43 protein-coding genes, 16 tRNA genes and 1 pseudogene (1 of these 60 running past the window's edge) are annotated in these 57,671 nt (G+C 33.5%); 39 read left to right on the forward strand and 21 right to left on the reverse strand.

Annotation, left to right across the window (positions count from 1 at the left end):
* Positions 1-336: 336 nt before the first annotated feature.
* The gene (locus tag Q0975_RS05595) at positions 337-903 is read left to right on the forward strand and encodes a sigma-70 family RNA polymerase sigma factor (RefSeq protein ID WP_299434268.1); all 567 of its coding nucleotides are present in this window, start codon (positions 337-339) and stop codon (positions 901-903) included.
* A gap of 243 nt (positions 904-1,146) precedes the next feature.
* Positions 1,147-2,670, forward strand: coding sequence for a TROVE domain-containing protein (locus Q0975_RS05600; RefSeq protein ID WP_299434270.1), 1,524 nt, complete (start codon positions 1,147-1,149; stop codon positions 2,668-2,670).
* Between the two features lie 1,271 nt (positions 2,671-3,941).
* Here Q0975_RS05600 and Q0975_RS05605 read toward each other — a convergent pair.
* A complete protein-coding gene (locus tag Q0975_RS05605; RefSeq protein WP_299434272.1) occupies positions 3,942-9,203 on the reverse strand; it encodes a fibronectin type III domain-containing protein in 5,262 nt (1,753 codons plus the stop codon).
* A 445-nt stretch (positions 9,204-9,648) separates the two neighbouring features.
* Here Q0975_RS05605 and Q0975_RS05610 point away from each other — a divergent pair, with 445 nt between their 5' ends.
* The 19 genes and pseudogenes from Q0975_RS05610 (at position 9,649) to Q0975_RS05700 (ending at position 26,900) form a co-directional block, all read left to right on the forward strand.
* Positions 9,649-10,269, forward strand: coding sequence for a hypothetical protein (locus Q0975_RS05610; RefSeq protein WP_299434274.1), 621 nt, complete (start codon positions 9,649-9,651; stop codon positions 10,267-10,269).
* Between the two features lie 129 nt (positions 10,270-10,398).
* Positions 10,399-11,115 (forward strand): hypothetical protein, encoded by a 717-nt coding sequence (locus tag Q0975_RS05615; RefSeq protein ID WP_299434276.1) that lies wholly within the window; start codon positions 10,399-10,401, stop codon positions 11,113-11,115.
* A gap of 205 nt (positions 11,116-11,320) precedes the next feature.
* Complete coding sequence (locus tag Q0975_RS05620) at positions 11,321-12,721, forward strand: RtcB family protein (RefSeq protein WP_299434278.1); 1,401 nt, start codon at positions 11,321-11,323, stop codon at positions 12,719-12,721.
* Positions 12,722-12,805: 84 nt separating this feature from the next.
* Positions 12,806-13,468, forward strand: coding sequence for a hypothetical protein (locus tag Q0975_RS05625; protein WP_299434280.1), 663 nt, complete (start codon positions 12,806-12,808; stop codon positions 13,466-13,468).
* A gap of 11 nt (positions 13,469-13,479) precedes the next feature.
* Positions 13,480-14,847: an SDR family oxidoreductase gene (locus tag Q0975_RS05630; protein ID WP_299434282.1), complete on the forward strand. Its 1,368-nt coding sequence runs from the start codon at positions 13,480-13,482 to the stop codon at positions 14,845-14,847.
* A 5-nt stretch (positions 14,848-14,852) separates the two neighbouring features.
* A tRNA-Ala gene (locus Q0975_RS05635) sits at positions 14,853-14,926 on the forward strand.
* Positions 14,927-14,968: 42 nt separating this feature from the next.
* A tRNA-Asp gene (locus Q0975_RS05640) sits at positions 14,969-15,041 on the forward strand.
* A 24-nt stretch (positions 15,042-15,065) separates the two neighbouring features.
* Positions 15,066-15,138, forward strand: a tRNA-OTHER gene (locus Q0975_RS05645).
* A gap of 195 nt (positions 15,139-15,333) precedes the next feature.
* A complete protein-coding gene (locus tag Q0975_RS05650; protein ID WP_299434284.1) occupies positions 15,334-16,206 on the forward strand; it encodes an aldose 1-epimerase family protein in 873 nt (290 codons plus the stop codon).
* An 878-nt stretch (positions 16,207-17,084) separates the two neighbouring features.
* On the forward strand, positions 17,085-17,774 hold the full coding sequence (locus tag Q0975_RS05655; RefSeq protein ID WP_299434286.1) for a hypothetical protein: 690 nt from the start codon (positions 17,085-17,087) through the stop codon (positions 17,772-17,774).
* The gene (locus tag Q0975_RS05660) at positions 17,759-19,150 is read left to right on the forward strand and encodes an RtcB family protein (RefSeq protein ID WP_299434288.1); all 1,392 of its coding nucleotides are present in this window, start codon (positions 17,759-17,761) and stop codon (positions 19,148-19,150) included. Before Q0975_RS05655 ends, Q0975_RS05660 begins: the two co-directional genes overlap by 16 nt.
* A 95-nt stretch (positions 19,151-19,245) precedes the next feature.
* Positions 19,246-19,998 (forward strand): annotated as a pseudogene (gene prfH, locus Q0975_RS05665) (peptide chain release factor H); the annotation flags it as partial.
* A gap of 4 nt (positions 19,999-20,002) precedes the next feature.
* Positions 20,003-20,560, forward strand: a complete 558-nt coding sequence (locus tag Q0975_RS05670; protein WP_299434290.1) for a hypothetical protein — start codon at positions 20,003-20,005, stop codon at positions 20,558-20,560.
* Positions 20,561-20,674: 114 nt separating this feature from the next.
* Positions 20,675-21,223: a hypothetical protein gene (locus tag Q0975_RS05675; RefSeq protein WP_299434292.1), complete on the forward strand. Its 549-nt coding sequence runs from the start codon at positions 20,675-20,677 to the stop codon at positions 21,221-21,223.
* 58 nt (positions 21,224-21,281) lie between these two features.
* Complete coding sequence (locus Q0975_RS05680; RefSeq protein WP_299434294.1) at positions 21,282-22,244, forward strand: C45 family autoproteolytic acyltransferase/hydolase; 963 nt, start codon at positions 21,282-21,284, stop codon at positions 22,242-22,244.
* An 84-nt stretch (positions 22,245-22,328) separates the two neighbouring features.
* Positions 22,329-22,883, forward strand: coding sequence for a 3'-5' exonuclease (locus tag Q0975_RS05685; RefSeq protein WP_299434296.1), 555 nt, complete (start codon positions 22,329-22,331; stop codon positions 22,881-22,883).
* Between the two features lie 687 nt (positions 22,884-23,570).
* On the forward strand, positions 23,571-24,320 hold the full coding sequence (locus Q0975_RS05690; RefSeq protein WP_299434298.1) for a DUF547 domain-containing protein: 750 nt from the start codon (positions 23,571-23,573) through the stop codon (positions 24,318-24,320).
* A 217-nt stretch (positions 24,321-24,537) separates the two neighbouring features.
* Positions 24,538-25,443, forward strand: coding sequence for a hypothetical protein (locus Q0975_RS05695; protein ID WP_299434300.1), 906 nt, complete (start codon positions 24,538-24,540; stop codon positions 25,441-25,443).
* A gap of 74 nt (positions 25,444-25,517) precedes the next feature.
* On the forward strand, positions 25,518-26,900 hold the full coding sequence (locus Q0975_RS05700; RefSeq protein ID WP_299434302.1) for a cytochrome c peroxidase: 1,383 nt from the start codon (positions 25,518-25,520) through the stop codon (positions 26,898-26,900).
* A gap of 160 nt (positions 26,901-27,060) precedes the next feature.
* Here Q0975_RS05700 and Q0975_RS05705 read toward each other — a convergent pair whose 3' ends face one another.
* Positions 27,061-28,350 (reverse strand): T9SS type A sorting domain-containing protein, encoded by a 1,290-nt coding sequence (locus tag Q0975_RS05705; RefSeq protein ID WP_299434304.1) that lies wholly within the window; start codon positions 28,348-28,350, stop codon positions 27,061-27,063.
* 177 nt (positions 28,351-28,527) lie between these two features.
* Between Q0975_RS05705 and Q0975_RS05710 the strand changes: the two genes are divergently transcribed.
* Positions 28,528-29,412, forward strand: coding sequence for a methyltransferase domain-containing protein (locus Q0975_RS05710; protein ID WP_299434306.1), 885 nt, complete (start codon positions 28,528-28,530; stop codon positions 29,410-29,412).
* A 32-nt stretch (positions 29,413-29,444) separates the two neighbouring features.
* A complete protein-coding gene (locus Q0975_RS05715; protein ID WP_299434308.1) occupies positions 29,445-30,833 on the forward strand; it encodes a hypothetical protein in 1,389 nt (462 codons plus the stop codon).
* Here Q0975_RS05715 and Q0975_RS05720 read toward each other — a convergent pair.
* The 10 genes from Q0975_RS05720 to Q0975_RS05765 all read right to left on the reverse strand — a co-directional run bounded on the left by Q0975_RS05720 (position 30,825) and on the right by Q0975_RS05765 (position 42,683).
* Positions 30,825-31,733: a 2OG-Fe dioxygenase family protein gene (locus Q0975_RS05720; protein ID WP_299434310.1), complete on the reverse strand. Its 909-nt coding sequence runs from the start codon at positions 31,731-31,733 to the stop codon at positions 30,825-30,827. The two genes, Q0975_RS05715 and Q0975_RS05720, sit on opposite strands and share 9 nt — an antisense overlap.
* Positions 31,730-34,447: an AAA domain-containing protein gene (locus Q0975_RS05725; protein WP_299434312.1), complete on the reverse strand. Its 2,718-nt coding sequence runs from the start codon at positions 34,445-34,447 to the stop codon at positions 31,730-31,732. The genes Q0975_RS05720 and Q0975_RS05725 overlap by 4 nt, the downstream gene beginning before the upstream one ends.
* 11 nt (positions 34,448-34,458) lie before the next feature.
* The gene (locus tag Q0975_RS05730; protein ID WP_299434314.1) at positions 34,459-36,363 is read right to left on the reverse strand and encodes an AAA family ATPase; all 1,905 of its coding nucleotides are present in this window, start codon (positions 36,361-36,363) and stop codon (positions 34,459-34,461) included.
* Positions 36,364-36,385: 22 nt separating this feature from the next.
* Complete coding sequence (locus Q0975_RS05735) at positions 36,386-36,910, reverse strand: hypothetical protein (RefSeq protein WP_299434315.1); 525 nt, start codon at positions 36,908-36,910, stop codon at positions 36,386-36,388.
* A 91-nt stretch (positions 36,911-37,001) separates the two neighbouring features.
* Positions 37,002-37,811: an ABC transporter ATP-binding protein gene (locus Q0975_RS05740; protein WP_299434317.1), complete on the reverse strand. Its 810-nt coding sequence runs from the start codon at positions 37,809-37,811 to the stop codon at positions 37,002-37,004.
* Position 37,812: 1 nt separating this feature from the next.
* Positions 37,813-38,781, reverse strand: coding sequence for an ABC transporter permease subunit (locus Q0975_RS05745; protein WP_299434319.1), 969 nt, complete (start codon positions 38,779-38,781; stop codon positions 37,813-37,815).
* Positions 38,781-40,334, reverse strand: coding sequence for a phosphate ABC transporter substrate-binding/OmpA family protein (locus Q0975_RS05750; RefSeq protein WP_299434321.1), 1,554 nt, complete (start codon positions 40,332-40,334; stop codon positions 38,781-38,783). The genes Q0975_RS05745 and Q0975_RS05750 overlap by 1 nt, the downstream gene beginning before the upstream one ends.
* Positions 40,335-40,356: 22 nt before the next feature.
* Entirely contained in the window at positions 40,357-41,370 is a 1,014-nt protein-coding gene (locus Q0975_RS05755) for a hypothetical protein (RefSeq protein WP_299434323.1), read from the reverse strand.
* On the reverse strand, positions 41,371-42,051 hold the full coding sequence (locus Q0975_RS05760) for a hypothetical protein (protein ID WP_299434325.1): 681 nt from the start codon (positions 42,049-42,051) through the stop codon (positions 41,371-41,373).
* Positions 42,052-42,179: 128 nt separating this feature from the next.
* Positions 42,180-42,683 (reverse strand): hypothetical protein, encoded by a 504-nt coding sequence (locus tag Q0975_RS05765; RefSeq protein WP_299434326.1) that lies wholly within the window; start codon positions 42,681-42,683, stop codon positions 42,180-42,182.
* 826 nt (positions 42,684-43,509) lie between these two features.
* On the opposite strand from Q0975_RS05765, the gene Q0975_RS05770 reads away from it, so the two are divergent.
* The 12 genes from Q0975_RS05770 to Q0975_RS05825 all read left to right on the forward strand — a co-directional run bounded on the left by Q0975_RS05770 (position 43,510) and on the right by Q0975_RS05825 (position 44,868).
* Positions 43,510-43,582, forward strand: a tRNA-Lys gene (locus Q0975_RS05770).
* Positions 43,583-43,588: 6 nt separating this feature from the next.
* Positions 43,589-43,675, forward strand: a tRNA-Ser gene (locus tag Q0975_RS05775).
* A 137-nt stretch (positions 43,676-43,812) separates the two neighbouring features.
* Positions 43,813-43,885: transfer RNA gene (locus Q0975_RS05780), tRNA-Asn, on the forward strand.
* Between the two features lie 4 nt (positions 43,886-43,889).
* Positions 43,890-43,962 (forward strand) — tRNA-Cys (locus Q0975_RS05785).
* A gap of 98 nt (positions 43,963-44,060) precedes the next feature.
* Positions 44,061-44,143 (forward strand) — tRNA-Tyr (locus Q0975_RS05790).
* Between the two features lie 54 nt (positions 44,144-44,197).
* Positions 44,198-44,269 (forward strand) — tRNA-Asp (locus Q0975_RS05795).
* A gap of 6 nt (positions 44,270-44,275) precedes the next feature.
* Positions 44,276-44,349, forward strand: a tRNA-Pro gene (locus tag Q0975_RS05800).
* A gap of 6 nt (positions 44,350-44,355) precedes the next feature.
* Positions 44,356-44,427: transfer RNA gene (locus Q0975_RS05805), tRNA-Glu, on the forward strand.
* Positions 44,428-44,437: 10 nt separating this feature from the next.
* A tRNA-Leu gene (locus tag Q0975_RS05810) sits at positions 44,438-44,511 on the forward strand.
* A gap of 132 nt (positions 44,512-44,643) precedes the next feature.
* A tRNA-Arg gene (locus Q0975_RS05815) sits at positions 44,644-44,715 on the forward strand.
* Positions 44,716-44,720: 5 nt separating this feature from the next.
* Positions 44,721-44,791: transfer RNA gene (locus Q0975_RS05820), tRNA-Gln, on the forward strand.
* A gap of 5 nt (positions 44,792-44,796) precedes the next feature.
* Positions 44,797-44,868: transfer RNA gene (locus Q0975_RS05825), tRNA-Thr, on the forward strand.
* 55 nt (positions 44,869-44,923) lie between these two features.
* On the opposite strand, the gene Q0975_RS05830 is transcribed toward Q0975_RS05825, so the two are convergent.
* Positions 44,924-45,790: a bile acid:sodium symporter family protein gene (locus tag Q0975_RS05830; RefSeq protein ID WP_299434327.1), complete on the reverse strand. Its 867-nt coding sequence runs from the start codon at positions 45,788-45,790 to the stop codon at positions 44,924-44,926.
* Positions 45,791-46,016: 226 nt separating this feature from the next.
* Between Q0975_RS05830 and Q0975_RS05835 the strand changes: the two genes are divergently transcribed.
* The 4 genes from Q0975_RS05835 to Q0975_RS05850 all read left to right on the forward strand — a co-directional run bounded on the left by Q0975_RS05835 (position 46,017) and on the right by Q0975_RS05850 (position 49,048).
* Positions 46,017-46,089 (forward strand) — tRNA-Phe (locus tag Q0975_RS05835).
* Positions 46,090-46,111: 22 nt separating this feature from the next.
* On the forward strand, positions 46,112-46,432 hold the full coding sequence (locus tag Q0975_RS05840; protein WP_299434328.1) for a hypothetical protein: 321 nt from the start codon (positions 46,112-46,114) through the stop codon (positions 46,430-46,432).
* A gap of 28 nt (positions 46,433-46,460) precedes the next feature.
* Positions 46,461-46,625, forward strand: a complete 165-nt coding sequence (locus tag Q0975_RS05845) for a hypothetical protein (RefSeq protein ID WP_299434330.1) — start codon at positions 46,461-46,463, stop codon at positions 46,623-46,625.
* 1,322 nt (positions 46,626-47,947) lie between these two features.
* Positions 47,948-49,048 (forward strand): slipin family protein, encoded by a 1,101-nt coding sequence (locus tag Q0975_RS05850; protein ID WP_299434332.1) that lies wholly within the window; start codon positions 47,948-47,950, stop codon positions 49,046-49,048.
* Positions 49,049-50,566: 1,518 nt separating this feature from the next.
* Here the strand turns inward: Q0975_RS05850 and Q0975_RS05855 are convergent.
* The 8 genes from Q0975_RS05855 to paaZ all read right to left on the reverse strand — a co-directional run.
* Entirely contained in the window at positions 50,567-52,627 is a 2,061-nt protein-coding gene (locus Q0975_RS05855) for a thiamine pyrophosphate-dependent enzyme (RefSeq protein WP_299434334.1), read from the reverse strand.
* Positions 52,628-52,702: 75 nt separating this feature from the next.
* A complete protein-coding gene (locus Q0975_RS05860; RefSeq protein ID WP_299434336.1) occupies positions 52,703-53,776 on the reverse strand; it encodes a branched-chain amino acid aminotransferase in 1,074 nt (357 codons plus the stop codon).
* A gap of 158 nt (positions 53,777-53,934) precedes the next feature.
* Positions 53,935-55,248: a dihydrolipoamide acetyltransferase family protein gene (locus Q0975_RS05865; RefSeq protein WP_299434338.1), complete on the reverse strand. Its 1,314-nt coding sequence runs from the start codon at positions 55,246-55,248 to the stop codon at positions 53,935-53,937.
* Between the two features lie 70 nt (positions 55,249-55,318).
* The gene (locus Q0975_RS05870; RefSeq protein ID WP_299434340.1) at positions 55,319-55,915 is read right to left on the reverse strand and encodes a transferase hexapeptide repeat family protein; all 597 of its coding nucleotides are present in this window, start codon (positions 55,913-55,915) and stop codon (positions 55,319-55,321) included.
* A gap of 108 nt (positions 55,916-56,023) precedes the next feature.
* Entirely contained in the window at positions 56,024-56,188 is a 165-nt protein-coding gene (locus Q0975_RS05875) for a four helix bundle protein (RefSeq protein WP_299434342.1), read from the reverse strand.
* On the reverse strand, positions 56,185-56,361 hold the full coding sequence (locus Q0975_RS05880; RefSeq protein ID WP_299434344.1) for a four helix bundle protein: 177 nt from the start codon (positions 56,359-56,361) through the stop codon (positions 56,185-56,187). Before Q0975_RS05880 ends, Q0975_RS05875 begins: the two co-directional genes overlap by 4 nt.
* A gap of 25 nt (positions 56,362-56,386) precedes the next feature.
* The gene (locus Q0975_RS05885) at positions 56,387-57,139 is read right to left on the reverse strand and encodes an enoyl-CoA hydratase/isomerase family protein (protein ID WP_299434346.1); all 753 of its coding nucleotides are present in this window, start codon (positions 57,137-57,139) and stop codon (positions 56,387-56,389) included.
* Between the two features lie 117 nt (positions 57,140-57,256).
* A protein-coding gene (paaZ, locus tag Q0975_RS05890) for a phenylacetic acid degradation bifunctional protein PaaZ (RefSeq protein ID WP_299434348.1) crosses the window boundary here: on the reverse strand, positions 57,257-57,671 show its 3' portion. Its footprint extends 2,084 nt past the window's final position; the window shows 415 of its 2,499 coding nt (coding positions 2,085-2,499); its start codon lies beyond the right edge, outside the window; the stop codon is at positions 57,257-57,259.

Genomic DNA, 57,671 nt, shown 5'->3' on the forward strand with positions numbered 1-57,671 from the left:
AATTATTCATCTTATTTTTGCCATTATTAAATCAAATAAAAAATTTGAAAATCGTTTGGTTTCGTCATAGAAATCGACCTGACAGTTTAATAATCAATAACTGATTTTATTAAAATATTAATCTACCTCGAATTTAAGAACTAACATCATCGAGGTTTGTACCCTATAATAATTCAATAAACCAATCTTTTTCAAAAAAATTCCCTCCGATTACGGAAATCTGTAAGGACTTCAGCCGTAGCAGAAGTATGTTTGTACCATCAAAAAAAAGTAGCATTGTATTTAAAGATTCTAGTCAAAAAACGAATAGTATAAACAAAAAAAGTAACGGGAAAAATGAATACAGATCAAGCAATTATATCCGGGATTATTAAAGGGGATGAACGGGTATTAAAAGTTTTTTATCGGGATAACGTTAGATATATTCAGGGATACATTCTTAGAAATTATGGAAGCATAGAAGATGTAGAAGATGTTTTTCAGGATGCCTTAGTCGTTTTATATCAAAAAATAAAATCCGGCCTTTTAAAAATAAGCGTACCCATAAAAACCTATTTTTATGGAATTTGTAAAAATATTTGGAGAACTAGATTACGCAATAAACTAAAACTTGTAGGTGACGATACCAAATTAAAGAATAAAGAACAAATAACCGATTCTGTAGTCAAAGATATTGAAAACAAAGACCGAGAACACCTATACCGAAAACACTTTCAAAAACTAAGTAATGATAATAAAAACTTAATGTTGCTCTTTTTTGAAGGAAAATCTGTCAAAGAAATCTCGAAAATAACTGGATATACAGAAGGATATACTCGAAAAAAGAAATTTGATGTCAAAAAACAATTATTAACTATGATTGAAAAAGATCCGTTATATAGTGAATTAAGAATAACTGCATAATAGTGAATAGTACTATTTTCATGTAAAATCAAGTATCCAAAAACGAAAAAACCAGGTTCCGATCTGGTTTTTTTTGTTTTTGAATACTATAGGTCCTCAGAGCTAACTGATCATTTATAGACCGAAACACAATCTATTTTCATAAAAAAAACGAAAAAAAATCATTTTATTTTTTACTACGCAAAAACAATGCGCAATAGCACAGAATATTTGCAGAGTAATTAACAACAAAATGAGAATAAGATGAAATTTAATGTATTTACAAAATCAAAAAATGAGGTAAAAAATTATCAAGGTGCAAAAGCATTTAGATTATCTCCTAAAATGGAATTGTACACAGCTGTTGTTAATTCTACTTTAGAAAAAACAAATTATGAATCTGGAAATGATCGATTAAAAAGAATCATAAAGCTAGTTCAAAAAAATGACCCATATTTTGTGGCGCAACTTGCTATATATGCAAGACAAAAAATGTATCTGAGATCTATTCCTATTGTTTTAGCAGTAGAGTTATCAAAGATTCATAGTGGTGATAATTTAGTGAGTAAAACTGTAAATGGTGTTATTCAAAGAGCAGATGAAATCACAGAGCTTTTAGCATACTATCAAGTAGCAAACCAAAGAGAAGGTACCAAAAAATTGAATAAGCTTTCTAAGCAAATTCAAAAAGGTATTGTGATGGCATTAAACAAGTTTGATGCATACCAGTTTGCTAAGTATAACAGAAAAACAGAAGTAACTTTTAAAGATGCTATCTTTTTAACACACCCAAAACCAAAGGATGATTTGCAACAATCAATTTTTGATAAGGTGATTAATGATACTTTAGAAGTTCCTTATACTTGGGAAGTAGAGTTATCTACTTTGGGTCAGCAAAAATTTGCCAATGATATCGAAAAGAAAATTGCTTTTACTGCTAAATGGGAAGCCTTAATCGATAGTAACAAATTAGGTTATATGGCCTTAATGCGAAACTTGAGAAACATTCTGGAAGCAGAAGTAAGTCATACTCATATTGCTAAAATCGTTGATACACTAACGGATGAAAACAAAGTAAAAAGATCGAAACAATTACCTTTTAGATTTATGGCAGCGTATCAAGAGTTGTCCGCTACTAAATCTTCATATACGGCATATGTTTTAGATGCTTTAGAAAAAGCCATTCAAATCAGTGTTATCAATATGAAAGGTTTTGAGTTAGACACTAAAGTAGTGGTTGCTTGTGATGTATCTGGATCAATGATGCAACCTATATCTAGAAACAGTAAGATTCAAGCCTATGATATAGGGTTGGTGTTAGGTATGTTATTACAGCATACATGTAAAAATGTGATCACTGGTCTTTTTGGAGATCGATGGAAACAATATGTATTGCCAAAAGGTGATGTATTGTCTAACGTTATGAAACTAAAAAAGATAGAAGGTGAAGTTGGATATTCTACAAATGGTTACAAAGTTATTCAGAGTTTGAACAACAAAAAAACTGTGGTAGATAAAATAATGATTTTTACAGATTGCCAATTATGGAACAGTGGTCATTACAACTCGGATACTCATATTGAGACTGAGTGGAAGCACTATAAAAGTATTGCACCGAATGCCAAATTATACATCTTTGACTTAATGGGTTACAATAGTGCTCCATTACAAGTTGAGAAAAACGATGTACATCTAATTGGTGGTTGGAGTGATAAAGTTTTCGAAGTACTAGATGCATTAGAAAACGGAAAATCAGTAATTAAATACATAAAGGAGCAATCCTTATAATCATAAGCTCACATCAAAAAGTGGTGTGAGCTTATCATAAAGTTCTTTGAAAATCTTAATAAAAACAAGTGCCGTAGAAAAGGGTTACTTCGTAACTATAACGGTCCTAAGGTAGCGTATCACGAGCAATCGTGTGAGCGAAGCTGGGTTAAAAACCAGCAGGGTGAAAGCATTTTATGCGTACATCTCTCTGAGATCTCGAATCACCGGTTCACTGTCCTACGGGATAAGAACGACGCTCTAATAAAGAGCATCTCCTTTTTCGCTTTTCGCCTTGTTTAAAAAATAAAAAAGTAAGTGTCGTAGAAAAGTACTACTTCGTTTTCGGATATTGGGGTCATGGGTTCGAGTCCCATCATCTTTGACAGCAAAGATGTAGCTCAGATAGGTCAGAGCACAATACATAACATACTTCTCGTTTCTTACCTTACTTAATAAAAAACATTTTTATATTCTCTGGAAAATAAAGTGTCGTAGACTAGTGTTACTTCGCAGGTTCGACTCCTAATTCCTCCACAATACGAACACAACGAATTCAAAGGGGGAATTACGCTCTATTTGGTGAGCAAGATTCACTAATCGACTTTTACCTTTATCTAAAAGAGAATTATTAAAATACAACAATAAAAAGAGTGTCGTAGAAAAACGTTACTTCGAATTGGGTTCCGGTAATGTAGGTGCAACTCCTACCCTCGCAAGAGGTCGTCTAATAGTAGGACGCCGTATAGTCGTTTTTCGAATATTACCTCTTTTAATAAAAGAATAAAAATAGCAAGTGCCGTAGATAAAAGTTACTTCACACTTTTAATGCCGGTGTTGCGGGTTCGAGTCCCGTCTCTTCCTCTAATAAACAAATAAATCAGGAAGAGTAGCTCAATTGGTAGAGCACGTATAACGTCTTTTATCGTTTTTTGCCTTGCTTAATAATAAAATAAAAAAGAGTGTGCCGTTTTATAATCATACTTCGCTTATAGGTTAGTTTAATTATGGGTTCGAATCCCATCGACAAAAATTGATTATATACTTATTGCCATTCTATTTTAGAATAAAACATCAACAGATTTAGTAATAATGCCGTAGTGATAACATACTTCGTACCAAAAACGGGGAGGATTAATCCATAGAGATTAACCGGGTTCGACTCCCGGCAAACGATGCCCCAGTAAATAGTTATTACATTTTTTGCTTATTACTTAATAATATAGATGAAAAAAACCAGGTCTATCGACCTGGTTTTCTAATTAATAAATATTCACTGACAATGAATAGACTTATCTTTTTATAAATTTGGATATGATTTCTCCACTGTTTTTAGTCGCTACCTTGATGATATAAACACCTTCGGATAGTTCCTGAACATTAATACTATTATTAGACACTGTGCCTTTATTCACTAATTGACCAGCAACATTCATAATGCTATAGGTTATAGCAGATTTCATAGAAGTATTCAGATATAATAAATTTCCGTTTACTGGGTTTGGATAGAACGTTACTTCAAACGCTTCTTCTTCATTAACCAAAGGATTAGTAAATTCATCATTTACAGCAGTAGTTCCTGAAGTACTCAATGATACAGCATCAACAGCCATATCTCCTTGCCAAGAGGTTCCAGATGTTCCTACATAACGTAATTGCATACTGTCACCTGTATAGCTATTTAAATTTACAGAAGCAGTATTCCAAGCATTTCCTTGATTTCCGGATCTACTCCATACTTCTGTCCAGCTAGTTCCATTATCACTACTTGCTTCTAGTTTCAATTCTCCAACCGCATTTCCTGTCATATGGTATCTAAAATCAAAAGTCGCAGATGCTGCGCTAGTTAAGTCAAAACAAGGTGAATTTAAAATAGCAGTTCTATTTGGATTGTTAGGGTTAGACGTTTCTACGTATACATAAAAAGTACCTGCATCTGCAGAAGATGGTCCTGTGTTATTAGAAGGTGTTCCTCCAGATTGACGAGTCCAATCAAAATCATCTCCTGATCCTTGTGACCAGCTTCCAAATCCTCCTTCAAATCCTTGACTATATGGGAATGCTGTAATTCCTCCTGAACATCCACTACCTCCAGTAGTTCCATCTGTAGATAAAGCAATACGATCTACTGCCATATCTCCTTGCCATGAAGTTCCAGAGGTTCCAACATAACGTAATTGCATACTACCACCTGCATAACTATCTAAGTTCACATTAGCAGTATTCCAAGCATTTCCTTGATCTGCGGATCTACTCCATACTTCTGTCCAGGTAGTTCCATTATCACTACTTGCTTCTAATTTCAATTCTCCAACTGCAGTACCAGTCATATGATATCTAAAACTATAATCAGCAGATGTTTCTCCACTTAAATCAAAACAAGGTGAATTTAAAATAGTAGTCCTATTTGGATTATTAGGGTTAGATGTTTCTACGTATACATAAAAAGTACCTTCATCCGCTGATGATGGGCCTGTATTATTAGAAGGTGTACCTCCTGATTGACGTGTCCAATCAAAATCATCTCCTGATCCTTGTGTCCAATCTCCAAACCCTCCTTCAAATCCTTGATTATATGGAAATGAAGTAATTCCTGCTGTACAGCCATTTCCACTGCTCCCTGTAGTTGTAACAGTAGCAGTATTACTATCTACAGATTCGTTGCCTGCCGCATCTTTTGCTCTTACTACAAAAGCATAAGAAGTATTAGCAGTTAACCCACTTGCAGTATATGTTGTTCCTGTTACAGTACTAACTACTGTTCCATCCTGATATACATCATATCCAGTAACACCTACATTATCTGTTGCTGCTGTCCAACTTAAATCAGTCGTTGTTTGCGTAGTATTAGCCGCGGTTAGATTTGTTGGAGCTGTTGGAGCTGCTGTATCCGTTGTTGATCCAGTAGATAAAGAAATACGATCCACTGCCATATCTCCTTGCCAAGAGCTTCCGGATGTTCCTACATAACGTAATTGCATAGAGCTTCCTGTATAACTATTTAAATCAACAGCTGCAGTATTCCAAGTATTTCCTTGATCTCCTGTTCTGCTCCAGACAGATGTCCAAGTCGTTCCATTATCACTACTTGCTTCTAGTCTTAGTTCGCCAACCGCATTACCAGTCATATGATATCTAAAACTATAATCTGCAGATGTTTCTCCGCTTAAATCAAAACAAGGTGAATTTAAAATCGTAGTTCTATTTGGGTTATTAGGGTTAGACGTTTCTACATACACATAAAAAGTACCTTCATCTGCTGACGATGGTCCTGTATTATTAGATGGTGTTCCTCCAGATCGACGCGCCCAATCAAAATCATCTCCTGATCCTTGTGACCAATCTCCAAATCCACCTTCGAATCCTTCATCATATGGAAATGCTGTAATTCCTCCTGAACAGCCACTACCACCTGTGGTTCCAGATGTTGTGATATTAGCAGTATTACTATCCACAGATTCATTCCCCGCTGCATCTTTAGCTCTAACTACAAAAGCATACGAAGTATTCGCAGTCAAACCAGTAACATTATAATTAGTTCCTGTAACTGTAGTGACTACTACTCCATCCTGATATACATCATATCCAGTAACACCTACATTATCCGTAGCTGCTGTCCAACTTAAATCTGTAGTTGTTTGTGTAGTATTAGCAGCCGTTAGATTAGTTGGCACTGTTGGTGCAGTTGTATCCGGAGCACTAGTAGTCGTTACATTGGCAGTATTACTATCCACAGATTCGTTCCCTGCAGCATCTTTAGCTCTAACTACAAAAGCATACGAAGTATTCGCAGTCAAACCAGTAGCGTTATAATTAGTTCCTGTAACTGTAGTAACTACTACTCCATCCTGATACACATCATATCCAGTAACACCTACATTATCTGTAGCCGCTGTCCAGCTCAAATCTGCAGTTGTTTGCGTAACATTAGTCGCTGTTAAATTTGTCGGAGCCGTAGGAGCTGTTGTATCTGAAGTACTGTTTGCTGTAAACGACCCCGTGAATACTCCTCTTCCATAAGTGGAAGCTATTATTTTATTATTATTATCATCTCCATTTACCGCCCAATAGTCAAAAGAGGTAACACTAGCATCACTCATTCCATTTTGAGATTGACTCCAAGTTGGGTTTACTGCATCAAAATTAGTCGTTACCCAAACTCCTAATTGTGTCCCTACAATTACTTCGTTCCTATCTAATGGATTTTGCAACATATCTCTAACAGGAATATCTGGTAAATTTCCTTCTTTACTTACCCAATTTGCTCCTGCATCAGAAGAATACCAAACACTAGTTACTCCATAATTATGCATAGTTACCATAATATCATTTGCCGTTTCGCCTAATCTAACTGAAGACACAGAACCTACAAACGGTGTAGTGATCTCTGACCAGTTTGCTGATCCAACACCAACATTAGTAAGTCGTAACATCTGCCCAGTAGCGGTACCTATATACCAAACATTATTTTCAAAAGGAGAAGGAGTTAATGCTGTAGGTTTACTCGTTAATAAAGCGTTGGTAATATTAGCATTAGAATTTGCCGCAACATTGATTGTTTTAATTGCAAATGTCCCCGCAGTACTATTAGACGCATTCGTTAACATGAAATTAGTATCACTATCATATCCCATTTGATTCACAAAATCTCCTGTAGACTGATCATTAACTAATGTTGTAGCTCCTCCTTGTCTTCTTCCTAATCCATTCCAAGGAAGATTAAATCTATAGATTACATTTCTAACAAAAGTTGCCGTCATGTATTGTCCGTCTTTATCTACAAAAGTGTAAAAACCATCTCCGTCTGATAATTCTTCGGATCCATTAATTCCTGGAACCGTATTTCTAAATGCCTGAGAACCGTTATCTTGTGCTCCAGCAGTAAAAATTCCTGAAGTATCTCCAGCCCCATCAGGTCCAATCCCTGCTTTTACATATTGCGTTACATTATAATTATTATTTCGAGCACCAAAAACATTCGAGCTTTGAGCAGTCGATAAACTATTCGCATAATACACACCTCCATCGGTACCAAAAATTGCCTGATTAGGGCTTCCTGGTCTAAAGGTCATTGCATGTTGATCCGCGTGAACTAAAGAAACTGGCAATCCAGCTAAACCTGGATTGTTAGACCATTTAGAAATTTGTCCCCAACTAGTACCACTATTGGCGGATCTAAATAGATCAATTCCTCCTACATAAACAATATCGTCATTTGTAGGGTCTGCTTCGATCATTAAGTCATAGAAAGCTTGTCCTCTGGTAAAATCATTCGCAGAAATACCATTGTCCGCATCATTTGGTAAAGCAGTTTCCGTTACTGATCCAAATTTATTTGTGGTTCTATAAATATGAACAGGAGTATTTCCACTTCCTTGAGTTAATGCATATAATTTATTAGCATCTGTAGAAGAAACTTCAATTTCTACTCTGTTAGAATCAGCCAAAGGAGATCCTGCTGCCTCTGTCCATGTAGCACCATCAGTAGAACTAAATACTCTACCTCCACCATTTCCTCCAATTCCTGGAGTTGTAATAGTTCCCATCCATAATGTATTATCCGCACCAATTTCAAAATCATTCGGAATAAAGAAATAATCAGCACCACTAAAAGCAAAGCTCATATTAGTAGACTCTATTCTACTCCAAGTAGCACCTCCATCTATCGACCTGTATAATCCTGCTGTTTGCAATCCTAACCAATTTGTTGGACTCGCAGCATCTCCATATACGTGTGCTCCTACTCCAACATATAACTCTGTACGATTCTGTGCGGTATTATTCCAAGCCAAAATATCATTTACATAAAAAATACCTGAAAGAAATAGGTTACTCGTATTAAAATCAAAACTTCCAGCTCCTGCCGGAGGAATCGCTAGTGATTGCCAACTTGTTCCTCCATCAGTAGAACGATAAATTCCACTTCCAACTACATCTCCTGCTGTATACTGCTCTCCAGTACCTAAATACCAAATATTAGAATCTCTAGGATCTACTGTAATAGAAGTTACTGATAAATTTCCAGGTACATTTTGCACACGACTCCATTGAGAAGCCGATGAAGTAATATCATTATTTACCCATAAACCTCCACTTACACCACCTGCATACACACGTCTATTAGAAGAATCATTTGGATCAAACATAATCGCCCTTGTTCTACCTCCGATATCATTAGGACCTCTCTCAATCCAAGGATTATTAGCATCATCACCAGGAGCTCTTTTAGACAAACCTCTTCTTAGTTTCTCCTGAGTCTCATAAATTTTTTCTGGTTCTGTTCTTCCTGTCGCCGGATTGATGGACAGCTCCCATAATTGTTCAAAGTACTTATTCGGAGGGAGGCCTTGTGCTTTTCTCTCCGATCTTGTCATTTTGAGTGTCTCTGTAAAGGGGCTTTTATTCAAAAAATCCTTGTGTTGATCTCTTAAATTTGTAATTCCATCTTTTTCTATGTTTTCTATACTTTCCTCCCCAGAGAAAACCATAAAACCGATTGGCAATGCCACTAAACTCAATGCCAGCAATGCATAGCGAGTAATTTTTCTTTTCATTATTAGTTAAAAATTTAGTTATTATTTATTTTTTTAGCATCTTTTTTCACAATTATACAATAAAATAAAATAACAGGGTAATTTCCCTAAAATAAAGGGGATTTTCCCCCTAAATGGTTTGTGCGAATTTTATTCTGTTTTAGTTAATTAGTTGAAAATTATATAAGTTTTTATATGTGCTACACTAATAAAACAACTTATTTCACAAAAACCCTAATTTTTTATTACCTGCACAACATAATTTACTACCCTATTCACATGACCTAATCATTAAAAAAACACGTTTTATTACAAAAAAAATATAACACTAGAGATATTATTGATGAATACGAAAAAGAGGTATTCTCAATTCTAGTTACTTAGAAATATTTCTGAGAAGCTATCTATAATAACTTTGAACCCAATAAAAATTTACCTATTATTATGGAACTAAAACCAATCAGCTATGAAAAAAATATTGCCACTATTCGCATTGGTCATTTGCCTAATCTCCTGCAAAGACGATCAAAAGGAAAAATCTACTAATGAAGAAAACACAACTATCTCTGAACAAGAAGGTGTTAGTAAAATCAAAACCTCTAGTACTACTAATAAACTTACGAGTCTTGATCTAGCGTTAGAAGTAGAAAATTTTATCACTTGTAAAAAAGCGAGTACAGAACGAAATGACTGTAGAAACAGTATTACCAAAACGATTTCTAAAGCCTTTGATCTCACAGAATTTAGTGACCCAAAGTTAGGGTATGTAGTTTACGATAGTATTCGGCCTATTGCAGAACGATCCAAAAACTGGTTAAAATTGGGAACCGTAGACCAGAAAAGCATCGATATGGCATTAGCACATAGTAACAGAGGTGGATTAGCATTGATTATTGATACTGCTGAGACTTATGGTCATGTAGTAATGATCGTTTCTGGCGAAAGTAAAAAATCGGGTTCTTGGGATATGAAACTACCTAAGGTACTATCATTGACCAATTATAAACCAGAAAAATCATTTAGTAATAAGTCCCTGTCCTACGCCATGCAGAAAAGCAAAGATCTGAAAGTATTTATCAGGCAATAAAAAGGTATTGTACAATGCATGCATCCTCAATTGATCATTTTCATTTGAGGATTTTTTTTAAAAACTATTTTTATTACGCAAAATGATTGCGTGATTCAACTTCTTCTTTGCATTGTAATTGAAGTAAAGATGAAGACAAAACTTAAAGAAATTATCGACCAGCTTTATACTGTATTTGGTAAATACTCAATAGAAGTTGCGAAATTAAGAGACTATAGTTGTCCTTGTTGTGTCACAGATAATGAAATAAAAGTTATTACAAAGAAACCTATAAAAGAATTATCTGCAGAAGATTTAGGTCACTTTATCAGATCAGCAATATCTACTTTTGGAAGTATTGAAGATTACAAGCACTTTCTACCTAGAATTCTAGAGCTAATGACTTTAGAATCTTCTTCTGACATTATCGATGATTTTACGTGTTTTGAAAAATTAAATTACGCAGAATGGGAGACTTGGCCTGAAAATGAAATTCAGATTATTGAAAATTTCTTCACTGAATTGTGGAACACAATTATTAATGGAAAAAATAGTACTGAATTTATGATAGGAGAATGTTTCAGTTTGATTAAAATGTACGGACCTATAGAACCAGCGCTAAAGAAATGGAAAGAGTCTAAAACCGAAATATCATCCTTATATATAGTTAATGGGATACTGAATGGGTTTGCATTTAGAGCTGAATCTAAAAACGAAAAAATAATCTCTAAATGGTTATATTCTAAACCAGTTTTAGATAAAATTGAAAAAGTTTATTTTAACCAAGAAGATAAAGAAACTGCAAATAGAATTGCTATTGCTCATACAATCTTAGAAAACAAATATCCAATAACTTTTGCATTTTAAAATAATATATAAGTAATCTAACACGTGAAGTTTATAAAGAATAAAATATATATTTTTACCACGCAAAAACATTGCGCAATACCAATGCATCTTTGCTTCATCAATTAGAAATACAATGAAATAAGCCACAAAAATCAGGTCAAAACACATCACTATGGTTAAGTGGCGATTCCATCTGATCTTAAAAAAAAATAAAAACTAACATATGAAAAACAAAATAAACATTACAGGAAAAACATTGATTGATTTAGGATTCAGATCCGGAAAATGGTTTCCAGAAGCTATTGAACATATCAACACACATCAATTAGCCGATGAAGCAATGCTCGCATATTTAGAACAATATAAAATGCCTCCTATTCAGGAGTTACATACAACACCGATAGATTTTAAAATTAATATCAAAGCAGAGAACGAGCTAGAAGAAGATAATGTTACTTCAGTGATTACTTCTATGGAGCAGTTAATGAAAACACCAACAGTTGTCGATGGAGCTGTGATGCCAGATGCCTGTCCATCTGGTCCTAAAGGAACAATTCCTGTTGGCGGTGTCGTGGTTGCTAAAAATGCCATCCATCCAGGAATGCATAGTGCTGATATTTGTTGTTCTGTGATGTTAACCGATTTTGGTAAAACAGATCCTAAAAAAGTATTAGATGCTGCGCATGCCAGTACACATTTTGGACCTGGAGGAAGGCCTAGAGGACAACAATATAAATTAACGGATGAATTATTATCAGCATTTAAATCTAATTTCTTCCTTAAGGAAGCCAAAGATATCAGTATGGCAAAAGAATATCTGGGAACACAAGGAGATGGTAACCATTTCTTATTCGTAGGTACGTCTGCAAAAACTGGAAATACCATGATGATCACACATCACGGGTCTAGAGGTGTTGGTGCCAGATTATATAAAAAAGGAATGCATATTGCCGATAAGTTCAGAAGAGAGATATCTCCAGATACGCTAAAGCAAAATGCCTGGATTCCTTTTGATACAGAAGAAGGTCAAACCTATTGGTCTGCATTGCAAACCATCAGAAAATGGACAAAACTAAATCATGAAGTGATTCACGATGCTACTTTAAAAGCATTGGAGATCGAAGCTGAAAATAGATACTGGAATGAGCATAATTTTGTCTTTAAAGAAGGAGATTTATTTTATCATGCCAAAGGTGCTACACCATTAGATGCTAGGTTTATGCCAGATATCACAGGCCCGAGATTGATCCCTTTAAATATGGCAGAACCAGTATTGATTGTTGAAGGAGCAACAACTAATAACAACCTTGGATTTGCACCACATGGAGCTGGTAGAAATATGAGCAGAACGCAACATAAAAGAAATAAAGAAGGACAAACCAGAGAAGAAATCTTTGAGATCGAAACAAAAGGATTAGATGTTAGGTTTTACTCTAATGAAATTGATATTTCTGAATTGCCAAGTGCTTATAAAAATGCTGCCACTGTGAGAGATCAAATGTCAGAATTCGGTTTAGGTACTGTGATCGATGAAGTGATGCCTTATGGATGTATTATGGCGGGAGATTTTCAGATCAATGCACCGTGGAGAGTGAAGAGAAGGAATAAACAACAAAGTAAATAAAGCTCATTCCCTCTTGAGAGGGATAGTATTTCGGCACAGCGCTGCTGTGTCAGAAATACTTGGGTGTGTTAACAAGATTAAACAATGAACCTATATCAAACCATACAAAACAGTACTCAGTTCCTTTCAGATTCCTGGAAGGAACAGTATGCTGGGTTTTTACAAGAAGAACATCTTCAGATATTTTCAAAAAAACTGAAGAAGTATCATCTATCAGGAGTTCCTGACACACATCCACTACCCCATTTTGACGAAGAGATAACACCAACATTATCTAAAGCATTCATAAATTTCGAAGGGTTATTGGTTGATAAAAAAACATCCCCAAAAGATTGGGCAAAAGCTATAGAAACAACTCCATTCGAATATCTTTTGATATTGATTGGACAACGATGGACCTCAGCAACCTTAAAAAATGAGGAAGCCATTCCTCCTTTAAAAGAAACGCTATTAGATAGTTGTTTTGCACCATTTAATGATCAAATCTGTATAGCAAACAGAGCCTGGGAAAAGCATATCGGAAGATCAGAAGATGATTTTTGGGGAGAAATGAAAGGCAATCCAACCGAGAAAGAAGAAAAAGTAAGAAAGCGTATTTTAGAAATCATAGAAAATAAAACTTGGTGGAATATCTTCTATCATTATAAACATGAATTTGTATTCGAGATTCGAGTTCCTAGCGGACATGGAATTAGATGGAATGCCAAAGGGACAAAGTTAATTGGTTTTTTAGAACCTTTTTTATAATCAACTAAGCAATGGATAATTTTACCACAACATATAACTTCACCAAAGACGAATGGAATACTTGTCTTAAGGTGCTTACTGAATTGAAAGAAGATCCTCTTCATAACCCCGATAATATTCGTTTTGCATCTTTGATTACTAAAATTCATAAGCAAGCAAAAAAAACAAACCGAAAACAGAGTTATACGGAAAAGAAATCTAATGATTTACAAATCATTAACGGATCCGTGATTTCACAAAAAGCATTGCAAAACGAAACATCGTTTGACCAAAAAGCTGTAAAAAATGATATCGAATATTCGAGATTAGAAATTCCTAAGAACTGTTATTGCTGTAATCAATCCTTCATATTAGCTCATTCATTTTATAATCGATTGTGCCCTACCTGTGCGACCACTAATTATGAAAATAGATTTAAAGAAATTGATTTATCAAATCGAAATGTAATTCTAACTGGCGGTCGCGTAAAGATCGGATATGCAACAGCATTAAAGCTATTACGAAGTGATGCAAATCTAACGGTAACTACACGCTTTCCAGGATTAGCGTTGGAGCACTATAAAAAAGAAGAAGATTATCACAAGTGGAAGGATCGATTAACCCTCTATGGGCTGGATTTACGTAATCTTAATTCTGTACAGAAATTTATAGAATATTATAGCTCTAAGCATAGCTCTTTGGATATTTTGATAAATAACGCTGCTCAAACTATTAGATATACAGATGCATATTATCTTCCTTTAATCCAACAAGAAAAGAAAATAATAGCTTCTGTCGCATCCGGTATACAATTAATTCAAAATGAAACTCCAATAGCGAAATCCATTACGGCATTAGAATCAGTTACGGACTCATTAGAATTAAATCGTTTTGGACAACCTATTGATAACAGAACTAAAAACAGCTGGAATTCAACCCTTGAAGAAGTAGATATGATAGAGCTTTTAGAAGTAAACTTAATCAATCAGATTTCTCCATATCACCTCATAAAAGAATTGACTCCGTTACTAAAAGCTTCCACCTTTAAGAAGAAGTTTATTATTAATGTTACCTCATCAGAAGGGCAGTTTAGTTATACTAACAAGTCTATATTTCATCCGCATACCAATATGACCAAAGCTTCATTGAATATGCTAACTCGAACTTCTGCCAGAGCATATGAAAAGAATAATATTTATATGAATGCTGTAGATGTTGGTTGGGTTTCTACTGGCGCGCAGGAAGGATTGAGAAAAAAACAGTTCGATATAGGATATATTCCTCCATTAGATCCGGTAGATGGAGCCTCCAGGATTATGATTCCGATTATAGAAGGAATTACAAATACACACAATCCTGTTGGTAAATTATTAAAAAATTATAAAGTAGCTGTATGGTAATTACAGGGGTGTTAGCTCCAATCGGAAGAGCGTCTGCTCCGCACGCAGAAGGATATGGGTTCGAGTCCCATACACTCCACTAATTAATTATTACATTTGAAAACATACAATAAAAACGCAAAGAACGTTAGCTCAACTGGAAGAGCGTCTGCCCGTCACGCAGAAGGATATGGGTTCGAATCTCATACGTTCTTTGTTAGTTATATATGAAAAACTGGGAGATTGATAGTTTAATTGGAAAAATAATGGGTTGCGGTTCATAGTCGCAAGTTCAAATCTTGCTCATTCTCCCTTTTTCATGTTTAAATTTTATATTACACTTCTTTTTTTACCTTTGTTTGTGTCAATTCTTAGGTGAAATACTCAAAAGAAAACTGAAGTTTTTTTGTTCTAGATGAAAAAGAAAAATCAATAACAGGAGTAACAATTTACCTTATTAAGACACCTATAGTAAACGTTATATCATTAACCACTGTAACACTTACAATGATCCATACCATAGAAAACGAAAAATTAACAGTTCGTATTGATACTACAGGAGCTGAACTTGCAAGTATCAAAACCAAAAAAGACAACAGAGAATTTTTATGGCAAGGAGATCCAGCCATCTGGGCAAGTCAAGCACCAGTACTTTTTCCTATTATTGGTGGATTAAAAAATGGAACCTACACGTATAAAGAAAAAAACTATTCGCTTCCTAAACATGGATTTATACGATATAATAAAAATGTTATAGGTATTCAGAATTCGAAAACTAAGGCTTCATTCTCTCTATCTTCATCAGAAGAAACTATGAGTAGCTATCCATTCAAATTCAGTTTTACGATTAGCTTTGAACTTATCGATAATCAGATCATTGTTTCTCATACTATAGAAAATAAAGATTCGGAAACTATGTTTTTTTCAGTTGGAGGACATCCAGCTTTTAATTGTCCTTTGGATCCTTCAGAAAAGTATGAAGATTACTATATCTCACTCGAGAAAACAAAGAACCCTAAAAGCTACGTTCTAAATGATCAAGGTCTTATTTCTAAAAACACTATTTCTATCATAGATGATTATAAAATTTGGCTTACCAATACTCTTTTTGATAAAGATGCTTTAATTTTCAAGAATATCAACGCAAAAAAAGCAACCCTTATTCACAAAACCAATGGTCCAGTGTTATCGGTAGATTTCAAGGACTTTTCTGATCTCGGTATTTGGGCAAAACACCAATCACCATATGTTTGCATAGAACCTTGGTTAGGATATGCAGACGTAGAAGAAACAACTCAAAATATCGAAGAGAAAGAAGGGATTCAAAAGTTAAAAAAAGAAGAAATACATAAAAGTAATTATACGATAACCATCATCTAACATTACTTAGAATCAAAATGAATTATCTAAAAATTTGGAACTTTATGCATAATAAACTCATATTTGCACCATAAATAAGAACAAAAAAATAAGTTTTAAATATCTATGAATCTATTTTGTACACATAAAAAAGGACGCTGTAAAGTTATTTTCAAATCGAAAGCATAGATAAAAAACTAGAAAACGATATACATCTGAAGAGCGTCCAAAAAAATTGGACGCTTTTTTTATGCATCATTTTTAGAAACTATGAACACCAAATAAAATGTTGTTTGAGCGATACTCTTAAGAGGCACAGTTAGTTACTAAATTGGTTAGTTTCCGTCACTAAACGGACAGGAATTCCTTTATCTAAAAACAAGCATAAATAGCTGATAATCAAATAAATAAATTGAAAAATAATTTGCATACTTAAAAAATAGATTTGATATTTGCACCGCAATACAGCAATAACTATTAATAACCGAAGTACTATGACCTTTACAAACATATACACTGATACATCAGGAGAACGAGGTTCTTTTATGTATACGCTTCGGGACTTCTATAATTCATAAACTGATTATAACAGTTTACTATAAAGTCCGAAGTAAGAATAAAGTTTCGGACTTTTATTTTTAGCAACTCCTCTTAAGATTAACTAACACTCAGAATATCAATACTAATTGATATATCGCACCGTTGCGCTCAGTTGTAACACTGATCTGTCATATTGAGCTTGTCAAAGTGTTGTCTAAGTATTCCGAAAAAATCAACAAGTATTAATTTTTTAAACAATAATCAAATGAAATTTTATAACCATAACAGTTAGGGTTTCAGTGATCAAAAGATATGCTGGAATCATTAGTAAGACAATTATGAACTAAATAAAATGTCTAATGAAACCGGCACATATCAAAAGCCAAAGACAAAAAGAAGTTCGTCGTATTCAAAAAAGACAACGTAACATCTGGGAAGAACAACGAAATCTAGGATATATAAAACTAGAAAAACCTATTCGTCATGGTTGGTTTAAGGAATCTGTAATTACTAAAAATGTAGAAAAATATAAAAATCAAAAATACATTGAAGAATTACACAAAAAGTTAGAAAAATCATTTTGGGGAAGAACTAAAGAAGAAGCCGAGAAAAATTGGCTTCATGAAACTTCAAAATATTTAATTAACAAAAAATTACCAACTATAAGTCCTAGATCTTTTAATAAACTTAGTGATGGCGCACAAAGAATGTGTGTTCCTTTTAGATATTATACTAGGAAGAAGAAACTAAAACTTCGGTTTTATGTCAACCTTCCCAAAGGTACATACAAGATCAAATTTACGAAAGCCTATGTAACGCATAGTAAACGAATAGATCCAAAACTAGAAAGTGAAGATGCATTACTAGAACAAAAGTTGTTGAAAAATGGATACTTCGAGGAAGTACAAAAACAATATAACTGGAGAGATTATTGGCAAATTTCAAAAGCTAAAAAAGAAAAGCTAAAAATTAATAGTAAACTAAGGGATCTAAAAAAATATAAGATTCCAGAAATTATAAAAGAAGAAATATCATGGGAAAGAAATTAAGCGGAAAAGACTTAATCAAATTAGGCTTTCCAAAAAACAATAGTATTAATGTGACATTAGGTCAGATTAATCGCTATCAAAAAAGAGTAAAAAAAGAACAAATATTAATAGAAGCAAAAAAAGTATTATTAAATCCAGAAGCCTATCAAGGTGATGGCGTATGGGGTAAGATTGCTGAAAGTTTACTAAAGCCAGTGGAAGTAAAAAAACATGCTTTAAAAACTATCAGATCACCGTTTCAGATCTATGGAGAAAATGAAATCGATGACCAGGCAAAATACCAGCTGTATGATGCACTCAAGTTGCCAGTAGCAGTTGCAGGTGCTTTAATGCCAGATGCACATAGTGGCTATGGGTTACCAATTGGTGGAGTACTTGCTACAAAAAACGCAGTGATTCCATATGGTGTAGGCGTAGATATAGGATGTAGAATGTGTTTGACCATTTATCCAATTGCGATCTCTTACTTAAAAGGGAAAAAACATCAATTGGAGAATATATTGTCTGAACACACCAAATTCGGAATGTATGAAACCCATAAAATAAAGCATGATCATGAGGTTTTTGAACGAGAGGAATTTAAAAACATTCCATTAGTAAAAAGACTAAAAGACAAAGCGTATAAGCAATTGGGAACCTCTGGCGGTGGTAATCATTTTGTAGAATTTGGAACTGTAGCTATTACAGATACGGCAAATGAATGGGGGTTGGATGTAGGAACCTATATAGGTGTATTGTCACATAGCGGATCTCGAGGATTGGGAGCCAATATTGCTAAACATTATACCTATTTGGCAACCAAACAATGTCCTTTACCAAAGCATGTACAACAATTAGCTTGGCTAGATCTAAATACCCACGATGGTCAGGAATATTGGTTAGCTATGAATCTTGCCGGAGATTATGCGCAAGCGTGTCACGATGATATTCACGCCAGAATTGGAAAGTTATTAGGATCGAGACCTGTTGCCAAAATTGAAAATCATCACAATTTTGCTTGGAAACAAGAAGTAAATGGTGAAGAGTGTATTGTTCATAGAAAAGGAGCAACTCCTGCTGCCAAAGGCGAGTTAGGAATTATTCCGGGATCCATGACAGCTCCAGGATTTATTGTGAGAGGATTAGGAAATCCCGAAAGTTTGCAATCCGCTTCACACGGAGCTGGACGATTACATTCCAGAAGAAAGTGTAAAGAGAAATTTACCAAGAGTGATATCAAAAAACAATTAAAAGCAAATGATGTCACACTGATTGGTGGAGGAATTGATGAAGCACCTATGGCTTACAAGGATATTAATAAAGTAATGTCTAATCAACAAGAATTAGTTGAGGTAGTTGGAACATTCACACCAAAAATCGTACGAATGGATAAGTAATGTGATTTGGGCGTTTCCCGTCGCGGCGGGTCAGGCTTTCGGCTGTATCTTTTCTGTCATACTTCTCGACTTAAGCTTGTCTTGAGCTTGTCGAAAGGCTCGAAGAGACAGAAAAGGATGCCGCCTTAATCCTTAACGCAAAAAAGAATAAAAAAATGGACAAAATAATTCAAATTACGGCCGGAAGAGGACCTGCAGAATGTTGTTGGGTAGTAGCCCAAGTACTGAAGCTATTTCTAGAAGAAATTAAAAATAGTGGATTTACGTATATCATACTACAGAGAGATAAAGGTTCTGAAAATGGAACCGTACAATCCGCAACCATACAACTAAAAGGAAAAGAAATAGACACCTTTTTAGCGTCATGGCTAGGAACCATTCAGTGGATTGGTACTTCTAAATTTCGGAAGCACCATAAACGAAAAAACTGGTTTATCGGAATGTATGAAGTCAAACAGACTCAACTGATAACGCTAAATGAAAAAGATATTTCCTTTCAGGCAATGCGAAGTTCAGGTCCTGGCGGTCAAAATGTAAACAAAGTAAACTCTGCAGTTCGCGCTACTTATAACCCAACCGGTGATCAAGTAGTAGTAATGGATAGCAGATCACAACATCAAAATAAAAAAATCTCAATAGAACGATTAAAAGAAAAAGTACATCAAAGTCAGCTTACCAAATTACAAAAATCGTTATCTGATCAATGGGAAAATCACTTGAATATTCAACGAGGTAACCCAATCAGAACATTTAAGGGAACTGATTTTAAAAAAAATCATAAAAAACAATCGTATGCGTCCAATCGACAACAATTAAAAAAAGATTTGCGCAACGACTTAAAAAACTAGCATCATGGGAAATTTACTAGACAAATACCTATTTCAGGCATTGGATGCATATCCATATAACCTAGAAGAAGCTGTAGAATCATTGAACTATGCATTGTCATACGATGATAAAAATCCAATTGCACTTTGTTTAATGGGACAAATTTATGCTGAAAGTCTTAAAAATTATGAAACTGCAAAAGAGTATTATCAACAAGCTTTAGCAGAAGATATATACGCATTAGATGTATATCCAAAATATATCAATGTATTGCTTTGGAATGAAGATTATGATGAAGCAGAAAAACTAATTGACTTTGCCTTGACTTTAAAAGGAACAGATAAAGCAGTTTTATATCTACAAAAAGGAATCCTTTTCGAACAAAAAACGGCATATAAAAAAGCACTTAAAGTACTGAAAATTGCCAAAATACACACCTACAACAATTACTTCATAAGTGATATCGAAGGTGATGAAAAAAGGATTAAAGACAAAATGCCTAAAAAGAAAAATAAGAAGAAGAAAAAAGGAAACAAAACCGATAGCTCTTCTAATAAGTCAAAAAAGAAGAAAAAGAATTAATAATGATCTGTCATTCTAGTCGTTCGACTTGGCTCAGGCTAAACTAAAGGCTGGAATCCAAAATATTACAATGGATTCTGGTCTACGACAGAATGACAAAATAAAAAAAGAACTATGGGAGCTCCACACAACAAAAAAAGATATGGAGAACTGTGGCCTAGCTATAGAATTTATCATGCATTAGAAATATTAATACCGCTTAAAGATTTAGTTATTTTATCAGGAGGATGGGCGTGGCATTTTTTATCACCTATAGGTCATACAGAATATAAACATGCGCATGATCATAAAGACATTGATCTTTTTGTAGATCCTAAACATGTAGCTCAGGTAATGTGTATACTACAGGAAAATGATTTCCTAAAAGTATGGACACGCTATGACAACCTACCAAGTGATGAGAATTTTAGGCGTTATGAAAAAACTGTGATCACAGAAAATGAAAGACCTGTAAGAATCACAATTGATTTTTTCGTAAAACCACATATTCCTTATCGCACTATAAAAGGATGGACTATTGTAGAACCATCTTACTTACTAGGATTGTATTCTAATATCCACTCTAGCGATAAGTGCTGGGCAGTACAATCTGCGATTAAACTATTGGATCAAAACATAGATCCTTTGGATAAAGAGGAATTGGTAACGATTCCAAAAATATAAAGACAAACTAGGTCCATTAGTCCGTCGCGGCAGGTTAACAGATCTAAAAAACAATAACATGAAAGAATGTATAATAAATTTAGATTTACCTCCAGAAAAAAGATGGGTGTTTCTTAAAACATATAAAAAAGAAGTAAACGAACTACTCCAATATTACATCAATGATTTTGTTGAAGCAGATATTTTATTTGATTCTGTAAATGAATATAAAGAACGATTGGTATCTAAAGAGTATCTAAAAGAAATAGATGGTATAGCTACCATCTGTGATTTCTCTTCCGATCAAATATTGATAGCAAACTTATACTATGACCTCTTAAAATTTTATTTAGGTTGTACTGCATTTGCGGTTTATAATGGAACCGAAATATTACATTCCAGAAATCTAGATTGGCACACAGAAAATGATTTATTAAGTAAACATTCAATAATTTTTGATTTTCAAAAAAAAGGTAAGACACTATATAAATCAGTTGGATGGCCGGGTTTTATTGGAATCTTATCTGGAACTAAAATTGGAAAATTTTCACTAACCTTGAACGCAGTTTCTAGTAATGATTCTCCAGAAATCGCAACTCCCATTTCATTTTTATTAAGAGATGTCTTAGGTGATTGTAATTCATTCCAAGATGCCAAATACAAAATAGAACAAACCATGATCATGAGCGATTGTTTGATTCTTCTTTCGGGTGTAAAAAGAGAAGATAAAGTGGTCATTGAAAGAACTCCTAAAAGGTTTGCAACTAGAACAACGGAAGAAGACTATATAATTGTTACTAATGATTATAAACTTCTTCAGAATAGTTCTTCAACCGGAAACATGTTGCAGGACACCTCTTGTGGAAGATATGATAATACTCAGGAATTACTATTAAAAAATATTCCGCTTAATGATAAGGAGTGTTTAAAAATATTGCAAGATGATAACATAATGATGGAAATTACTGTCCAGCAGATGGTATTTCATAATCACTCTGGAAAAATTAAACTAATAAAAACCTGTGAATCTATTATGAAATAAAATTCGTTTTTAGAATTACATTAAACTAAACCTATGGATCTGCAATTACAGATTCATAGGCATTAAATGATAAAACAACAAATAATGAAAACAACAAATACAATTATAATTATAGACCTAGAAGCTACATGCTGGAATGGTCCTATTCCTAAAGGTCAAGTAAACGAAATTATAGAAATCGGCATCTGTGTACTAAATACTGAAACTAGAGAGATTTCTAAAAATCGAGGAATCTTAATTAAACCTGAACGATCTGAGGTAAGTCCATTCTGTACAGAATTAACCACCATTACAAAAGAATTACTAGATCAAGAAGGTGTTTCATTTATAGAAGCTTGTGAAATTTTGAGAACCGAATATCAGGGACACCAACATACTTGGGCAAGTTATGGGCAGTATGATCTAAATATGATAAAAAAGCAATGCAATTACCGAGAAATAGAATATCCTTTATCACAAAATCACATCAATGTAAAAGAACTTTTTACAGAAACTAAAGGACTCAGAAAAAAAACAGGAATGAAAGGCGCTTTAGGCATGTTGGATATTCCTCTAGAAGGAACACATCACAGAGGTGTAGATGATGCTAAAAATATAGCTAAAATTTTGGATTGGTGTATACAACAACAAAAACCATAAGAGTATATACTCATGCAACACTGTTTAAAGAAATGTAAAATACTAAAGTATACTCTCAATACAATAAGATATATTAAAATATAAAAATACGGGACTTACTTATGATGCCATTTGTAAATTAATTCTTACGTATTATTTCGATTTTAAATGCCAAAAAAGGTACTTTTCTTTACTGTAAAGCCATACCTAAATGTTAAAATTTAGTTAATATTAACATTTAGGTGTAAGGTTTAACTTTTTCTTAGTTTTTATCGCTTTTTAAAAAAAACACGAACTCAAACATGTAATTTTTGCAATAAAAAACATAAAGCAACATTCAATATTAAAAACAAAATCTTACTAAAAAAAGAAAGGGTAATCTGATTATTTTAAAGCTTGATTGCTTCAATGAATCAAGGTATTATAGATTTTAAACTCAGTAAATCAATCATAAAAAAATTAACTTATTCTATTAAGATTTGATGTACTGTTGTGCTTCAAAAAAAAGAAAATCGTAAAATACATAAAACCATAATTCACTTAAAGGTTTAACAGTAAACAAATTACAAGTTAATCTCAAAAATTGTAAGAATTGTATTTCTTATGATTTTTAACAAATTCTCACAAGCCTTCTTACGTCCCTTTTTTTTGTAATTTAGCCTGTATCAGCTTAAAAAACTAGTTACTAACCCCAAAATAACTAACAAAATGGAATCTCTTAAAACCCCCTTCCTTATTTTAATTTCTTTATTATTTTTTAAAACATATTCGCAAGAAATTGTAGATCACAATCCTTGGGATCAAATTTTGATTCTCAATGTTACAGATAACGGTCTGGTGAATTATGATGGAGTCACAAGGGATGTAGTCGTTTTTTATAAATACTTTAGATACCTTCAGGATATATCTCCAGAAAATCATTGGGATAATAAAGAAAAAATAGCCTATTGGCTTAATGTTTACAATGCTACTGTTATGAAAATGATTATTGATGAATATCCGATTACATCAATTAATCAGTTAGAAAACCCTTGGAAACGAAAAGCCTTCAAATCAAAGGGTATTCGATATAGCCTAGATGATATTGAACATAATATTTTAAGAAAATTTGGTGACCCTAGGATTCATTTTCTTCTTAATTGCGGTTCCATGTCTTCTCCAAGGCTATGGAATAGAGCCTATACCAGCAGTAATATTGAATATGCCCTAGAAGAAAGAACTAGAGAATTTATTAATGATCCACAGCGAAATCAAATTAATTCTAAAACGGTGAGAATTTCTCAGTTATTTGAATGGTATGAAAATGATTTTGTGAGTAGTAATCATACGGATGTGATTGACTTTATCAATGAATATGCAACTACTCCAATTAACAAAACAATAGTCAAAAAATATGTTACATACGATTGGTCGCTAAACAAGAATGACGAAAAAACTCCAATAACGAGTAATAATTAAATATGGCTTTTTAGTTATACACTGATCAATTACAAGTTCTTTTTAAAATTTAGAACAAACACAACTTTTACCCATTACAAAACAGTGATAAACTGTGATGAATTTTCATTCATCATCGGTTCTATATATCTATGAAACTTGATTAAAAAGTTTATTAGAATCTATTGCCACACGCAGCCATTTTCAAAACACTTTTAAAACCTAAACACACCTTATTATGACTAACATTACTAATCTAAAAAAAGTTTTACTAATACTATGTTTAGCATTTATTTCTTCAATATCTGCTCAAACTATTATAAATGGTTTTTTTCCCAAAAAAAAGGACCTTACGTTTGCCACTTCCTACTCATATAAAAGTTATAACAACTTTTTCAGAGGCAGTACCGAAACCAAATCCAATCCTATGAATATGGGTGAAATTTCATCGACTGTGGTAAGCATATATGGAGAATATGGGATACTTGATTGGCTATCCACCACTGTCGCCTTACCCTATATTTCAACACAAAATGAGACAGGGGTTTTAGATCCGGTATCACAAACCAATGAAGTAAGTGGCGTACAAGACTTAAGTATGTTTCTCAAAGCAAAAGTTCTTGAAAAAGACTTAAACAATTCATCCAAGATAGCTATTGGTGGAGCAGCAGGAGTTTCAGTACCTGTAGGAGGATATGAAGAAGCAGGAATACTGTCTTTAGGTAATGGAGCAACAGCCTTTGATGGATGTGGTTTTATACAGCTTAAAACACCAGCCAATCTTTTTATAGAATTACAAGCAGCTTATAGTTTAAGAAATAATTCGGATTTTGATGTTCCTAATGCTACATTATTTAGCGCTAAACTTGGATATTACAACAAATGGTTTTATGCACACGCAAAAGTAGGGACTCAGAACTCATTAGATGGGTTTGATATCGGCTCTCCAGAGTTTGCAGCTGCAGGAGGTGCGCAAGCTTTACCGGAAACTGAAGTAGATTATACCAATTTTTACTTTGATATATATGTTCCTTTATATAAAGAAAGTATTGGAATTTCTTCTGGATACATTACTAATATGAGTGGAAAAAACTTTGATAGAGCCTCAGGTTTTTCTCTAGGGTTGGTGTATAAAATAGAGTAATACCCATCTAATATTTGTAATAGTCTTATTGCTTATACCAATTAAAAACAACTATCCTACTAAATCCTATATTCATGAAAAAAATATACTTTTTTGTTATAATTATTACTATGTTCTCTTGTGAAAATGATGACTATATTTTATTAAATAAGGAAATAGATCAAACATCCTTTTCAAAAGTACCTTCAGGTCCAACAGGATTAGATAAACAAATTTTAGATGATTTAGAAAATATTTCTGGTGGTATTGGAGCTTCATTTTTTCTTCTTCCAGAAAGTAATCAATATAGTAATATCCCGCAGGATCCATTAAACCCAATTACTCCAGAAAAAGTAGCATTAGGAAAATTACTTTTTCATGAAACCGCTACGGGAGGAAATCCAACTACACCATCCAATTTATTCACGTATTCTTGCGCTTCATGTCATCATGCAGCGGCTGGATTCAGTTCTGGATTGAGACAAGGAATTGGAGAAGCTGGTGTAGGTTTTGGAGCTAATGGAGAAGGAAGAATTTTTAACACCAGTATCCCCGTAGTCGATGCAGATATACAACCTATTCGTTCTCCTACGGTTTTAAATGTAGCGTATCAGGATATCATGTTATGGAATGGACAATTTGGAGGCTCAGGAACCAACCTAGGTACAGAAGCCAATTGGACGAACATTCCAGAAAATTTTATTGGTTTCGAAGGTGTAGAAGTGCAAGCTATCAAAGGGCAAGGTGTACATCGATTATTAGTTGACAACAACTTTGTTAGTAATTTTGGATATCAACAAATGTTTGACAATGCCTTTCCTGATTCACCTATAACGGAAAGATATACTACTACAAATGCAGCCTTAGCCATTGCTGCTTATGAACGAATCATATTACCTAATCAATCACCTTGGCAGCAATGGTTAAACGGGAATTACAACGTATTATCTAACAACGAGAAAAAAGGTGCCAAAGCTTTTTTCGGTAAAGGAAAATGTTATCAATGTCATACGGGTCCTGCATTAAACGACAAGAACTTTTATGCCTTTGGAATGGGCGATTTTGACAACACTAGTGAAGCATTTGTATTAGATCAATCAGGTTTCGAAAATGTAAAAAAAGGAAGAGGTGGATTTACTAAAGTGACCAGTGATGATTACAAGTTTAAAACCCCTACCCTTTATAATCTTATAGATAATGGAGTCTATGGACACGGAGGAACTTTTACTTCGGTGAGAGAAGTGATCGAATATAAAATCGAAGGTGTCCCAGAAAACACAGAGGTACCAACAGAAAATTTAGCAGAACAGTTTGGTGATATTAAACTAAATAAAACCGAAATAGACAATTTAGTATTGTTTATTGAAAATAGTTTGAGAGATCCAAATTTATCAAGATATGTTCCTTTAACTATAAATTCTGGAAACTGCTTTCCCAACAATGATTCCACATCGAGAATAGATCTTGGATGTGATTAATTGTTTTTAAATATTTTTGCCCCTAAGTACTAAACACTAGAATACAATGTCATTTTTAAATCATGCTACGGCTCATTGAAAACTATTTCCCAAATAAAATAGTCTAACACAAATTCATCAATGAGCTCAGCATGATACTTATTTCTTTGATCAGTGAAATTTACTTTACAATTAGTTTTACAATATCCGAATACTGATCACCAATGATTTTTAGAAAAAACGTCCCTTTTTTATCTAAATTAAACTTCGTTGATTGATGATCAGTAATGGAAACAATATCGATCACTTGACCGATGGTATTTACAACCTTTACTTCTACCGGAAAAATCGTCGAATTTGGTAGCTCAAGATTAAAAATACCGTTTCCAGGATTCGGATATAGTATTGGTTTTGGGATATGTACTGTTATGTCATTTACGGATAATACTTGACTTGGTAAAAACACTCTACTTTCGCCATTATTAAACGTATATGTTTGTAAGCTATTCCATATAAAATCTACAATAGCAGTATAGTTATTTTTTACAATGTCAGGAATTCTAATGGGTGCGGATAAACCAGTATCAGGAAATTGGAAATTTGCAGGAGGTTGCTCTCCATATAAAACTGAATAATGTATCAATGCCGTTAGAAAGTATACAACCGGATATCCGTGTGGTGCTCCATCTTCATACAATACATTTGCAGAAATATCTGATAAAATTCCAGTATCCGAAAGTAAATCTGCCAGAATAGGTCCTACAGGAATTAACTTTACATTAGCATCCGGTCTTGCCTCCAACACCTGATCCTGAAGTGTAATCCACCAATCATGAAATTCACCTTTTGTATACTCATAATAAGCACCAAATTCTTGTGCTTCTTGTGCTTCAGAAACAGTAGGAAAAGTTCCATTAAATTCAGGCCAGTTCTCATAAATATAAAAATCAATATCTGGTTCTTCAATTCTTACGTAATCTAGGATTCGAAGTACTGCTTCTACAGAACTCAATGCATTTGGATCCAGATTACAATCTTCTATATATTGTTGGTCACAAAATGCATTCTCTGTAGGAGTTGATGTCTGTTGAATAAAATTGGCTAAAGTAACCGTCACGTTATCATAATCCCAGCTACCAAAATCTTCATTAGTTTCATTTATTCTGGTGTTAGGCGCATCGATAAAACCCCATTGAAATGTAGGTGGTAATTGTTGAAGCGGTAAAAACCCAAACTGACCATCAACAGAATAGTCATTGCCAGTTTGCTGAGCAAGTAAATACATCCAATCAGGAATATTACTTCTATTCTGTGTTGCTTGATCAGCACTATGATTCACTAGACTATGTCCGAAAATATAAGACTTATTATCTATCTGAGAAAAACCTACTTGACAACATAATACCATTACTATGGTTAACGTATAATTAAAAATATTTTTTGAATGAATTTTAGTGATTTTTAGATTCATAACATACGTTTTTAGGTCTAATTTATAAGACCCTCTCATGTTAGAACGCACTACTTTATAAACACCCTACCCCAACTACCTCAACTTTTACAAAATATTTTCATTTTTAAGTTTTCCTGCTATTCATATCTATAACACGCATAATTATTATATTTACTAAAAACAATCTTTAAAGGAATGAAAGACAAATTATTTGAGGAAGTAATTGACAATTACGATGCACTAAAATACAGCCTGTTAAAAGCACAAACATTTGATGAATCTCATTTTGGTTTTCCGGAAATTTATTATAAGATTATGGAAACAGATAAGCAACGTGTGGATGCTTTTCATAAGGCTTTTCAACTCAATAATAATTTTAAAGATGCTACAGTTTGTGAAATTGGTGTAGGAACATTGCCTCTCACCAAATTATACATGCCATATGTAAAAAAAGCATATTTAATTGAGAATAATCCTGATCTGATTCCTTTTATTAATAAAGAGATTGCTAAATATCCTTGGGCAAATAAGGTAGAGGTTATCTATGCGGATGCTTTAACTGTAGATTTGCCAGAAAAAGTGGATTTTGTAGTTGGCGAATTAATGAGTATTTACTGTGCTAATGAATTTCAGGTACAGATTTTTCAACATATGCGAGATTTCTTAAAACCTGGTGGAAAATTATTCCCTAATCGGATTGTAAATTTTGCGAGACTTTGCGAAGCTGAAATTGATTCAACTGTTCATCATTACCCAGTTAATTTTACCAGACATCAACCAATGTTTTTAACGCAGCAATTTTTGGTTAACGAAATTGAACTATTAAAAGAAAAGAAACAAGGTGTAAAGCTCAGTTTTTCGGTTCCGGTTTTATTCTCGGGAACTGTTAATGCATTGTATTTAGAATCTTATGTAGAAATTACAGAAGGCTCTAATTTTACGGGTACTGATAGTTTAATGCCTCCTACTGTTCTAAAAACCACTAATACGCAAGAAGTAAAAGCAGGAGATCTAGTTCATATAGATTTTAGTTTTGACTATGGTGCCTCTCTAGATGATATTAGTTGTGTATTGTCTTGATTAGATCTCAAAAACATTTTCACAGTTGAAAAATGAATCTTGATAAATTGCTTTCCAAAATATTTGGAATAGAAGAACAAAAATTTGAATTCACCCAAAAGGAAAAAGATCTTCTTTCTGAAGAAAATCCTGCACCTAGGGAAACATCCATTATAAATGTGGATAATTTTTCTATATCTGACACATACAATCCATATGAAGAATTATTATCCGATTTATTTCAGGAAGCAAAAAACTTCTCTTTGCTAGAAGATCAGAAAGTTTATGTCATAAATATAAAAGAACTGATATCTTATGAAGTTTTTTCTAACCTGACTAAAGTTGAAAAAAAAGAATTTTTACATTATTTAATATCAAAAGAGGAATGGACAAATAACAACTCGAAAGTACCTGAAAATTATAGAGCGATGTTAGCTAACTATCTACTCAGAACAACGCTACCGCTCACAAATAAAGAATTAATTGTTATTATCAAACTGTGGTCTAATGAGAAGGTTTTTAATACTTCGCCAACAAACCTTTTTAATCAAATACATACCGAAAGGGAGTTGATGATTTTTTTTGATTTTTGGGGCAAAAACACATTGCCTTATACACCAGAAAAAACTATTGTAAATAGAATAAACAAATGTGTTCAAAAAAAATCAGTTTCTTCAGATTTTTATATTTCCCTCAAAGCTTTACTATGGAGTAGAAAAATACGTTATGAAGAATATCGATATTGTTCTTATATATCTAACGCTATAGAACGAATACTCATAAATTATCGTGCTCAATTATTAAACGATCATTTACCTCTCTTTTTAGTACTACCAGATCATTTTGGAAACAGAGTCAATACTAAAATTATAGGTTTGAAAAATCCATATCGTACTGCTTTCTCCAAATTATTACATACGTTTAGTAATTCTACCACAGTTCCCATATCTACTCCTAAACATACCTATGATAGTGTTCATGAATTAATCCCTGTTATTGGAAAAAAAATGGTAAGTACATTAATATTTGATACTTTGCAAAATGCTATTCAATATAAATCTAAAGTTAAATCTATTCCTGTTACTTATATCTATTATGGAAAACGCTTCAAAGTAGATTATAAACCATTACCAAAAGAAAATATATCAATTATTTCAGGATTGATGTTGTTATCTTCTTATTTAAAAATAGATTCTTGTTTATCCGTAATTCCTGTTATTATAGAACGGGCGTATGCTCGTGTAGGAAAAAAAAGAGGCTATGGAAAAGGTTCTAGGGTTTTAGGAATCGTAGGGATTCAAATATTGGCTTGTTTTTCCGAAAAAAAAGGACAAACTATGCTATTACAATTATATAATGAAACGAAATCGAAAAGTATCAAAAAACAAATAGAAGAAGAATCTGAAAACCTAAAGAATAAAACAGGAACATCTTTACTCTAAAATATCCATATCAAACCCTATAATATCACGGATTCCAGGTTTTGAAACATCTTCTGGCTCTATAGGAGTTACATAATGCCAAAGATCATTCCCAAAAGTAAACTCCTCTCCTGTATCTGCCTGAAAAATAAATTCTCCTGGCTCTAATACTTTTTTATAGATGAGTTCATTAGTATCCGAAGTGATTTTTTCATAAACCTGACTTTCTGCACCAGTAATGTTTTGTCGATTCACCACCAATGCAGACATAATATATTGAGCACCATCTTCGTGCACTCCTTCTGGGGAATTTTCCCCTTTTATTTTTTCTTTAGAAATAGTTCTCATAAAATGACTCGTAATTTGAATCTTTCGAACTTCCGGATGTATTTTTTTAACAAGACCAGCCATTTTTTTTAGCAGTTCAAAAAACATTTCATTCTCTACAGCCTCTCTTTTCGCTTGCTTAAAAACGCGTTTCCATACTCTAAAATCATCCACATCCTGTTCAAAACCTTGTTGAACTATTCTTTCCACAAAATATTGATCATCCCAAATCTCGATTAAAAAAGAGGCAATATTTCGTTGTCTGGTAATGGTTGATAATTGATCGAATTCTTGTTGTTGATTCGTATCTAATCGTTCTATCCAATATGCTAAAGCTTCTATTGTTCTTGTACCTTCAAAATAAGGTTTATGTAACTTTTCAATTGATGTCGAATCTGAAGAAAAAGTTTCTTTTAAAAAAGCAATTTGTTTTCCTCTCACCAGATATACGTCATCTTGCAGTGTTTCAAACTGAGGTTTAAAGAAACTTAAAAAAGAGTTGAGATCCATCCGTAAATCAGATACACTTCCTACTCGAATCGGTGATTTAATAGTTCGACCTAATAATTTAGATATGTTTTTTTCTGTGATCACTTCTTGATTCTTACTTTTTTACTAATGTGCTCTAGACAAGCATTTTTATTAAACAACCAATATGCATAAGGTATTGTTATGATAGGAACCTTTGTCCTAAACAATGTTTTGTACTGATCAATAGAAAATGTCTTTTCTAATGCTCCAGGATATCCCACCAAATCAATACAAATAGTTCTTTGGTTATAAGTTAATAAAATATCCATTACATATCCTGCTAACTGATAATTAACAATAATATCTTTTTCCTCAATTCCCAACTGAATCAATTCTTCGTGGACTTCTTTCGAGAAATTATCTATATATTCTTCAACCGTACTATGTTGATGATGTATCCTAGTTTCTGACTGATAATCGATCAATAAATGTTTATTCTTAAAGTTTTTGGCGTCAAAAGAATAGTATAAAAATTGTTTTTGTTTCGCACGTGTTATACTTACATTGAATACATCTTCTCTATCCAAATATTGAAAAACTGAAGTGCTTATATCATTATCTATGGTAAATGTGATATGCATTTGATCTCGTTCCTCTCCCTGAAACTCAAAAGGAGTTCCCACTGCAATTCTATGCTTTTTTATAGCAGAAAGATCGTACTCTTCTATCTTATTCTTTAGATAATTTACCTGATCTCTAAAAGGGGAAAGAATACCAATTGTAGTTGCTACACCAGAAGCTATATGAAGCTCTTCATTAATTACCTTTTGTACGTCTTCTAATATTCTATCCGCTTCCTTAAGGTTCGTACCATCTTTTAATTTCTGACCATCACAAAAAACCCAGTGCACAGCCGATGATTTATTATGAATCTGCAAGTCTGACATTACTTTTAGCCTATCAAAATAGAATTTCTGATTACTATATCGTATGATACTAGGAACACTCCTATAATGTTCATCCAAAAAATGGATATTACTTTGAGAAGGTAACCGTTCCATCGCGTAATCCAGGAAACTGGTCTCTCTATAATTCATAACATCCACTCCCTGCAGCAAACCATAATTGTTAGCTGTATTTTCCATCACTTGCCTAGATAAAAAAGAAACATGTCTAAGCTGCTTTGGATCCCCTACTACCACAATTTTTTTAGCTCTTGCCAATACCGGAATCATGGTTGTAATATCACATTGAGAAGCTTCATCAATAATTGCTACATCAAAAATATTGTTCTCTAATGGAAACACATCACTAACATCTGTAGACCTTGTAATCCAAATAGGCAAACATTGTAACAATGATGGGAAATTTATAGTCTGAAATAAACGTTCCCTTTCTACAACATCTTTAGTTTTAATCAACCTTAATAATTGAGGAAAAGTTCGATCTTTTTTCAATAAACTAGAAATCTTATCTTGATACTTCAAAGAAATGATTTCTTTGATCAATTTATTTTTCTGATGAATGTAATGATCCAATAGTTCTATCAATTGCCAAAAAGGGTACTCTTTTAATACTTGTCTGGATACATACTTCCGTTTTAATCTTTTAAAAAAAGAAGGGTTATAGTCTAGAAATAGCTCTGCATTTTTGATTTCACGGTGCTCTCTTTCCTGAATTTCTTCACTTATTTCCTTAATCTTTTCTTGTGCATAGTCTATTTCACTTTGTTTTCTAGGAATATAATAATCGCCACCAGATTTTCTGAACCTAGTAATTGATTCTATTTTTTTTCGTAATGTAGCGCGATGACTTCTTCCAGAACCAGCTCTTATCGAGAGTCCTTTTACCCCTAAATCATTTACAATTTTATCTTGTAGCACATCGACAGCTTGGTCTGATTTAGAACATATCAATACACTTTTATTGTGATATACCTGATCCAAAGCCAAAGAAGCAATTGTATAAGATTTACCTGTTCCAGGAGGACCAATCACCACAGTGACATCATTCGATTTTACAGCCTGAATGATATCTAGCTGTGAATCGCTAAGATTAGAAGGAACATATATTGTTTTATCTGATTTACTTCCTGAAGTAATCTCAATTTTTCTTCTTGAGAAAAAACCTTGAAGCATATCATTAAAAATATGTCGTTCTTTTATCTCATCGATTTCATGCAATACATTACGACTAGATTTTGATTTCTCAACGATACCTAAGGCAATTGCAGGAAGTAATTTTAACGATGAAGCCTTTAAATGACTTCTTACTTTGTCACCCGAAATCAACTCGGGCAATTCTTGTATAAATGTAGTATCTATAGTAACATAGGAACCTAGTTTCTTTGCGATAGCACTTATATTCTGCGCTTTTGGCTCTTGATCATTAATCAATGATTTCATCTCCAGAACAAAAGAATCATCAAGATTAAAATTAGATTTCAACACATTTAACAAAGCATCATTAACTCTATTTTCGTCAAAATTATAATTGACATGATATAGGGCTTCATTATTAATCTCTAGTGTAGCAGGTGTCATTATTAAAGGAGCGCAAATCGTTCTCTTTTTACCTAAAAAAGTAAGTTTTCCTGTAATAAAAAAACTACAAGCTACGAATGTTTTTTCCTTTCTGTGGATCTCAAGATACTTGTATAACTCTTCACCAAAATTGGTTTTCATAAAGACGGTATCCTCCTCACGATATAACTGGTCAATCGTGTTTAGAAAGAATCGTTTATGGACTTTAGTTCCTAAAAAATTGAGTACATCATTATCTCTGAATTCTTGCTTATAACAATCCTGATAGTACGATAAGACTTTTTCTATGTGCATAGAGTGCTAATTTAAGCTTCTTCCTCGTCTTTCTGAAACCTTAAATAATCATCTACGGTTTGATTTACTGGCGGAATATCGTCTTCAACTATGGTTTTTAGTAACTCTTCTGTGAGTGGTGTTATGGACACTATGCGATTGGCTTGGTATTCTATTATTTTTTCGAATAAGTTTCGAGCAACTCTTGCATTACCAAAACTTTTATGTCGCTTTTCATATAGCTTTTCAAAAATAAATTCTAATTTTTCCTTTGCCTCTTCTGCTAGTACAAAATCATTTTTAAGACAAAAAAGTTCGAAAATTCCAATCAGCTCTTTTGGTTTATAATGATCAAACGTAAAATACCTATTGAATCGCGATTGTAAACCAGGATTAGACTCTATAAATTCCTCCATCTCATCAGGATATCCCGCAACGATTACAACTAATTGATCTCGATGATCTTCCATTTTCTTCAGTAAAACCTCAACAGCTTCGTTTCCGAAGTCTTTTTTATTGTCTTTAGCTAAAGAATATGCTTCATCAATAAACAATACACCGTCCAAAGAAGTTTTTATAACCTCTTCTACCTTTAGCGCTGTTTGTCCGACATATCCAGCAACCATACCGGTTCTATCGGTTTCTACCAGATGACCTTTCTCTAAATATCCTAAATGCTTGTATATTTTAGATACTAAGCGTGCAACTGTTGTTTTTCCAGTTCCTGGAGGTCCCATAAAAACTGAATGCAATGAATTGTTCACATTCTTCAGTCCTTTTTCTTCTCTTAGTTTCTGTACTTTTAAAAAATTAGAGAGTTCTTGTACTGCCGTTTTAATATTATCAAGACCTATCAGTTCATTGAGCTCATCTGTTACATCATCTAGCGTTTCGTTCTCATCAATTTCCGTTTGCTTAACTCCTTCTAATTTTTCTTTAGGGTTTGATAGTTTATCATTAATCTTCTTAAGCAATGTTTTCTCTTCTTCGGATATGGTTCCATCTGCTTTGGTTATTAACGAAGCAATACGATACAGAAAGGATCCTGAATTCGCAAAATGCTGACTATCTAATCTTTTTAATAAAGATGGAAGTAAAAATTCATTTTTATATTCGTCTCCTAAGTTAAATAGGCTTGCGGTTTTGATCACCTCAATATTCTCATCAAATTTTTCTGATTGTACAAACTTATTAATTCGTTCTATAGATAAAGAAGCTATGATATCATTTCCTTGAAGTTTTTCAAACAAAAAGGCTAGTAGAAATTTTATTTTGGTATCAGCTATCTCATTCTTTTTATCACTCAATGGATAAATCATATTGAATACCTTGATGATATCCTGTAGAATAACATGTTCTGCTTTAAATTCTAATGCATCATCCGTTTTATGAACAATGGCATTGATCGTATTAGAAAATCGTTTGTTATTATTAAGATCTTCTGCCAGATTCTGGATTTTTTCACCTTCATTTTTTAAGATTTGAAGAAACTCATAATCGATATCAAATTCCTGAGAGGTATCTTCTTTTTGATTTACAAAATCCTTAAACTTATTCGTGAAATCTGATAAACTCTTTTTTTCGTCCTTTTTAGTTAATATCAATTCATCTACCAAATCATTCAATAAAGTAATATGCCCTTCGGGAAAAGCACTAAACTTTACATCCTTAAATACATCTTTAGTTAGCGGAATTTTATTTTCGGCTATATGAATATGTTGTGTCGTAATTACAAAATCTAATTCCTCTAGAGACTCTTTTAAAGAGTACAATACCAATAAATCTTCATCTTTAATTCTAAGTGTTGGAAAAGCAGAAGAAATAGACAATATTTTTAATGGATTGATTGATTTTCCTTTAAAGAAAGAAGCTTTATGTTCCTGAGCTAATTTCGAAAAGAAAAGATCTGTGGCTTTATGGTATTTTCTGTTGGTCATAATACTCCTTATGAAATTTAATTTAGGACGATAGTTGTTGTTTCTTCTTTTTAGATCTCTTCTCGGATTCTACGGCTAGTATTACAAAACCTATTAACAATGATAAAAATGCAGTCAACATCAAAATCCCCCATAACATATTGTTAGGATAAACAGCTAACCCCTTAGGGACAGTAACTTTAGTCCTTTCACCAGTATCTACTAATGTTTCTCTTAGTTTTATCAATACATTGGTTCTTTCTAAAGCACTATTCGATTTCAAATTCTGAAGTTCGGTTTGACTTGCTTTTAAATTTTTATACCAAAAACCAATATCTTCATCCGGGGTTTCCCATAACATAGAAGTATATCCGCTAGTAATATTATTGGATTCTAAATAATCAATAACTTTAGTGAGTTCTTCATTAGCAAGTTCAATAGTATTTGCATCTGCTGCCCTTTTCAAATATCCAGAAACATTTTGTTTAAACTGTACTGATTTTGAAATTCGTACTCCAAAAATTACAAATGACACTAAAATTAATGCTATACCTATTATATTCTTCATTTATGAATCTTTTCGGATTATGTTATGTATGCTACATTTAAAGTAGTTTAAGACTAACCAAGGAAACCATATAACATACCTATAGAAGTAATTAACTCCCTACATCAATCTGCATCATTGCATCTTCTACTTCGTGTACTAGTTCATCAAAATGTGCTAATCGTTTTGTTTCTCGGTTTCTATTAAAAGGTAAATCGATATCTATATGCTTCACGAAATGAGAAGGCGCATGTTTCATGATATAAATATCATCCGCTAAGTAAACCGCCTCCTGTATGTCATGAGTTACAAATAAAATTGTAGGACTAAATTTTTCCCAAATGCCAATTAATAAATCCTGCATCTGCAAACGAGTTTTGATATCTAAAGCTCCAAAAGGTTCGTCCATTAATAAGATTTCGGGATTAGACATCAAACTTCTAGCAATCGCTACCCGCTGTAATTGCCCTCCAGAAAGTGTTGGGTATTGTGCATATTTTTTCTGATGACCATCTAATCCAACCAATTGGATCATTTCCATTGATTTTTCATCACGCTCTTTCTTGGAAACCCCTTTAAAACGCAATCCTAAACCAACATTATCTAACACTGTCATCCAAGGCAATGATGAATACTGCTGAAATACCATACTCACCCTATTCTCCTTACTAACAGGTTTTCCTTTTACCAAAACAGTACCTGAAGTTGGTTCTTGTAATCCTGCTATATATCGTAACAAAGTAGATTTACCACATCCTGACATTCCTAATATGACAGAAAATTGCCCTTGCATGGGTTTGTCCTCTACCAATAAATCTAAATTTTCTATGATTTTGGTTTTCCCTCCATCATATGATTGAGAGATCCCTCTAAGTTCTATAACATTAGGAGCCTGAGGACTATCTGTAAACTGTAATGCCATATTAGTGTTTGTTTCCTTTATTAATGTGTTTATATGGAAATAATATCCTATCGATCATGACAAAAAGTCGATCTTGTAATATCCCTATAACCACTATGATAATTAGTATAGCAAAAGCTTTATCGATTCTACTTTGTCGTTTTGCAGTCCAGATTAATTCTCCTATTCCACCTCCTTTATTCAGCATTTCTACAATGGTGATATATGTCCAAGAAATTGCCGTCAATACCCTGATATCATCAATAATCTTAGAAAAAACATAAGGCATATAAACAGTCTTAATGGTTTGCCACGAAGTTGCTCCCAAAGTAAAAACAGTATTGAGATATACATTTTGGACCTCATCGATCCGCTGAATGACGACGGGTATCAAGTACACAATAATACCAAATGCCAGAAAAGATACTTTCATATCACTTCCCAACCCTAACCACATAATAAAAATACCAGTTACAGCAGTTAACGGAATAAAACGATACGAATTGATAATCTGACTAAACAATCCTCTAAACAATGGGATTAATCCTAATAAAAAACCAATTGGAATAGATATCAGGATTGCCACCAGATATCCTAAAAAATTTAATTTAATAGAATAAAAGGTGTTCCCTATTACATCATCGTTTTTATTAAGATCCGGAAATGCTTTAATTACTTTAATTGGTGATGGCAACAAAGGATATACTTTGTTTTTCTTTAGGCCAAATGATGTCAATTCCTCAACACCCATTTGTTCTAAAGTATCATAACTAGCGATCAGGAGAGAATCATTTTCATAATACTTCCGCTCACTTTGAGCTATTTTAGAAATATCTATTGATTCATCCTGAGTAATTACAGATGTTGATAGAAACTCAGCCATCAAAAACCATAAGCCAATTAGAATCAAAGCGCCAATAACGGTAAGTATTCCTTTGTCTTTTGATTCTAAATTACCCCTAAGTTCAAATAGTTTTTTAATCTTTACCATTAGTCTACTACCAGTTCAAAGTCTGTTCTTCTATTCTTAGACTTACAGTCAGCATTTTGATTTCTTTCACATCCTGGAAGTGGTTTATCAGGGCCATTACCCAAAATGATAAATCTATTTGCTGGCATATTATGTTGCTTAATCAAATAATCCGCTACAGATTGTGCTCTCTTTTTTGACAACGTAATATTAGAATTTCTACCTCCTACATTATCAGTATTCCCTTCAATTCTGATACGTGCATTGGCAAAAGCTTTTGCAATTGGCGTAAATTGAAGATCTATTAATTGCTTAGAATTATCATCTATCTGAAATTCTCCAGTTCTAAAACTGATACTTACTTTCTTAGAAGATAATGATTCTTTCTTTTCTAATGTCTTATCAACGGCTGTAAACTGTTTTTGCTGCTCCGCATTGTGCGTATTACCAGAAAGCGATGTTTTTGTTACCAAATCTTTGGTAGATAATAACCTCCAGCTTTTCGCTCCAGCAGTACTGTATCCAAGAGCATTATATTTTACCTTCATTTTATTATAAAGATCCTCTCCAGTAACTCCAGTATAACTAGAATTTAATCCAAAGAAATCTTTATTATCTCCATGTGTTGCTAACCTTACATTGTTAATCGCATCATAACAGAAATCTTCTGGTTGTGATAATCCTTCAGCAAGAATTTTAGCTGCTTTTCTTTTGTTACTATCTGAACCATTTAATTCTGAAGCTCCGATCATCCATCCTTCATATAGATCTTGTAATTGTTCCTTATGAGTTTCGATAAATTCTTTTTTAGACACAAAAACATCTGCGATAATATGCGTTGCATTTTTAGTACTTTCTAGTACTTTAGAACCTGCTACTTTAGCTACACAATCTGCATCATCCGGACTCCAAACTACAGCTGCGTCTACCGTATTACTCTTAAATGAATCTGCTGCATCAATAGCACTTGGCACTTCTACCAATTGTACATCTTTTGTAGTCATATCACTAGCTTCTAATAACCAAATCAAGAAAGAATGCGAAGGTGTCATAGGTGCTACGGCAATCTTCTTTCCTCTAAGATCACTCACTTTATTAATTCCTCTAGCTGCTACGATCGCATCTCCTCCACGACTCCAGTCTGCCTGAAATACTACTTGTGGCTGATATTGAGATAATCCTTCTACTTCTGTTGGGAATGCATCAATTGTTGCCCACATTAAATCGATAGAACCATTCTTAAAAGCATCTCTAGAAGCATCAAAATCATCAATTACTTCAAAATTTACTTTAAATCCATAGTCTTTATAGAATCTAGATGCAGTATTAGCTTTAAACCCTTCATTAAAATATTGTCCACCTGCATATCCTCCCCAGGTTACAACTCCTACATTGATGACATCTTTATATCCTTCTTTTGTTTCTCCTTTATCAGAAGAAGAAGTCAATTCTTCTATTTTTTCTTTAGCGTCTGGGTTATTCCTTACAAATTTATTTAGTAAAAAATATAACCCTCCGATAATGAGTACTACAATTAAAATTTTTGAAAACGGTGTTAATCTTCCTTTTGCCATGATTTTTGATTAGTGTTATGTTTTAATCCTCAAAATTAAATAAGTCTGAGTATTGATTATTTTGGGTTTTAGTTTTTACAATTGGTGCATCTAGATCAACACTATGTCGATCGTGCACTAATAAATCTTTATCGTTACCTAAAATCAGAGAAACGCCTTCGTTTTCCCACTTCTCTAGAAGCTCTAAACCTTCTTCTTCGAATATTCCATTCTGTAAGTCGATAGAATCCATAAAGTTATTAGACATTTCCATGAAACGCTCCATCTCTCCTATTTTCATACTTACATCATCCGCTATTGCTTCTAATGCTCGATCAAACATTTCTTTCTTATCGTTGTTACCAGCTATAATGTTCATTGCAGATTTCATAGCAGAATGTCCAGCTCGTACAGCTTTTCTTTCTTGCTCCTTAACCATTACCTGATCCTCTATATCCTCCAGTAGTATTTCAGAGTTTTCATACATTTTGACTAAAACTCTATACAAGATTTCCATCTTTTTATAAAGTTCATCCAATTTCAGGTTAGACTCCTTTAATCTACCTGCTTTTCTGGATTTAAGGATCATAATTCCCTTCTTATCTCTTTCCTTTGCAGCACTAGCCAGTTTTAGATTATTATTGATATTCTTCTTGTTATCATATATAATAGTCTGCAAACGTTTCATCTGTCCTTTCAAAGAAGCGATTTGCTTATTCATCTTCTTTAAATTACTATGAAGATCATCTATATAACTTTTTAGAATACCTATTGGATCAATCTGAATGAAAATTCCTGTTAACCAACGCATAAAAGATTTATACATATAGAAAATAAGATTTCTCATCTTAGGATCTAATACAATGTAAAGTAGTGCTCCTAATACAGCCAATAGAACTCCTAAGTACAAAGTGTTCTCTACAATGGTAATTAGAAAAGGAAGCACTTTGTATAATCCATACAATCCTCCTGCTCCTAAAAGTCCCATAAATAACATCCCTGTTTTACCTTCAGGTCTTTTCCAAAATGTTTTTGGTTTTAACGAGTTGTTGTCCATTTATTTTAAGTATTTCTGCATTTTAACAATATCTTCTTCAAACTGTGCTTTCAGGTGATTATAAGATACTTTAAAATCATTCTGTGTTTTATTAATCTTACTATTACTCTCTTCAACCTTAGCTTTTAAATCACCTATTTGTTGTTGATGTTTAGCAATTTCTTCAGTCAATCTTTTAATTTCTTCCGACTTTTCTTTTATAATAGATTCAAACTGCGCAATTTCTCTTTCTCTTCCGGATACTTTACTATCAAATTGATTCTTAAAAGCTCCTATAAATTGTTCGTTTTCCTTATTTAAGACACCAATATAAAAATTAGTAGTCTGTAAAAGTTTATCCAGAGTCACTCCCATTGTAGAAGCTGTAGCAAAAGCCGAGCGATATTTTGTTGCCTCATCCATTGGCATTTTTTCCAAAGCTTTAAGAGACTTTTTATATTCCAAATAATCAAATCCTTCCAGATTATTCTTCTCTATTGCCTGTAATAGTTTTTCAACTATTTTAGTATCCAACGCACCTTCTGTTGATGAACTCACTGGATTATTAGGAAGTGGTGGTGGAGTTGATGCAGCAGGCTTCTTATCTGATTTTACCTCAGATTTTCCTGTCGACTCAGAAGGTTCTTTATTTTCTTCTTCAGCATCATCAACTATAAATAAGGACTTTAAGTTTTTTAGCATGGTTAGTGATTTTAAACAAATTTAAAAAAATAAGTGTTTTAGAAGGTTCTAAGATAAGTATTTCCTCTTATACCTTTATATTATAGGTATCATCTAGTATCAAAATGTTACAATTATTATAATCACAATCATTTCACCATACGATCCCAAGCAATTTTTAACCCAAACAATAATGCTAAGAAAAATACCACTAAATATTGAAATCTTCCTACAAAGAAGACTCCAAAAAACATTCTTTGTAAAATGTAAGTAATAATAAAAGTAATCATGATCATAATGAAAAGACCTGATAACTTCCCAAAACCTGGTATTCTGGACATTGGTATTGTCTTATTAATAATTACTAAAGCAATAATCATGGATATTAATGGAACAAAGTATGTCACCAAGTCTAACTGAAGTAAATTAGTTTTCAGAAAGAAAAAACTATATAATAGTAAAATCAGGGCTAGCAATCCTGGTATTGTAACTGCATAAATTAAAATTCCGTAGAAATAATTAATAGGAGGTTTAAAATTTACTGGTTTTACATAAAGTAACCCAATTAACGAAAATGCTATAATTACTGCAAAATAACCTAACACCAAATTAGGGTTATTTCCAAACCAATTGATAAAATCTTGAACTGTCATTGCTGATAAAAGTACAAATATAGTTTCATATAATGCTATTTGCTTTTTATAGAAAAAACACTTAAATTGATTCTAAATTATTAGGATAACCTCAGAAAACCCATTCAATATTTGGATTGTATTGCCATATTATTGAATATTTGCATAAGAAATGACAAAAAATAGATTACATATTATGCCGAAATCACTGTTTAGTCAGTGTGATTACCGATGGATAGAAGTATCTGATACCGGTAAAAGGACGCTATGTAACTATTTTTGACTATTATTTTGATATGATTTAAAGATAAAAAACAGATATAGTACAAGCGTCCAAGAAATTGGACGCTTTTTTTATTAAAAATTTTCGAAAAAATGTTTAAAAACTAATTAGCACATAAAGAATAGTATTTGGAAAGTAAGCATCAGAGAGACAGACGATTGCAAAAACATCCAATATCCGTTGAAAAACGGACAGGGATCCCTATATTTAAAAACAAACATAACTATCTGATTATCAACAAAATAAATTGAAAAAACATTTGGAGATTAAAAAAAAGTTTTGATCTTTGCATCGCAATCATAACGAAACAAAAATAAATAGTGATTAAGTTATTTACAACAATAAAAAATTAAGAATGATACCGAATAGTTTACAACATAGTTTAACCCGCCTCTTTAGCAAACAAGAGGAATATTGTTCCGATTGGAATATACATGGTGTCTATTATATAGAAAGGAAACGTATGCGATTATAACCGACATACAACCACAAGATATATAAAGGCGCCCGAATAAGGCGCCTTTTTTTATTCACATAGTTCATTGACATACTGAAAACCAAAATTGACACGTAGCTTAACTGGAAAAGCACTCGACTTTTAATCGAGGTGATGTGGGTTCAAATCCCTCTGTGTCAACTTTAAGGAAGAGCAAGCCAATTGGCGGTGGCCGCAGTCTTGAAAACTGTTAGGAGCTAATGACTCGTGTGGGTTCGACTCCCACTTCTTCCGCTTCGGAGGATAGGCAAATATTGGTTTGTTGCGCTTGTCTGCTAAACAAGTCTGCGTAACAGCAGTGAAGGTTCCCTGCCCGCTCTTATTTATAATAATTGAAGGCAGGCGGGAATTCCTTTGTCCTCCGCAATATTGATACTATAGCTTAACTGGTAAAGCTAGGAGCTGTTAACTCTTAAGATGTGGGTTCAAATCCTACTGGTATCGCTAAGACAAGGTGGCTGAATGGTTAAGGCGACGGACTGCAAATCCGTTTTTTATGAGTTCGAATCTCATTCTTGTCTCAATGATTGAAATAGTATTAAACTGGTTTGAATACTATGAAATCCACTTTGCGACTTAATGAGATAACGTAGTAATCTCATTCTTATCTCCAAAAAAAGGAAGTATTGAGCAATTGGCTGGCTCTCCAGACTGTAAATCTGATCTCTACGGAGCTTGTAGGTTCGAATCCTGCTACTTCCACAAATAAAATACTGGTTAAAAGTATAAAAAGATTTCCTTCTCCAAGGAAATATAGTACCGTAGCACAATGGCTAGTGCACCCGACTGTCTCTCGGAAGGTCGCGGGTTCGAATCCCGTCGGTACCGCTATATCTGAGAAGATAACGGTGGTTTTGTTTACTCGCCTTGGACGCGAGAGGTCGCAGGTTCGAATCCTGCTTCTCAGACAAATTGCTCTATTAGCATAGTGGTTAGTGCACCCGGCTTTCTACCGGAAGACAAGGGTTCGATTCCCTTATAGAGTACAATTTTAATGCAGGAATGGCGGAACTGGCATACGCACTTGATTTAGAATCAAGGTTCTGAGAGTTCGAATCTCTCTTCCTGTACTTATGCTCCACTAGCCCAACTGGGAGAGGCATCAGGTTTAAGCCCTGTTCAGTCTAAGTTCGAAATGCATAGCATTCACGATTTCTTAAAACAATAGAAATGAATGAGTAATCTTAGGTGGAGTACAAAATAGGCTCATGGTGTAAATGGAAGCACCCAAGGTTACGACCCTTGAAGTATAGGTTCAAATCCTATTGAGCTTGCAGTCTGACCTGTGATGTAACGGCAGCATCCAAGACTTTGACTCTTGGTGTAAAGGTTCGAATCCTTTCAGGTCATCAAACTAAGGTATAACTCAGTGGTAGAGTACCGCGCTTGTATCGCGGGAGTCTTGGGTTCGATTCCCAATGCCTTAGATAATATAATGTACAAACAGTAAAACCGATATAAATAGTAGGTGAATTTATACTATTAACTCTTTATTTTTTTACTATTTCGTATTCCAAAAAATATTGCAATACCACCTGTAAAGAACATTAACAAACTATATACTGCAGGAGCTATCGCAAACGAAGTATTATGAAGAATAGCAATCGCTATTGATATAGCTAAAGTACCATTCTGAATACCAGATTCTATCGCAATTGATATTGCACCTTTATGGTGAACTCGAAACAACTTGGCAGAATAATATCCTATTGCCATCGTCAATATATTTAATAGTAAAGCAACTAATCCGGCTTCCTGTAAATAAGAAATAAAATTATCTTTTTCTTTAACCAAAATACCAACAATAACTAATGCAAGCACTAGTGCAGAAGCTATCTTTACTGGTTTAGCCATTCTTAAAGCAAAAGATTCATTGTATTTTCTAATAATCATCCCTATACCTATTGGTACAATAATGATTACTAAAATCTGTATAATCGTTTCAATTACATTCAACTGAATAGCTTGGTCCTCAGACAAAAAATAAAGCAGTGAAAAATTAACTATAAATGGTATAGTTATGATGGTGATTAAACTACTAAAAGCTGTCAGAGTTACCGACAAGGCAATATCTCCTTTAGCTAAATGAGAGATTAAATTGGAAGTTGCTCCACCAGGACAAGCTGCTAAAATCATAATTCCTACGGCAATCTCTGGTTTTAATGAAAATAAAGAAGCAATTGCAAACCCTATAAGTGGTAAAATTATCATCTGATTGGTTAAACCAACTAAAATAGCTTTTGGGTAAATAAGTATTCTCTTAAAATCAGCTATTACTAGAGATAACCCCATCCCTAACATAATAATGAATAAAGATGCAGCTAAAATAATCGTCGAAATATTGTCCATAAACTTTGTTTTCCTATCTATGGTCTAATATAAAGATTTATCAATACTCTGAATATCAAATAATCCAATAATAATAAAATGGTGTCTCTAGCCTGCCTACCTGCTGTATGGCAGGCAGGCTTATCTGGTAAAGCGCCTCACTGTGAATGAGAAGAACAGGGTTCCCTGCCCGCCATCGCTATTTTTAACTGTGGCAGGCGGGGAATCCCAGAGTACACCCTAAAACGGAATAGTAGCGGAGTTGGTCAACGCGTCGGATTGAAGCTCCGAAGATACAGGTTCAATTCCTGTCTGTTCCACTAATAACTAAATTTTAAAACTATGAAAAACAATTTATTACAAAGGTTTTTATGTAAAACCGAAGACACTGGTAGATTCATAGTTCAATCCAAGATTACTGGTATTACCTATTTCGTAGAACCGATTGATAATGGCAAACCAGATATGCTTTGGGGTGATCTAGATCCAGCCACAAAAAAATTAACTGGTGATTATGGAAATTCTAGAAGAGGAGCTGTTAAAAAAGAAGCGTCACTAATTCTAGAAGAAAACGGATTCAAAAATATTTCCACTTTCAAAGGAAGTCCTCTGGGTGAAATTGACAGACGTGATCACGAGTATGAAATATTAAATAATACATAATTAAAAATATGAGTTAAAAATCAACATCATGAAAACACAACTAACAATTACCAAAGAAAAAACTAAAAACAGTTTACAACTTTTACTTTTAAAGTGGGTATCTAATTATGTGGATAGCATGACGAAAGCGCTATATCCTGACATCCATATTTTAAAAAGTAAAAATGATCAAAATTGTATTTTTTATAAATAAATAATTACTACGCAAAAAGATTGCGCTAATACATTAAACATTTGCATAGTAATTAAAACAAGCCCTCTTTTATAAGGGGTAAAACAAATGAGGGTTTGTAGTATCGCCCTGTTATAATTGAGGAATGTAGCAGGGCTTTTGATAAAAACAAAAAACACCTCTTTAGCATAAAGGGAAGTGCTGCGGAAAAAGACCGTTACTTAACCGCGGAGTGATTGGATGATGTTGTTAATGACGCGCTCGTTAATGAATAGGTTTTGCAGAAGCACCGAAATGAACAGGATTCAAAGTAGGGAAGCGCATTTAGAGCCAATCTGTTCGCTTAGGCGAAAGTACCAGTTCGAATCTGGTAAGAGGTACAATAAAAATATCAAGCAAGTCTTGTTGGGTGTTTCTGTATAACACTATTGTATGAAGTATTGCAGAATTGTATGATCACTTCATATTCAACTTGGCTTGAAGGTTTGACTATTAACCAAATAATAGTCTAAACTCTATGTGTCATGGGTTCGAATCCCACTCTGCCTTAGGCAGATAGTTTAGTGGATAGAACGACAGATCTTAGGTTGTCGCGGGTTCGATTCCCGTCATTAGCATGAAGTAAAACTTCTTGGCTTTTGTAGCTCAGTTGGTAGAGCACTACACTTTAATGTAGCCAAAATGGACTCAAAATCCGTTTTTCATGAAGTTCGGGTCATCTTCTAAAACTGATTCACGGCTTGTCAAGCTGTAAAAATGACAAAAACTGCGATTAGCAAGTCAGTTCTTATAATACTCTTATTATATGAACAGTCTTAAAAGTTCTTTGAAATAGTAGTAATGTCATCATCAGAAATAGCTACTTTTTTGAATCCAGATTTTAGAATAACGATGTCTTTTTTAGATACCGATTCTTTTATTTCGATACTAAAAACTAATTATAGAAAATATGACTCTCTATTATTTCCGTACTCGAAAGATGATTTGCTTTCACGGTTTTTTTAACCTCTCTGTCCTTTAGACATCTTCCTTAAAAAGAAGAGAAACCGAGATTTGAGAATTATATAATTACGATATGAAATTGCGTAAGGGATAGCAGCCCTTCGACAGGCTCAGGACAAGCTAAATCCTTTTCTGTCACTTCGAGCGGAGTCAAGAAGTAGGACAGAAAAGATATAGCGGATAGCCCGATCCGCCTCAGGCGGAGTACGCCCTAAAATATACTTCCTAAATGATCCTAAACTAAAGGATTATACAAGAAGTAGATAATGCCTCCGTTACGGGATTATCATCCAATTAATGTTAAATCTGTCTGCTAAAAACCAGACACAAAAATTAAAAAAATGAAACGAGTAAGAATCAATGCTGGCAAAGTAGGCTTGGTTTTCAGAAAAGGTGATTACAATCGTGTAATAACACAAGGAATCCATTGGTTAGGATTTAATGAACGTGCTATGCAATATGATCTTTCTAAACCTTTTGCAACACCAATAGCGCTGGAACTCTTACTAAAAGACACAGTGTTGGAAGATATGCTACATGTAATTGAGGTAAAGGATAGTGAAATTGTATTGGTTTATGAAAACGGTAATTTCAAAAGCGTATTCACCGCAGGAAGATATACTTTATGGAAAGGACTCCGTGAATATGAATTCACCACAGTAGATCTTAGTAAGGTCTACATTACCGAAAAGATTAATAAATCTCTCTTTAGCCACTATGCCCTTAATCAATACATCCGCGTTTTTGAAGTTGCTGCGTATGAAAAAGCAGTACTAATAGTAGATGATGTATATAACAAAACATTGGGTAGTGGTACCTATCGTTTCTGGAGAAATGATACTACCATCAAAGTTGCTAAAGCTGATTTACGTCAATTGCAGTTAGAAATAGCTGGTCAGGAACTATTGACCAAAGATAAAGCTGCAATTCGTATAAATTTCTACATACAATATAAAGTTGTTGATATAGAAAAAGCGTTGCTTGACAATAAAGAATATGAAAAGCAATTATACATCGTGATGCAATTAGCTCTTAGAGCTTTCGTAGGAAATTACTCGCTAGATGAACTTTTAGAACGTAAAGATAGTATGGCAAATGCTATAGTAGAAACGACTATCGGTCAAACAAGCAAACTAGGTGTAAAAGTATTGAATTGTGGTATTAGGGATATTATCCTTACTGGTGAAATGAAAGAAATCATGAACCAGGTACTGATAGCACAAAAGAAAGCTCAAGCTAATACTATTACCAGACGTGAGGAAACAGCATCAACCAGAAGTTTGCTAAACACGGCAAAACTGATGGAGGATAATGAAATGCTCTACAAACTTAAAGAAATGGAGTACGTAGAGAAAATTTCTGACAAAATTGGTGAAATTACACTCTCTGGTAATGATGGTATGGTAAAACAATTGAAGGATATATTCTCTGTGAATAGATAGGTGTGAAAAAAATGTGCTGATTATAATGATCAGTGCATTTTTGTGTATAATGCATCGAAGGGAAATAATAGTTTTTTTTTTAGAATGATTTAATGAAAATATTATAAAACAAAAAAGAGCGTCTCCACGCTCTTTTTCTTCACACAAATCATCTTAATTTAGGGGCTTATTCTAAAATTAAAACTCACTTTTTATAAAAATTTTCATCTTGGGGAAAATGAAAATACTAACTCATTAACTCTGGTGTAAAGATACAGCTATTTTTCAATCTACCAAGCTTTTTGTGCATTTTATCTAAAATAAATGCATTTTGACATTAAAAAAATATTTAAAACTACAAAAATGTAGTATTTTACTTACAATTATTATGTTTGATAGAATAAAAAATCCTGTTTATTGGATCAATAATAATCAAAAAATAAAACAACAAGGAAACTTAAGGGAATACTTAGCCTAAAATACTGAAAAACAAAAAAGAGCGTCTCCACGCTCTTTTTCTTCACACAAATCATCTTAATTTAGGGGCTTATTCTAAAATTAAAACTCACTTTTTATAAAAATTTTCATCTTGGGGAAAATGAAAATACTAACTCATTAACTCTGGTGTAAAGATACAGCTATTTTTCAATTCACCAAACTTTTTGTGTATTTTATCCAAAATAAATGCATTTTGACATTAAAAAAATATTTAAAACTACAAAAATGTAGTATTTTACTTACAATCATTATGCTTGATAGAATAAAAAATCCTGTTTATTGGATCAATAATAATCAAAAAATAAAACAACAAGGAAACTTAAGGGAATACTTAGCCTAAAATACTGAAAAACAAAAAAGAGCGTCTCCACGCTCTTTTTCTTCACACAAATCATCTTAATTTAGGGGCTTATTCTAAAATTAAAACTCACTTTTTATAAAAATTTTCATCTTGGGGAAAATGAAAATACTAACTCATTAACTCTGGTGTAAAGATACAGCTATTTTTCAATCCACCAAACTTTTTGTGCATTTTATCTAAAATAAATGCATTTTGACATTAAAAAAATATTTAAAACTACAAAAATGTAGTATTTTACCTACAATCATTATGTTTGATAGAATAAAAAATCCTGTTTATTCGATCAATAATAATCAAAAAATAAAACAACAAGGAAACTTAAGGGAATACTTAGCTTAAAATACTGAAAAACAAAAAAGAGCGTCTCCACGCTCTTTTTCTTCACACAAATCATCTTAATTTAGGGGCTTATTCTAAAATTAAAACTCAACTTTTTATAAAAATTTTCATTTTGGGGAAAATGAAAATACTAACTCATTAACTCTGGTGTAAAGATACAGCTATTTTTCAATCCACCAAACTTTTTGTGTATTTTATCCAAAATAAACGTATTTTAACATACTAAAAAAACAAAATAATTAAATTTTGTAAGTTAAAGCTTACAAAATATTTTTTGATTAAAATTAAACCTCATCTGTTGTTACGCAAAATGAGGTTAATTTTACTTTATATCTACTTTCTTAATACCGCAATAACTCTTCTATCTTCTCTTTTACTTTTTCTGTAGAAGGAATCATAGTTTGTTCTAAAGTACTATTTAGTGGAATTGCTGGCATATTCTCAGAACCAATGGTCATTACTGGTGCATCTAGATAACGGAAACATTCTTCTTGGATTTTTCCTGACAAAGCTCTGGCAAAAGAGTTATTAGTAGGTTCTTCAGTTACTACCAAACATTTTTTAGTCTTCTTTACAGACTCCATAATAGTGCTTTCATCTAACGGATATAGCGTACGTAAATCTATAATTTCTACAGTCTCTTTTATATCCTTAGTTGCATTCAGTGCCCAATGAACTCCCATTCCATAAGTCACCACAGTTAATGTTTCTATTTCATCCTGTGGCCATACTTGCTGTACTACATTAGCTTTACCAAATGGTAGTATATAGTCTTCAGAAGGTTCTATAGTTCTAGCAGCATCAGTTCCTTTTACTTTAGACCAATACAATCCTTTGTGCTCCAAAATAACAACTGGGTTAGGATCATAATATGCCGCTTTCATTAATCCTTTAAGATCTGCTCCATTACTTGGGTATGCAATTTTGATTCCTCTAATATTTGTCACCACAGATTCAACTGAAGATGAATGATAAGGACCTCCACTACCATATGCACCAATTGGTACTCTTAAAATCATGGAGACTGGCCATTTACCATTTGACAAATAACAAGATCTACTTACCTCAGTAAATAATTGATTCAGTCCTGGCCATATATAATCGGCAAATTGTACTTCTACAATAGGTTTTAGACCTACTGCTGACATTCCAACGGTTGATCCCACAATAAATGCCTCTTGTATGGGTGTATTAAAGACTCTTTCGTCTCCAAACTTTTGAGCCAATGTAGCTGCTTCTCTAAAAACTCCACCTAATCGTCCTCCTACATCCTGGCCATATAATAAACATTCTTTATGCTTCTTCATCAACTCCTCTACCGCAAAGAGTGCACAATCTACCATCACCACTTCTTCTTTATCAGAAGGAATTCGTTCACCGACTTCTTCTACAATTGGTGTTGGAGCAAAATCATGAGTAAACAAATCTTCCGGTGTTGGGTCTTCAGCTTTCATAGCTTCTTGAAGATCTTTTGCTACAGTTTCTTTTGCTTCGGCTTCAATACTGTTTAATTCATCCTCTGATAAACCAGCTTGCAACAATTGATTCCGTAATACTGGGTACGGATCGCGAGATCTTGCTTCTTCGAGATCATCACGATACCATTCCATTCTTACTCCTGATGTGTGATGATTTAATAATGGTACTTTAGCATGAACCAATATTGGTCTTCTTTCTTCTCTTATAATTCGAATAGCTTCTTGTACTGCTAAATAACTTTCCGTGAAATTCGCACCATCAATTGTAATTGCGGCTAATCCATGAAATCCAGCTGCATACTCATATGCACTTTGCGCTCTTGTTTCTGCTTCATTAGCAGAAATATCCCAACCATTATCTTGTACTAGATATAATATCGGTAATTGCTTTAACGCTGCCATTTGGAACGCTTCTGCAATTTCTCCTTCTGTAACAGAAGCATCTCCTAAAGAGCAAACCACAAGAGGTTTATCTTCTAAGTCTTCATTAATACCAACTAATTCTTTATACTGCATTCCTAAGGCTACACCAGTAGAAGGAATCGCTTGCATTCCTGTAGCAGATGATTGATGTGGTATTTTTGGTTTATCATCATCTCGTAAACTTGGATGAGAATAATAGGTTCTTCCTCCAGAGAAAGGATCACTTTTTTTAGCCAATAATTGCAACATTAAGTCATAAGGCTTCATCCCTATTCCTAACAACATCGAATCATCTCTATAATAGGGAAATGCATAATCCTGAGGTAATAATTGCATAGCTACTGCTATCTGTATTGCTTCATGTCCTCTAGAAGTTGCATGTACATATTTAGAAACTGTCTTAAAATTTTCTTCATATAGTTCGGTCATGCTTTTAGCGGTACAAAGTGTGCTAAACGCTTTTTTTAGAACTTCTTTTGCTATTGTTTTTTCAGCTAACATCTCTTTTAATTTTTGATGTACGATTTGGGAATTACGATTATTTGCAATTCTAAATTCTTCATTAGTACTTAATACTTATCCTACTCTCTCTTCAATAGTTACGGGTATGATCCAACCGAATGTATCTTCTCTTTTCTGAACTTTCATTTCGTCCAATGTATTTTTCACTTCTAGACTTACCGGATTATCATCAGACAAAGTGATCACTTCATCTTTATATCCTATTGCTTCTATCATAGCAATAGCAACAGCTGTACCTGTCCCGAATGCTTCTTCTAAAATTCCCTCTTTAGAATACTCAATAATCTCGTCAATAGTAATAGCGCGTTCTTCTACTTCAAAACCTTTGTCCTTTAATAAAGTAATAACACTATCTCTTGTTATTCCTTTTAAAATAGAACCTGTAGTTGCAGGAGTAATAAATTTACCTTTTATCTTAAAAAAGATATTCATTGTACCTACTTCTTGAATATATCTATGTTCGTTAGCGTCTAACCACAATACTTGATCAAACCCTTTCGCTTTCGCTTTTTCAGTAGGTAAAATAGCCGCGGCATAATTACCCGCTGCTTTTGCTTCTCCTGTTCCTCCATCAGCTGCCCTGATATATTCAGTCTCCGCATATAGTCTAATCCTTTTTGTGAAAAAAGGTCCTGCCGGAGAGCAGATTACAATAAATTTATAGCTTGTCGCTGCACGCATACCTATAAAAGGTTCATCTGCATACATAAAAGGTCTTAGATATAATGCGCTTCCTTCTTGCGGTGGAATCCAATTATGTTCTACAGCTACAATTTGTTTTACAGCTTCTACAAAAAGATCCGTAGGAACTGATGGCATTCCCATTCTAGCTGCACTATGATTAAAACGTTTTGCATTCTCTTCTGGTCTAAACAATAATGGTGTTTTATGTTGACCAACAGTAGCTTTCATTCCCTCAAAAATAGCTTGTCCATAGTGTAATGCCATTGCCGCTGGATGCGTTGGAATCATTGCCAAAGGCTCGATTCTTGGGTTTTGCCATGCCCCATCTTCATATTCGCATATAAACATGTGGTCTGTGAAAGCTCTTCCTAATGGGATATTCTCAAAATCAATATCTTTTAATTTAGAATCTAATGTTCTTGTTATTTTGATTTGTTGTTCCATTCCGATTTTATTTTGGGCACATTCTGCCTATGGCAGACCGGGCTATTCGCTGTATCTTTTTTACTTGTGACCCTTCGACAACACTTCGACAAGCTCAGTGTGACATCTCAGAGTGACAAGAAAAAAGGATGCCGCTACTATCCCTTATGCATTTATTATTATATTTCTCTATTTATATCAAAAGCTTCTAGTTCATCTCCTACTTTACGTAAAAAAGAACCTCCTAAAAATCCATCTACTACTCTATGATCAAATGATAATGACAAATACATCATACTTCTGATCGCAATTTCATCTCCTTTTTCTGTTGTAATAACTTCTGGTCTCTTCTTAATAATCCCCAATGCTAGAATGGCAACTTCCGGTTGATTGATAATAGGTGTTCCCATTAAGCTTCCAAAAGTCCCTACGTTCGAAATCGTAAACGTACTACCACCTATCTCATCCGGTTTCAAAGCGTTATTTCTTGCACTATTGGCCAAATGATTTACATTTTTCGCTAATCCTAATAAGTTTTTTTCATCTGCATTTCTTACAACAGGTACAATTAGATTACCACTAGGTAACGCCGTTGCCATACCGACATTAATATCTTTATGTACGATAATTTTCTTACCATCTACCGATACATTAATCAAAGGGTATTCTTGAATTGCTTTAGCGACAGCCTCTACAAAAATTGGAGTAAAAGTTAATTTCTCACCATGTTTTTCCAAAAATTCATGTTTTGCCTTATTTCTCCAATTTACCATATCAGTTACATCTACTTCTATGTAGCTAGTAACGTGTGGTGAGGTGTGTTTAGAATACACCATATGGTCTGCAATCATTGTTCGCATACGATCCATTTCTACAATACGATCTTTACCTTCTACATAAGAAATTGGAGGTGCGTTATAAGAAGATTTTGGCGCTACAGGTTGTGGCTTACTTGGCAATGCATACTTTCTATTTTTAAGATAATGCATTATATCGCTCTTTCGAATACGGCCGCCATCTCCAGATCCAGAAATACTTTGTACTTCTTCTATCGTAAGATTTTCTTTTTGAGCAATACTTACGACCAGAGGAGAAAGGAAAGAATCGTTTACAGAGGAACCTTCTAACTTAAATTGCCCTCTCTGTCCATTTTTGGCGGACATCTCTCCCAGAGGCGGAGAAGCTTTATCACGTTTTTGTTCATCGGACGAATGCTTTTGTGATTCCTCAGGTTCTTTCGAATTGGATGCAGTGTCAGCGGTAATAATCGCTATTACCTGACCAACCTCAACAACATCGTTGGGCTGAAAAAGTAATTCAGCAATAACTCCTGTGCAAGGTGCTGGTACTTCGGAATCTACTTTATCTGTAGCTACTTCTACTATTGTTTCATCCTCCTCTATAGCATCTCCCACATTCTTTAACCAGTTAAGAATGGTTGCTTCTGATATACTTTCGCCCATCTTGGGCATTTTTAATTCTATTCTTGACATTGTGGTTAACTAATGTTCGTTAGTTTTTGTTTTATATCCCTATTTGGTTTTAAAACCTAGTAGGTATTATCTATTTCTCTTTAAATTCTTCTAATGTTTTATAAAACGCTTCTTGAGTATCTCGATCTTTCGGAACTTCTCTCAGCGGTTCTACTTCTCTTAAAGATTCAAAACAATCTGCTGGTAACTGTTGATACAAACCTGTACCTTTAGTTTTCCAGGCAATCATTTCATCACTTACCTGTTTTATAACTTTCGCTGGATTTCCAACAATTAAACTTCGTTTTGGGAACATAGCTTTCGCTTTTATGAAAGACATAGCACCTACGATACATTCATCTCCAATTTCTGCGTCATCCATAATAACAGTATTCATTCCAACTAGGCAATTACGCCCTAAATTAGCTCCATGAATTACCGCTCCGTGCCCAACGTGTGCACTTTCTTTTAATATTATCGATTTTCCAGGAAACATATGTACAGTACAGTTTTCTTGAACATTAACTCCATCTTCAAGGATAATCTCACCCCAATCTCCCCGTATGGCAGCTCCTGGACCGATATAACAATTCTCACCAATAATTACATTACCAGTTACAGCCGCGAGTGGATGCACAAAACTACTTTCATGTACAACTGGTATATATCCTTTAAATGAGTATATCATTTTTTAAACATCAAATACTAAATTATAAATGCAAAAGTTTAAAGTAAAACTTTTTTGTCTCAGAAACTTTTACATTTTTTATTTTAAATTTTTCGGTTCTATATTAAATTACTTATTATTTGTAGTCTTGATACTACTAGTAAAAATTGCAACCAATTCTTTACATTCTTGCATAATCATATCAAACTTATCTACATCATTAATCAATTCTGCTTCTCTTAATACTTGTAAATTAACTTGAGATTCCCTCAATTCCTTAAGGCATATTTTCATTTTATGAATAAAATCCCTTCTTGATTCTGTCCTTGTGCTTCTCCATAATTTAAGGCTGAAGAAGTTGATGATAGAATTAATTGTTTAGCCAAATGTTCAGAAGCAAAATTCTTATTCAAACCACCTACATTAAGAATTATACTTGCTGAAAATTTAACAAGTCTTTCTTGCAAATCATACTTTTAAGTTATTTTCATTTTATTTAAACCTCTTCAATGTTTCTTTGGTAAAATCTGACAACACTAATCGTCCGCTTATTACCGCTCTCTCGGCTAACATTGTATCCCAATGCTCTGTTCCTTCCCAAAAAGCTTTTTTCATATCCCGCATTGCTTCAGGATTATATGTGCATAAATGTTCTGCAAATTCTTTTACTTCCTTATCTAGTGTTTCTGTATCTTCAAAAACCTTCGTAAATAATCCTTTATCTCTTGCCCATGCTGCATCATAAAATGAATTAGCATCAATGGCAATTTGCGTCATAGCAGATAGCCCTATTTTACGCTCTACCGCTGGTCCAACTACAAAAGGACCTATTCCTACATTCAATTCACTTAACTTGATTGAAGCAAATTTTGTGGCCATACAATAATCTGTGGCAGATGCAACTCCAACTCCTCCTCCAACAGTTTTACCTTGTACGCGTCCAATAATAAATTTTGGACATGTACGCATGGCATTAATCACGTTTGCAAAACCAGAGAAAAACACCTTACCTGTTTCCGCATCATTGATATTAATCAATTCTTTAAAACTTGCTCCTGCACAAAAAGTTCTAGAACCTCCACTTTTCAGCACTATTACCTTAATTTCATCATTATTACCTGCATCAGTAATTGTTTGAGCTAACTTAGCCAAAATATCTCCTGGTAATGAATTATGTGCTGGATGAAAGAACTCTATAGTTCCTACTCCGTTTTCTATATCTATTTTTACGTATGGTTGTGTCAATTTAAATATCGAATTTTAAATGTTAAACTCAAAAGTTAAAAGTAAATCTTATAATCTATCAAACCTTTTGTATTTAGAATTTTACATTTTTCAGTTTTACATTCTTTTTTTATTCAATTAATCTAATAATCCAAACTGAGCAAAATGATGATTGAGATGCTTAACGTTTAATAAATCCCACTCAAATTTGTTCATTTCTCCAAAAACAGCATTTTTAGTAATCGCATCAGGATTCTCTTTAAAATACAAATCGAATGCATCCATAGCTTCTAACAACTTAAACTTTGCTGTTGCCAAATCCTCATAAGCTAAATCTTCCAAAACGCCTTCTTTCATTAAAGGATGATTATGACCTTTAGGCATTGGCTTATGATTGTAAACCATTTCCTGAACTTTCTCCAAATATTTCTCTGGTGTTGCTATTTCAAAATCTTGAATCTCTCCAGCACCAATTCGAATTGTTTTTTCTACATGTTCTAACATATGTTGTGGAGTCATCATCCCCCATTTAGGTTTAGCGTCTTCTGTTAGC

Origin of the sequence: uncultured Aquimarina sp. (assembly GCF_947500065.1) — a bacterium.
Classification (GTDB): domain Bacteria; phylum Bacteroidota; class Bacteroidia; order Flavobacteriales; family Flavobacteriaceae; genus Aquimarina.

Bases quoted from the DNA above. Each gene is read 5' to 3' on its own strand.
- Q0975_RS05595 (WP_299434268.1), top strand. From the start codon at position 337: ATGAATACAGATCAAGCAATTATATCCGGGATTATTAAAGGGGATGAA.
- Q0975_RS05600 (WP_299434270.1), top strand. From the start codon at position 1,147: ATGAAATTTAATGTATTTACAAAATCAAAAAATGAGGTAAAAAATTAT.
- Q0975_RS05605 (WP_299434272.1), bottom strand. From the start codon at position 9,203: ATGAAAAGAAAAATTACTCGCTATGCATTGCTGGCATTGAGTTTAGTG.
- Q0975_RS05610 (WP_299434274.1), top strand. From the start codon at position 9,649: ATGAAAAAAATATTGCCACTATTCGCATTGGTCATTTGCCTAATCTCC.
- Q0975_RS05615 (WP_299434276.1), top strand. From the start codon at position 10,399: ATGAAGACAAAACTTAAAGAAATTATCGACCAGCTTTATACTGTATTT.
- Q0975_RS05620 (WP_299434278.1), top strand. From the start codon at position 11,321: ATGAAAAACAAAATAAACATTACAGGAAAAACATTGATTGATTTAGGA.
- Q0975_RS05625 (WP_299434280.1), top strand. From the start codon at position 12,806: ATGAACCTATATCAAACCATACAAAACAGTACTCAGTTCCTTTCAGAT.
- Q0975_RS05630 (WP_299434282.1), top strand. From the start codon at position 13,480: ATGGATAATTTTACCACAACATATAACTTCACCAAAGACGAATGGAAT.
- Q0975_RS05650 (WP_299434284.1), top strand. From the start codon at position 15,334: ATGATCCATACCATAGAAAACGAAAAATTAACAGTTCGTATTGATACT.
- Q0975_RS05655 (WP_299434286.1), top strand. From the start codon at position 17,085: ATGAAACCGGCACATATCAAAAGCCAAAGACAAAAAGAAGTTCGTCGT.
- Q0975_RS05660 (WP_299434288.1), top strand. From the start codon at position 17,759: ATGGGAAAGAAATTAAGCGGAAAAGACTTAATCAAATTAGGCTTTCCA.
- Q0975_RS05670 (WP_299434290.1), top strand. From the start codon at position 20,003: ATGGGAAATTTACTAGACAAATACCTATTTCAGGCATTGGATGCATAT.
- Q0975_RS05675 (WP_299434292.1), top strand. From the start codon at position 20,675: ATGGGAGCTCCACACAACAAAAAAAGATATGGAGAACTGTGGCCTAGC.
- Q0975_RS05680 (WP_299434294.1), top strand. From the start codon at position 21,282: ATGAAAGAATGTATAATAAATTTAGATTTACCTCCAGAAAAAAGATGG.
- Q0975_RS05685 (WP_299434296.1), top strand. From the start codon at position 22,329: ATGAAAACAACAAATACAATTATAATTATAGACCTAGAAGCTACATGC.
- Q0975_RS05690 (WP_299434298.1), top strand. From the start codon at position 23,571: ATGGAATCTCTTAAAACCCCCTTCCTTATTTTAATTTCTTTATTATTT.
- Q0975_RS05695 (WP_299434300.1), top strand. From the start codon at position 24,538: ATGACTAACATTACTAATCTAAAAAAAGTTTTACTAATACTATGTTTA.
- Q0975_RS05700 (WP_299434302.1), top strand. From the start codon at position 25,518: ATGAAAAAAATATACTTTTTTGTTATAATTATTACTATGTTCTCTTGT.
- Q0975_RS05705 (WP_299434304.1), bottom strand. From the start codon at position 28,350: ATGAATCTAAAAATCACTAAAATTCATTCAAAAAATATTTTTAATTAT.
- Q0975_RS05710 (WP_299434306.1), top strand. From the start codon at position 28,528: ATGAAAGACAAATTATTTGAGGAAGTAATTGACAATTACGATGCACTA.
- Q0975_RS05715 (WP_299434308.1), top strand. From the start codon at position 29,445: ATGAATCTTGATAAATTGCTTTCCAAAATATTTGGAATAGAAGAACAA.
- Q0975_RS05725 (WP_299434312.1), bottom strand. From the start codon at position 34,447: ATGCACATAGAAAAAGTCTTATCGTACTATCAGGATTGTTATAAGCAA.
- Q0975_RS05730 (WP_299434314.1), bottom strand. From the start codon at position 36,363: ATGACCAACAGAAAATACCATAAAGCCACAGATCTTTTCTTTTCGAAA.
- Q0975_RS05735 (WP_299434315.1), bottom strand. From the start codon at position 36,910: ATGAAGAATATAATAGGTATAGCATTAATTTTAGTGTCATTTGTAATT.
- Q0975_RS05740 (WP_299434317.1), bottom strand. From the start codon at position 37,811: ATGGCATTACAGTTTACAGATAGTCCTCAGGCTCCTAATGTTATAGAA.
- Q0975_RS05745 (WP_299434319.1), bottom strand. From the start codon at position 38,781: ATGGTAAAGATTAAAAAACTATTTGAACTTAGGGGTAATTTAGAATCA.
- Q0975_RS05750 (WP_299434321.1), bottom strand. From the start codon at position 40,334: ATGGCAAAAGGAAGATTAACACCGTTTTCAAAAATTTTAATTGTAGTA.
- Q0975_RS05755 (WP_299434323.1), bottom strand. From the start codon at position 41,370: ATGGACAACAACTCGTTAAAACCAAAAACATTTTGGAAAAGACCTGAA.
- Q0975_RS05760 (WP_299434325.1), bottom strand. From the start codon at position 42,051: ATGCTAAAAAACTTAAAGTCCTTATTTATAGTTGATGATGCTGAAGAA.
- Q0975_RS05765 (WP_299434326.1), bottom strand. From the start codon at position 42,683: ATGACAGTTCAAGATTTTATCAATTGGTTTGGAAATAACCCTAATTTG.
- Q0975_RS05830 (WP_299434327.1), bottom strand. From the start codon at position 45,790: ATGGACAATATTTCGACGATTATTTTAGCTGCATCTTTATTCATTATT.
- Q0975_RS05840 (WP_299434328.1), top strand. From the start codon at position 46,112: ATGAAAAACAATTTATTACAAAGGTTTTTATGTAAAACCGAAGACACT.
- Q0975_RS05845 (WP_299434330.1), top strand. From the start codon at position 46,461: ATGAAAACACAACTAACAATTACCAAAGAAAAAACTAAAAACAGTTTA.
- Q0975_RS05850 (WP_299434332.1), top strand. From the start codon at position 47,948: ATGAAACGAGTAAGAATCAATGCTGGCAAAGTAGGCTTGGTTTTCAGA.
- Q0975_RS05855 (WP_299434334.1), bottom strand. From the start codon at position 52,627: ATGTTAGCTGAAAAAACAATAGCAAAAGAAGTTCTAAAAAAAGCGTTT.
- Q0975_RS05860 (WP_299434336.1), bottom strand. From the start codon at position 53,776: ATGGAACAACAAATCAAAATAACAAGAACATTAGATTCTAAATTAAAA.
- Q0975_RS05865 (WP_299434338.1), bottom strand. From the start codon at position 55,248: ATGTCAAGAATAGAATTAAAAATGCCCAAGATGGGCGAAAGTATATCA.
- Q0975_RS05870 (WP_299434340.1), bottom strand. From the start codon at position 55,915: ATGATATACTCATTTAAAGGATATATACCAGTTGTACATGAAAGTAGT.
- Q0975_RS05875 (WP_299434342.1), bottom strand. From the start codon at position 56,188: ATGAAAATATGCCTTAAGGAATTGAGGGAATCTCAAGTTAATTTACAA.